Raw genomic sequence first — 57,671 nt, forward strand, 5'->3', positions numbered from 1 at the left:
CCGCCGAAACCGCCGTCGCCACCGACGCTGAAGCTTGTTCCCATCGAGGTGGTGACGTAGCCCCCCGCACCGCCACCGCCGCCGCCACCAAAGCCGCCATGCGCACCCGGAGTGAGGCTGCTGCCGCTCGGCGATGTGCCGCCGGCAGCCGCCTGTGAATAGCCCGCGTGCCCCGGGACGTTGATCCCGAGCGTGCCGCCCGGGTCTCCCTGGACGAAGACGAAGGCGCCGCCTCCGACGCTGTGGTTGCTACTGTAGTGGGCACCGTTGCCGTCGGTGCCCATGCCACCACCGCCACCACCCTGGCCTCCCCTCGAGCCTCCCCCCCAATCGCCTCCGGCGCCACCCTTGGCCGCGTCGCCCGTGAACGTCACGGCATCGATCGCGACGGCCGCACCCGCCGCCACGAACAGGCCGCCGCCGAGGCCCGCACCACCGCCACCGCCTTCGGTACCACCGGCGCCGCCCTGGGCCAGCGTGTGCGCGATGTTCAGATTGTTGATCGAGACGTTGCCACCGAACACGAACAGGCCGCGATAAGCATTTCCGCCGTCGAGCGAAAAGCCCGCGCCATTGATGACGAGGTGGCTGCCGCTGGCCAGATTGATCGCGGTCAAATTGGCGCCGAGCGAGGCAATGGAGATGTTGCCGGCGAACTCGATCGAATAGTTGGTGTTGGCGGCGGAAGACGCGCCACCCACGCTGATGGCGAGCAGCGTCGTGTTGAGCTCGGCTGCGTTGTGGACCGTGAAGACGTTGGACGGCTTGATCACGGTGCCGCCGGAGCCGTCGGCCGAGAATGCGAAGCCGTAGGTCGGGCCGCTGAAATGCAGATCGACGCTATGAGCGCCGTCGGTGACATGCAGAATGCCGGTCGTCGAATTGAACGACTGGGAGAACTGCCCGGAATTGAAATTGATCCCGACCAGGTCGATCGCGTCCGTGGCGCCGCTGAAGCCCGCGATGGTGCCGGCAAAGCTCGCCGGCGCATCGATCTTGAGCGTGGCGAGTGCGCCGTTGAAGGTGATGGTCTGGCCGGATCCGACGCTCGCGCCGAATTCGACCGTGCCATTATTGCCGACGGTGACCGCGCCGGAGCCGGTGACGCTGCCGGCAACCAGCAGCTTGCCGCCACTGTCCGCCTGCAGTGTGCCGGTGTTGGTGACGCTGCCGGCGAGATCGAGCGTACCCGCCTTGGCGTCGATGACGCCGCTATTGTTCACCGCGGTGCTGACGATCGTGGTGCCGCTGCCGGTCTTGTCGTAATTTCCGGCGACGTTGAGGGTCCCGCTTCCCGTGCTTGACGCGATGTTGAAGGCGGTGCCGGAGGTGGTGGCGTCGGTGAAGGTGACGCCGGCGTCGATCTTGAAGCTCGCGCCGTTGTTCAGCCGCAGCGTATCGCCCGAAAAGGCTCCGGTGTGGCCGGAACCGTGCAGTTCGAGCGTCCTGCCGTCGAGCGTGAAGGTCTCGTTATTGGCATCGAAGAAGGTCGCGAGCCCGTTGACGATGGTCGTGCCGCTGCCGTTTTCGGTGCCGCCCGTGAAGGTCGCCCCGTTCGCGTCAGTCAGCGTGCCGGTGCCGGACAGCGTCCCGCCCGATTGGGTCAGGCTGTTGATAGTTTCCGAGACGCTGCCGAGGTTGATGTTGCCCGGCAGCACAAAATCATTGGTGACGGCGACATTGACCAGCACCGGCACAGTGGTCAGGCTGCCGTCAGTCGCGGACACGGTGAAGCTCGCGGCCGGGTTCAGCGTGCCGTCGCTGACGAAGATCACCTGGCCCGCGGCGAGCTGCGCCTGGGTGAAGCTCGTGATCGCAACGCCGGGGGCGCTCGACAGCGCGACATAGCCGCGTTGGGTGCTGCTGACGTTGAAGGTGAGCTGGCTCGCGTTGTTGTCGACGTCGCTGACGTTGAGGTCGGCCGTGGTGATGGTCGTCGACAGGCCCTGCAGCAGCGCCGCCGAATCGTCGCCGGACAGCACCGGCGCATCGTTGGCGCCTGATATTGTGATGGTGATGACCTGCGCGCTGCCGTCGCTTCCCCTCACGGCGAACGTGTCGGTCATCGTCGCGCCGGCGGCGAGCGCCTGCACCGTGGCATTGTTGTTGTCGAGCGTGTAGGTCCACACGCCGGCCGAGGTCACGGTGTAGGTGCCGTAGCCGCCGGTGCTGGCGGTCGGCGCGGCGACCGCCACGATAGTAACGGAGTGCGTATCGATGTCGAACAGCGTCAGCGTGCCGGTCGCGGTCGGCGTCCCCGCCAGCGCGTTGTTGACGCCGCCCGCCTCGATCACCGAACCGGTCGTCGTTCCCGTCATGATGGCCGGGTCGTCAGTCCCGAGGATGTTGATGGTGACGGACGAGGTCGTGCCGTCCGCGCTCGCGACGGAGAAAATGTCGGTGTAGGTGTGCCCGCCCACGAACTCGTCATGCGCCGAGCTCGCGACATAGCTCCAGGTGCCATCGCTGGCGAGCGTGAAGGTGCCGTACTGTCCGGCGGTGCCGGCCTGTGCGACGAAGGATTGCGGACTGTCGGGGTCCTGGATCGTCAGCGTGCCGCCGGTCGACAGCGGTGCGTTGGTTTCCGTCAGATTTTTCGTCACCGCCGATATGACGGCAGCATCGTCGGCGCCATTGATCGTGATGGTGACGACCTGCGGCGTACCGTCGACGGTCGTTACCGTGAACGTATCCGTCAGCGTGCCGCCGGCATTGAGCGCCTGAACCGCGGCATTGTTGTTGTCGAGCGTGTAGGTCCAGACCCCGGCCGACGTGACGGCAAAGGTGCCGTAGTGGTGGTCGCTCACCGTGCCCGCGTTGACCGCGGTGAACGTGTTGGCGGGATCGTCGACGTCGGTGTCGGTGAGCGTGCCGGTCGCGCTCGGCGTACCCGCCACGGCGTTGTTGACGCCGCCCGCTTCGGTCACCGAACCGGTGGTCGTGCCCGAGATCGAAGCCGCGTCGTTGCTGCCGAGGATATTGATCGTCACGGACGAAGCCGTGCCATCCGAACTCACAACGGAGAACGTGTCGGTGTAGGTTTGCCCGGCGACGAACTCGTCATGCGCCGAACTCGTGACATAAGTCCACGCGCCGTTCGTACCAACCGTGAAGGTGCCGTAGTGCCCGGACGTGCCCGCCTGCGCCACGAAGGTTTCGGGACTGTCGACGTCGTGGATCGTCAGCGTGCCGCCGGTCGACAGCACTGAATCGGTCTCGGTCAGGTTGACGGTGTCCGCCGACAGCACCGCCGCATCGTTGGTGCCGTTGATGGTGATCGTGACCACCTGCGCGGTGCCGTCGATCGTCGTCACAGTGAAGGTGTCGATCAGCGTCGCGCCGGCATTGAGTGCCTGAACCGCGCTGTTGCTGTTGTCGAGATTGTAGGTCCAGACGCCGCCCGACGTCATGGTGAAGGTGCCGTAACCGTGGTCACTCGCCCTGGCCGTCGCGACCGCCGTGAATGTGTTGGCGGGATTGTCGACGTCGGTGTCCGTCAGCGTGCCGGTCGCGCTCGGCGTCCCCGCGACCCCGTTGGCGACACCGCCTGCTTCCGTCACCGAGCCGGTGATGGCGCCCGAGACCACGGCCGGGTCATTGACAGCCTGCACGACGATATTGACGGTCGCAACGTTGGAATCCGCGAGACCGTCATTGACCTTGTAGGTGAAGCTGTCGGTGCCGTTGTAGTCGGCGGTCGGCGCGTAGGTGAACGAGCCGTCGGCATTCAGCGTCAGCGTGCCGTGGGCCGGACCGTTGACGAGGACCGAGTGAAGCACATCGCCGTCGAGGTCGCTCGCCCCGGCAAGCACGCCGGTACCCGGCACCACCAGCGCATGGTCTTCGTCGGTCGTATAGCTGTGCGCGACGGCCATCGGCGCGTCATTGGTGCCGTTGATCGTGATCGTCACATATTGCGTGGCGCTGGTCGCGGTGCCGTCGTTGACCACGACCGCATAGGTCAGCGTGAGCGTCTGGCCCTGCTTCAGGAAATCGAGGTCGGCAGCGGCCGGCTGGTAGGTCCAGCCGAACGTCGTGGCGCTGCCTGTGGACAGGTGCCCCGCGGGGTCGATCGCGAAGGCGGCATTGTCGGTGAGCGCCAGCGCGCCGGCTGGCAGGGTGAAGGCGTGACCATCGAGGCTCACAACGGGCGCGCCGACCAGCGAAGCTGTCAGCGTGTCGCCGACGTCGCGGTCGCTGGCGGAGATCGAGCCCGCCAGCGAAATGACCTGCGCATGGGCATCGGCCTCCTCGTTGATCGCCGCGGTGTCGCCCGTCACCACGGGCACGTCGTTGGTGCCGGCGATAGTGATCGTCAGGGTCTGCTGGTTGCTGGTGATGAGCCCGTCGCTGACTTCGACCGTGTAGGTCAGGACCAGGCTCTGCCCTTCGCGCAGGAAGTCCAGGTTGGCCGCCGACGCATCATAGGTCCAGCCGATGCCGGCAGCGCCGCCGTTCGACGTCCCCGCATGGAATGACAGTGCGTTGTTGATCAGCGACGCCGCCCCTGCCGGCAGGGCGAAGGCGTGGCCATCGAGAGTCACGACCGGCGAACCTGCGATCGAGGCCGTCAGCGTGTCGCCGATGTCGGGATCGGTCACCGGCAGGATGCCGGTCAGCGTGATGTGCTGCGCGGCAGCGTCGGCAGCCTCCGTGGTGCTCGCCGACGCAGCGGCCAGCACGGGCGCATCCTCGGCGCCGGTGATCGTGATGGTGACGTTGCGGCTCGCCAGTCCGCCATGACCATCACTGACGGTCACGGCATAGGTTTCCGTAACGGTCTGCCCGGCCCGCAGGAACTGGACGTCCGCGTTGCCGACGAGATACCGCCACGTCGCCTCCCCACCGAAGCCGTGGACGGTGTCGGCCGCCAGATGCGCGCTCATCGTCCCGAGCGCCTGCCCGCCTGCGCGGGTCGAGCTGACGAAGGTGACCGAGACGACATGCGCGTCCGCCAGATCGACGTCCGTGAACGCGATCGCGCCGTCGGCATGCAGCAGTCCATGTGGATCGAGTGCCGTATCCTCCTGCACCGCGCCGGTCGTCTGCGCTACGCCGATGACCGGCGCATCGTTGACCGCACTGACCGTCAGCTCGCGGGTGGCGACGGCCGTGTCGTGCCCACCGTGATCGGTGCCGTCCGGGTCCTGCGCCGTCACGGTCAGCGTGCGGGTCAGCGGCGACGGATTGTCGCTGGTGTCGGTATAGAAGACCGCACGCAACGCGGCCGCAAAATCCGCAACAGTCGGCTGCTGGCCGGCTCTGGCCGTCAGCGTCAGCGTGCCGGTTGCCGCATCGAACCTGCCCTCGATCAACGCCGTATTGGTAAACGACAGGACGTCTTCACCCGGCTGATAGTGGCCGGTGATCTGGATCGTCGCGCGCAGCAAAGTGTGGCTGTCGGGATCGGACAGCGTCAGCCCCGGAGCAACCGCGACCGGCGTTTGCTCGAGCGCAACCAGCGCCGATCCGGCATTGAGAGCCAGCGACGGCGCATCATTGACCGGCGGCGCCGGGATCGATGCATTTCCGGGGCCGGCTCCACCGCTTCCGCCACCGGGCGGATGGGGGGCGACATCCGCACCGGTGCTCAACGGCGGGCTGTGGCCAGAAGCGCCATCCGGCTGAAACGACGGCGCGTCAGGCCCCGGACCGTACGAACCCGGCGGAGACGACGACCCGTGCGCACCGACGCTGCCGGGCGAGGTGCTGCTATAGCGGTTCCCGAGGTTCTTGATTTGCAGAATGCCATTCAACGCATCCAGCTCGCCTGCCCTGTCGGCGTCCGTCTTCGCCTGCTCGCTGGCGGCAATTTGAGCTGGACCGGTCGGCTTCAGCTCCAGCTTGCCACCTTCGCTGCTGATCGTCGCAATGGCGTTGCCGTTCCGATCGTAGGCGGTCGCCTGATGCTGCCCGTCATTCTGATGAAAAATGGAGAGCGTGACCGATCCATCGTCCGGGGAAATCTCGCCACCGCCGGCCGAGCCGGCAATTTTCGCTGAACCGACCGGCGTTCCGATCCGCATGTCACCCGACTGGGCAATCTTGCCGGAGGCGAAACTGAACGATCCCTGGACGAGATCGAAGACCTCCAGATTGGTGCTGCCATGCGGGTCGAATTTGAACTCACTCAGGACGAGGCGCGAACCATGCCCGATCTGGAACGCGCTGCCGTCGTTGAAAACCAGGCCAGCCGCACCTCCGCTGCCGGTCTGGACCACGTCTCCCTTGAGCAGCACATCGCCGTTGTTGAGCGCCACGACGACGCCGTTGCGCAGGACCGTCACCTGGCCTTCGACCCGTACCGCGTGTCCGATCACCTGCATCGCCGGCGACGGCGCGTCCTTGGCAGTGTAACGTCCGGGAGCAGCAGGCCCGGCCAACACAGCGACGATTTCGCCACTTAGCCTGGCACCATCCGCCGACAGCAGCGCGTGCAGATTTTCCGATTTGAAATAACCGGCAACGACATGGCTCTTTCCGTCAGAGCCCATCAGCAGCAGATCGTCGCCAGCGCGCCTGAATTCCGCGTTCAAGAGCAAATGCGTGTCCGGAATCGCGACGGCGGATGCATCCGGCGCGCCTTCGATCGAAAGCTCTTGCGAAATAGAGAGCGAAAAATGCCGATCACTGCCGACATCCAGCATTATTCATTCCATCTCAAAAAACAGGCAGCGCAAACACGGTTGAAGATCACCGCCGAACAAACATCCGACCGACGCTGTTGTCGCGCCCTCGGTCTATCGACCGACGAGAGCAATCCTCTTCATGCAATTCCTCAGAACCATCACCGAAGCATCCAACGCCATGGTCATCTTCAAACAGCTCGAAGGCGAGACTCTTCAACGGCCCATTGGTACGGTATTGAGCTGCCGATGGCTGCGAACGAGCGTTCACAGGCGCACTTTTTCATCGATTGTGCTTACCCGCCTTTGGCGCGCCAAAGCCGGAAAAGCCCTTCATCATGAATCGCAGCATGCTCTCATTCCGCGCACAAAATTCAGCCAAATCACTGCAGGGCGCGACGAGGCTCGCCGCGGAGTTGTTCCGTAGCGGGCTCAACATTTACGGTAAAGATCGAGACGGGCTCGGAAAGGCCGACCACCAAAAATGGTCAGGCGACAGCAGATCGATCAATGCTGCCGATCATCGGTCCGGCGATGTCGTGGACTTCATCGATGCGACATGAAACAAGCGTCGAAGGCTGCGTCGATGATCTCGAGTTTGACGGCCTGCGCCTTGTGATATTCGCGGCGGAAGCCTTTCGACACCCAAAGCCGAGACTTGCCGCGCGCTCCGACCCAGCCGAGGCTTCCCATGGACTCCGCCTCGGCGAGCTTGCGGCCCAGTTGCGTCCGCGACAATTTCAGCCGCTGCGCCAGAGCGGAGACCGACGTCATGTCGGTCGTGATACGATCGAGGTTGGCGTCCTCTTCCTCGCAGCCGGCGATCAGGCGATCCATCAACACGCCCCCCTCGTTGACCCAGGTGAACAGTTTGAACGTCGGTTCGGGCTCGCGAACCATGTGAGACCCAAGCAGACCGTCGGCAATCAGCGGCTGCATGCGCTGAACGACCTCCGGTCGGGCGGCCAACGTCGCCGAACGGCCTCCGCCATCGGGCCCATCCAACGTCGCCAGATGCAGCAGATGCCATTGATACAGCGCATCAAGCGCTGCAGGTCCCGGCTCGACTGGACGATGACGCTTGCCTTCGCTTCCCGCAACATGGCGCACGATGCCGTATTTCAACATCTCCTTGACGAAGGCAGCCGCAGTGTTCCGGCTTGCAATCTGGTGATGCTCGACAAGATCGAGCACACGTGCGGTCAACACGCCGGAGCCAGCGCCGCCCACGGCAACATCCCGGAAGAACTGGGCTACCGCAGCGTGGGCCATCAGCCAGCGTTGTTGCGTTGCAAACAACGACCCCATCCGCGGATCGGCAGCGTTGAGAAGCAAGAGCGCCGAGGCTTGTCCGCGCACGCCAGATTCCAGCGCAGGATTCAGAAAAATGTCATCCGCATTCAATGCCATCGAGGTCTCTCTGATCCAAAATGCGCCGCTCAACGCTGTCGACCGCTCGCTTCATCGGTGCCTTGAAGTCGCATCAGCCACCACCGCGCTCCGAATGCAAGGCAACAAGGCCCAGCGCATTTACTCTCGCACCGAGATCAAGAATTCGTCGGCGCCGGCCCCTCATCGCCCGGACGACACAGCTCCGCGCGCCGTAGACATGAACTATCGCTGCCGGTATGGCATGAAGTATGTTGTCATTCCCCGTGAGATTTCCCTGAGGCGCCTGCAATGAATTTCGTGGCATCGACCACTGATGGAACGCGACGCGGGCTTCCGAAACACCTCAAGAGCCTGGAAGCTCAGTCAATTGAGATCATGCGCGAAGTCATCGCCGAGTTCAAACGACCGGTGATGCTCTATTCGATTGGCAAGGACTCCAGCGTCATGCTTCATCTGGCGTTCAAGGCGTTCTACCCCGCCAAGCTCCCGTTTCCGCTTTTGCACGTTGATACGACATGGAAGTTTCATGAGATGATCGCGTTTCGGGACGACACCGCGCGTCGCCTCGGCATCGAGCTGCTTGTCTACATCAACCAGGATGGTCTTGGCCGTGGCATCTCGCCGATAACATCAGGCTCGTCGATCCACACTCAGGTGATGAAGACCCACGCGCTCAAACAAGCCCTCGACCTCCATGGCTTCGATGCGTGTTTCGGCGGCGCACGCAGGGACGAAGAAAAGAGCCGGGCCAAGGAACGGATATTCTCCTTTCGCTCGCGCGGACACCTCTGGGACCCCCGCAACCAGCGCCCCGAATTGTGGAATCTGTACAACACCCGTGTTGGATCGGGCGAAACCGTTCGCGTCTTCCCGCTTTCGAACTGGACCGAACTGGATGTCTGGCACTACATCCATCTGGAAAATATTTCAGTGGTGCCGCTCTATTTCGCCAAACACCGCCCGGTCGTGGCGCGCGGCGGCTCCTGGATCATGGTCGATGACGAGAGACTGCCCCTCAATGCGGACGAGCAGCCGGAATCGCGGCAAGTTCGATTTCGAACGCTGGGTTGCTATCCCCTCACCGGAGCGATCGATTCCAGTGCCACAACGCTGGAAGATATCATCTCGGAGATGGGATCGACGCGACTCTCGGAGCGGCAGGGTCGCCTGATAGACAGCGACGAACCCGCAGCAATGGAGCGAAAGAAGCGCGAAGGCTACTTTTGATGGACAGCCGCGAGTTTCCCGTCGACGCGCAGCGCAAGGACCTGCTTCGTTTCCTCACCTGCGGATCGGTGGATGACGGAAAGTCTACGCTGATCGGCCGGCTCCTGCACGACTCCAAATTGATCTTTGAAGATCAGCTGTCGTCGTTGGCTGCGGATTCGAAGCGCCATGGCACCACCGGAGACGACATCGACCTTGCACTTCTCGTGGACGGACTGGAAGCCGAGCGGGAGCAAGGCATCACGATCGACGCTGCACATCGCTTCTTCAGCACGCCGCGACGTTCTTTCATTGTCGCCGACACGCCCGGCCACGAGCAGTACACGCGGAATATGGCGACCGGCGCGTCGACGGCAGACCTCGCCGTTCTCCTGATCGACGCGCGCAAAGGCCTCTTGGCGCAGACCAGACGACATTCCCTGATTTGCTCCCTGCTCGGCATACGCCATGTTGTCCTGGCCGTGAACAAGGTGGATCTGATCTCCTATCAAAGCGAGATTTTCGTTCGCATCGACGATGAATACAGGGCCTTCGCCGAGCAACTCGGCTTTTCGTCGATCGCCTCGATTCCGGTCTCGGCTCGATATGGCGACAATGTCACGAAGGTGTCGGGCAACACGCCCTGGTATCGCGGGCCGAGCCTGCTCGACTATCTCGAAACCACCGACGTGACTGGTGACGCGATCCAAAGTCCGTTCCGCTTTCCGGTGCAATGGGTCAACAGACCCCATCTTGATTTCCGAGGTTACGCCGGGACACTGGCATCCGGGACGATCAATGCCGGCGATCCCATCGTCGTCGCCAATTCCGGCAAAGTCTCAAAGGTGAAGGAGCTCCTGACCGCCGAAGGCGCGCAGACCTCCGCCCAGGCCGGTGACGCGATCACGATCACGCTCGCAGACGAGCTGGACATCGCCCGCGGCGATCTGCTGATCAGTCCGGATTCTCCTCCCGAAGTATCGGACCAGTTTGCCGCGCATGTCATCTGGATGAGCGACCAGCAACTCGTGCCGGGCCGCTCCTATTTGGCCCGCATCGGTACCCGGACGACCCCCGTTACGATCACCGGGATCAAGTACAAGATTGACGTCAACACGCGCGAGCATCTTGCCGCCCGCACGCTCGGCCTCAACGATATCGCGTTCTGCAACCTGTCGACGGACATACCCGTCGCGTTCGACCCGTACGGGCAGAACCGCAAGACTGGATCATTTATCGTCATCGACCGCCTGACCAATCATACTCTCGGCGCGGGGATGATCGCGTTTGGCCTGCGGCGTGCCGCCAATGTCCCTTGGCAGGCCACACTGATAGGAAAGTCGGAGCGCGCTGCGCAGAAGCACCAGAAGCCAGCCATCATATGGTTCACCGGCCTGTCGGGTGCCGGCAAGTCGACGATTGCCAACATCGTCGAGCGCCGGCTTCACGCCGGCGGCCACCACACCATGATGCTGGACGGCGACAATCTGCGCCATGGCCTCAGCCGGGACCTCGGTTTCACGGAGGCGGACCGCGTCGAGAATATCCGTCGCGCCGGAGAGACGGCAAAACTCCTGGTGGATGCAGGCCTGATCGTTCTCTGCTCGTTCATTTCTCCGTACCGCGCTGAGCGGGACATGGTGCGTCGTCTTGTGTCCGATGGAGAGTTCATCGAGATATTCGTCGACACACCTATCGACGAATGTGCGCGCCGTGATCCAAAGGGCCTCTACGCCAAGGCGAAAGCCGGCAAGATCAAGAATTTTACCGGCTTCGATGCCCCGTACGAACCACCGACCACCCCCGAGGTGCACCTGCAAACGATTGGCCAGCAGCCCGACCAACTGGCGGACCAGATCGTGAAGAAGTTGGCCGCACTGGGAATCGTGTGAGCGAAGCGTCGGCATGCCCGTATCCGGGCATGCCGACACCAGTCGAGTCAGAGTCGTCCAAGACCCCGAACGGCTAGCGCCGCATCAGAAGTGGATCTCGGTTCGCGCGCCAAGGACCCAGGCATTGTCGGTCTTCACGCCGGCGGCATTAAACCCGCGCCCGCCAGGATTGATGACGTACTGCGCATCGAACTTGAGGTTCATCCAGCCGGTCGCCTGCCAGCCGTACCAGACTTCGATTGGGACTTCGTTGCCGCCTGCATTCGGGCCAAAGGCAGCCGAATTCACGTGGGTCGTGCCCACCGCGAAGCCGACTTCATCCTGGGGACGCCAGGAGAACGTTCCGGTGTGCTTGACGCCCCAGGCGATCTGGTAGTCCTGGAACGACGTCCGGTGATCGGCGACCGTCGTATTGAGGAAGGTATACCAACCCAGTGCCCCGGGCCCCTCAACGGTCAAGCGCTGCAGGATCGACTCATAAACACCCCAGCGGCCTCGTTGATCTCCCAGAAACTGGGTCGGGACACCACCGACGCCAGGGATGACCTGAATGACACCCGGAAGGCCACCATCGATCGTCGACGCGCTGTCATACCAGCCGCCCAATCTCCAGGTCCCGTTCAGCGGACCGCTCGGCGCCCAGACCAACTCCACCGGCACCAAGACGCCCGACGCGGGGGTCGAACCAGGGATGCCCGGCAAGAAGTAGACGCTGGGGGTCTCCGTCGTCAGATAGTTCGGATTGGCGTCGTAGACGCCGACCGACAATTGGAAGTCCTTGGCGAAGTTGTAGTGGACGACGCCGGCCCATTGGCTCACCGGCCAGTTAAAGATGTAGCCGCCCTGGATATTGCCGGGCTGGCCGCCGCAGAAGGTCAGGTTGATGAACTCGCACAGACCGAAGAAGAAGTCGGAGCCGACTGGAAGACGGCCGCCCTTGAGTTCAAGCTGATCATTGAAAAGCTTCTGCGAGTAATAGAGTTGGGTCAGGCGAAAGATATTGCCGCGGCCAAAAACTTCGTTGGTCAACTGCAAGGCCGGAATGCCTGCTTCGGCATTCAGATTGCTGCCGTAGCGTTGGACCAGCGTGAGGCCGACCGTGCCGCCCGGAATGCCGGCGAGCTTCCCCATATCGAGCTTGGCCCCGAACCACAGCTGTCCGGCGTTGGCCGCGGTGTTCCTGTCTCCGCCCGACAGGTTGCCGACGGATTCATTACCCAGCGTCAGGCCCAGATCGATGCCCTGCTCCTTCAGCCTGGTCCTGCCGAGATCGCCGAACAGGTATGGTCTTGTCCAGAAATCATCGGTCTCGGCATAAGGAACAGGCGGCGCTTTCGTTAAAACATCGGCCGCATGCGCTCCACCGCCTAACAGAGCAGATAACGCAATTCCCAGGCCGCACGCGTGTGCGGTGTTCACAAACCTGCGCAACATATCTCTCGTCCTCCCACCGTCTGAGGCTTTGTCTATCTTTGCCTCACGTCCTTGCCCAAAGCCCTCGAGCCTGGAACGTGCTCCTCCCTCAGCCGACGAAGCGCCCTTGCGTCGACTGGAGCCTGGATCTGTCATGCCTGATCGCCCGTTCTCGCTGGCAACGCGTCCGCACCGCGCGGTGATGCGCCGTGCTGTCCCTGCACAAGCATCGAGCTCGGCGCCGTGCGGGCGAGACCGGCCAGCGCCAGCTTGCGCCGCCGACGGGCCTGCAATTGATGATCCGCCAGCACGCCGAGCAGAATCACCGTCCCCATCACCGCGAAGTTCAGGGAATTGGGGATGCCCAGGATGTTCACGAGGTTCTGCAGCACCTGCAGCAGCGCTGTCCCCAGCACGATGCCGAGAATAGAGCCCTCGCCGCCGCGCAGACTGCACCCGCCGAGGACGGCCGCCGCAATCGCGTAGAGCTCATAGAAGTTGCCAAAGGAGCTCGGTGAGACGGAATTCGTGTAGAACACGAACAAGACTGTTGAGACGCCGGCGAGCCCGCCGCTGATGATATAGGCGGTTGCGATCACGACATTCGTGTTGATGCCGGAGAAGCGAGCCGCTTCCTCGTTTTTGCCGACGGCATAAAGCCAGCGCCCGTACACCGAGCGGTGCAGCAATACGCCGAGAATCAGCGCAAGGATGATGAGGAGGATGAACGTGTTCGGGATGCCCGCCACATTGCCGGAGGCGATGTTGCTCAGTGCCCCCGCCTCGTCGCCGTAGCCGAAGCCGCGTGTGGAATCGCTCGTATAGTAGCGGGCGGCGCCGCGATAGATCAGCAGCCCACACAACGTCACGATGAAGGGCTGCATCTTCAGCCGAGTGATCAGGAAACCCTGGATGCCCCCCAGCGTCAGCCCGCCCAGCAGAACGGCCAGCAGCGCGAAGGGCCAAGGAATCTCATAAGTCGTCAGAAGGTCGATGAACACGACGCCGAGCAGCGCGAACATCGCGCCGAGCGAAAGGTCGATGCCGCCGGTGATGATCACGAGCCCCTCGCCAAGCGCAAACACGCCGAAGAGGCCGATCAGATTGGCCATGTTCAACAAGTTCACCAGCGACAGGAAGGCCGGATTGATCGCGCCCGTGATGGCGGAGATCACCACCAGCAGCACCCCCAGGCCGAGTTCTTTCTTGATCATGGCGCAGCGGCTTCCACGGTTTCCAGCGCTTGGCCCATTGCTAGCCGCAACACGTTGTATTCGCTGAACTGCGGGCGCTCCAGCACACCGCTGACGCTCCCTTCATGCATCACTGCCACCCGGTCGGAGACGCCGATGACCTCCTCCATGTCCGAGGAGATCATCACGATCGCGACGCCCTGGTCGGCGAGTTCGCGCATCAGCGCGTAGATCTCGCTCTTGGCACCGACGTCGATGCCACGGGTCGGCTCGTCGAAGAACATCACGCGCGGCTGCATGGAAAGCCATTTGCCCAGCACGACTTTCTGCTGGTTGCCGCCGGAGAGCGTCACGACCTCCATATCGATGCTCGGCGCCTTTATGGAGAGGCGCCTCACCTGCTCTTTCGCGACCTTGCGCTCGTCCGCGCCGCTTACCAGCCACATCCGCGCATAATTCAGCAGGCTGGCCAGCGTCACGTTCTCCCGGACCGGCAACTCCAGCACCAGCCCGGATTTCTTGCGGTCCTCCGGCACCAGATAGATGCCTTGCCTGATCGCGTCGCTCGGCGATGCAACACGAATCGGTGCGTCGTCGATCCTGATCTCGCCACCCAGCAGCGGGTCAATGCCGAAGGCGGCGCGGGCAAGAGAGGTGCGGCCAGCGCCCACGAGCCCTGCCAGGCCGAGGATCTCGCCGTGCCGCACGGAAAGATCAATCTGCCGGTCGGGAAAGGCTGATGTCACGAGGCCGACGATATTGCAGCCGCCCGGCTGCGGCGACCGTTGCGGCGGCGTGTACAGCGATTTCAGGTCGCGGCCGATCATCAGCCGGATCATTGCGGCATGGCTCAGCTCGTCCCGCGCCAGCTCCCCAACCGTCCGCCCATCGCGCAGCACCACGACGCGGTCTGCGCAGGTCATGATCTCGCCGAGCCGGTGAGAGATGTAGATCACTGCGATGCCGTGCGCCTTCAGATCGGCAATCACCTCCAGCAGCCGCTCGGTTTCCGAAATCGTCAGGCTGGAGGTCGGCTCGTCCATGATGATCACGCGGGCATCGATCGAGAGCGCCTTGGCGATCTCCACCATCTGACGCTCGGCGATGGACAGGTTGTCGACCAGCGTCTCCGGGGCGAAATCGGCGCCCAGCCGCTCCAGCAGCGGCGTCACGCGGGCGCGCATCTTCGCGTTGTCCACCAGCTTCAGCGGGCCGCCGCCAAGCATCTCGCGTCCGATGAAGACGTTCGCGGCGACCTCGAGATTCTCGAACAGGTTCAGTTCCTGATGCACAAAGGCGATGCCGGCCTGCGTCGCCTCGCTCACCGTCATACGGGCATGGTCGTTGCCGCCGATGCGGATCACGCCTTCGCTCGGCGCGATCACGCCACCCAGCACGCGCATCAGCGTCGATTTGCCGGCCCCGTTCTCGCCGATCAGGCCCAACACCTCGCCGCGGCGCACGCGCAGGCTGACATCGTCGAGGGCCCTGACACCGGGATAGGACTTGCTGATCCCGGCGAGCTCGAACAGGATTTCCGCCATTCGTTTCCTCCCTCACGACGCCCGGCGGCGGTGGCAGCCGAGCGTCGAAAGGCGCTAAAAGTCACTTCTTCAGCAGTTCCTTCAGATTTGCGGTGAAGTCTGCGACATTTGACTTGCTGATCACCTTGGTCGGCACGATCAGCTTGCCGCCCGCCGGGATCCAGGACTTGTCGCCGTTCAGCGTCTTGATGATGTTGGTGGCGGAGAGATAGCCGAACTCGTACGGCTGCTGCACGACCGTCGACTCGATCGTGCCGTCTGAAACGCCCCGCAATGTGCGCTGGTCCTCGTCGAAGCCGACGATCTTCACCTTGCCGGCCTTGCCCGCCGCCTTGACCGCGTCATAGATCAGCGGTGTCTCGTAGCTCCACAGGCCGGACAACAACGCAATGTCGGGATATTTGACGAGCACGTTCTCCATATTCGCCTTGGCCTTGGCGAAGTCCACCTGGTCGGTGAACACGTCGACCAGTTCGACCTTGGTGCCCGCGATCGCTTCCTTGATGCCCTGCACCCGCTCGCGAGCGTTGTCGGCGTCCATCGTTCCAACGAACAACGCGATCTTGCCGCCGTTCGGCAACGCCTTTTTGATCTCCTCGCCCGCCTGCCGCCCGGCCGCGACGTTATCGGTGCCAATATAGGCGAGACGCTTGCTCTGCGGCGCGTCGCTGTCCGTCGTGATCAACACGGTCTTGGCCGCAACCTTGTTGAGTTCTTCGGTTGCGTGCGGTGCATCGTCTACAGAGATGGAGATGCCGGCGACGCCGCGCACCAGCAGGTCGTCCAACTCGCGCCGCTGGCCCGCCGCGGTCCCTTCGTTGGTGACGATCAACTCGATATTGTAATCCGGATGCTCCTTCTGTGCTTTCTCGAGCCCGCGGCCGGCGATGGTCCAGAAGTCGGCCGCGACATTGGTCACCAGCGCAATAGTCTTTTTCTGCTGCGCCTGCGTCACACCGGTGGTTATCGCGAGCACGGCCGCGCTCGCGAACAACGGCAGAATCCATCTCTTCATTGAACTGTTCATGTGCACCTCCCTTTCGTCACTCCGGTAGCCGGGGTTGACGCGCGGCGCTTGTTGCGCCTTATTTTATTTTCGATGCGAATAAATTATGAAGGCGAAAATCTCTAGTCAAGCGCGACTTTTATTACACCTTCACGTGGGAATAGTAATTTCGGCAGAGTGTGACAGATTTGTCGCTCCTGACGACATCGTGCCGCATGTACGCAAAGTCGAACAAACTGAATAATTTCATCAAACGAACTAAATGAGGTCGCATGGATGAGGAGCTAAAGTCGACGCGCGCTTCGGGCTCGGCTCGTGAATCGAACCGCGGCCGCCTCATCGAAGTCTTGCGACGTCAGGGGCCGATGCCACGTGTGGAGCTCGCACGCAGTACGGGGCTGAGCTTCCCGGCCGTTTCGGCGATCACGTCGAGAATGATGGCAGAAGAGCTGCTGTCCGAGACGGACGCGGCGATGTCATGGCCGGACGATACGAGCGAGGCGGACGCGGACGGGCTGAATGGCCGTCGTCGGGGACGGCCGGCGATACAGCTGACCCTGAACCCGGAGCTTGGCCGAGTCGTCGCCGTCTCGCTGCGCATGAACCTGATTGAGACACTGATCGCGGATTTCAGTGGCTCCGGCTTGGCGCAATCGCGGCTCGCACTCGAGACGCGCGCGCTCGATCCAGGCGCATTGTGCGATATCGTGATCGCGCAAATTGATGCCATGCTCGGCGCGACGGGCACCCCGCGCCACCGGCTGCTGGGAATTGGAATTGCGCTGCAGGGCATCGTCAACGCCGATACCGGCCGCCAGCTGTGGAGTCCGGCGCTGTCGGTCACCGACGTCGATCTGGCGACGCCGATCCGCCAAGCATTCAAGGTCGACGTCGTGATGGCGAACGACGCCGTCCCAGTTGCCCTGGCCCTCGCAGCGGCTGAACCGGCGCTCGCGGAGGGCCTGGCGGCCACGATCATGGTCGGCCACGGCGTCGGGATGGGCGTCGTCGTCGACGGTGAGGCACGCTGGGGTGTCGGCGCCAGCAGCGAGATCGGCCATCTCAAGCTAGCGCCGAACGGGCCGCAATGCCGCTGCGGTCAGCGCGGCTGCGTCGAGGCCTATCTCGCTGATTATGCGCTCTACCGCGACGCTCGCACCTTCGTCGACCTGCCGCCTGCGGTGTCGCAACAGCCGTCCGAGGCGCAGATGGCTCTGCTGCGAGACAGAGCACGGAACGGCGATCCCCGCCTCGAGCAATTATTCCGGCAGGCAGGTCACGCGCTTGCCGAGGCGGTCGCCGCGACGATATCGGTGCTGCGCCCGCATCATGTCGTCCTCGCGGGGCCCGGCTTGCAGGCCTTTGACATGATGCGCAACGCCTATGAGGACCGGCTCGAGCAGGCGGTATTGCCGTGGCTGCTCCAGTCCACGGCGATATATGTGCGCCCAAGCAAGTCGGCGGCAATTGTCGACGGCATGGTGCGGCGGACGCTGCGGGTGGTCGACCGAAACTACATGGAGACGACCGAGCGAACACCGGGAGCTACGACTCTCGCTTAAGTCGTCGCAAGGGCAACCGAGCTTTTCAGGCGCCAAATCGAGAGAACTGGCCCTCACGCGCGCATCGGCCGCTGATGGTCACCTCGTCAGCGGCGACCTACCACGCGCCCGGCACCTCTTCTGTCACATGCACGGGGGACCAGCGGCGACCGCAATCACCGCGGCTGGACTTGCAGCGGCTCCGCAAGGCCCGTGACACGCCAGAACACGGCAAAGGTTCGCTGAATATGCGCACGCATCGCGCGTTCGGCGGCCGCCCCATCGCGCTTCAGGATGGCGGCAACGATCAGCGCATGATCGGCATTGCCGAGCGCCAGCTCCTCGCCCGTGGTCGCGCGGGCGATCGGCGTATTGAAGTAGAATTGGCCCGAATGGTAGATCGCATCGGTGAGCCGTCCGTTGCCTGAGGCACGCATGATGGCATCGTGGAAATCGCGGTTGGTCTTGACCCGCATCTCCTCGTCCGACCTGCGCAATTTCAACCGCCGCTCGTGGATGGCCACAATCGCCGCGATGTCCGATGGCGAGCCGCGCGTCGCAGCGAGGCTTGCAGCATAGCCCTCGAGCGCCATGCGCAGCTCGGCGTTCTGCCTGATTTCGTCCGGCGTGAATTCACGCACCGCCCAGCCGCGCTTGCGCGGCACGACGAGGCCAGCATGGGCAAGACGCTGCAGGCTCTCCCTCACTGGCGTGCGACTGACCTGCAGCCGCTCGGCCAGATCCAGCTCGATCAGAGGTTGGTTCGGGCGCAACTCGCCGGTCACGATCTGACGGCGCAGCACATTGTAGACGTCGCTCGACAGGCGGGATGGCAGCGGATCGTCGTGGAGCATGAAAAGCACCAGTTTTGCACACAAGTTTGCATACAAACTCGGTTTCGTCTATGGAAAAGGTCAAGAGAGACGCCAGGGGAAAGCGAGGAGCGTGCATGCGGACCCATTGCCTCAATGGACAGCCAACGACGCCTGCGGACATGCCGGGGCTTGCCGACCTGATCGAGCATCTCGGCACGCCGGCTTTTCCTGCCACGCTGTTCCGTACGATGTTCGATTGGGCGCGGGCCAACCACCTCACCGCATTCGCTTTCGAACCTCATCGCTGATGCGCCTCGTGCTGAATTGACGAGGCTGGCGGCGCTTCCATAGCGACCCGAGATGCCGGCGCTGTCCCTCGATCAGGTGACAGACTTCCCTGCCCGGCCGGCTCATGGTTGCGATCAACATGGGGATTCTTCAATGAGCAATATCGACAATCTGACCGGTCGCCTCGCCGTCGTGACCGGCGGCAGCAACGGCATCGGCGCTGCCGCGGTCAAACGTCTTGCGGCGGCCGGAGCGGATGTGATCATCGGCTACCACAGCAGCGAGGCGCGCGCGCAGGAGCTGTTGCGCGGCTTGCCTGCCGGTCGGCACGACATCGCGCGCCTTGCGCTGGAAGATCCCGCCAGCTTCACGGCGCTCGCCGCCCATATCGATGGGCGCGGCGGCAAGCTCGACATCCTCGTAAACTCCGCCGGATTCACCCGCGCGATTCCACATCACGATCTCGACACCCTGACCGATGACCTGTTCGAACAAATCCTGATCGCGAATGTACGAGGCCCCTATTCCGCCATCCGTGCCTTGCGTCCGCAATTGCGGGCATCGGGCGACGCCGTGGTGATCAACGTATCGTCGATCTCCGGCTTTACCGCCTCCGGCAGCAACGTGGCCTACTGCGCCTCCAAGGCCGCACTCGACAATATCAGCATGTCGCTGGGCCGCGCCCTTGGGCCCGAAATTCGCGTGATCAGCGTATCGCCCGGGGCTGTCGCCACCGACTTCGTCCCGGGGCGCGACCGGGCGGCCCTGGAAGCCGGTGCGAAGTCGACGCCGCTCAGGCGTGTTGTCGAAGCGGACGACGTCGCCGCCGCAATCCTCGCCTGCGCCACGCATCTGAAAGTCAGCACCGGCACCACCATCGTCGTCGATGGCGGACGTCATCTCTAGATCGAGCGCCGATCGCGAATATTGGAGGAGCAAGTTCCATGCTTGGCAAGTTTACGGCAGCCATCATCGTATCGCTGTTGACCGTCCTTGTCGCTTCGCCGGTCAGTGCCGCCGACCAGTGGCCGCAGAAGCCGATCACGCTGATGCACGGGTTCGGCGCGGGCGGCAATGCAGACACGATCTCACGTCTCGTTGCGGCCGGGCTCGCCGAAAAGCTCGGAGCTACGGTGACCGTCGATGCCAAGCCCGGCGCTGGCGGGAATCTTGCGTCCGAACTGGTGTCGAGGGCGGCACCGGACGGACACACCCTCATCCTTCTGACAGGAGGCCATGCCGTCTCGGGCGCGCTTTACAAGAGTCTGCGGTTCGACCCGGTTCAGGCTTTCAGCTTCGTGTCGCTCATCGGCACCTTCCCCTTCGTCGTTGCGACACGCGCGGACAGCCCCATCACCGATCTGTCCAGCCTGATCGCGGCGGCCAAGGCTGCGCCCGGAAAGCTGACCTTCAGCTCGGTCGGCTTTGGATCGACCCAGCATCTCGTCGGCGAGCTTCTGTCCCTGTCCGCCGACATCAAGCTGACCCATGTGCCCTATCGCGGCGGCATGCAACCGCTGACCGATCTGCTCGGCGGCAATATCGACCTGATCGTGGACACCATCACCGTGACACGTCAGGGGATCAACGGCGGCACGCTTCGCGGGCTCGGCGTCACGAGCACAGAGCCCTGGCCCGCCCTACCCAACGTTCCCCCGATCGGCAGCCGCATTCCCGGCTTCGAGGTGATCTCCTGGATCGGCATAGCGGCGCCGGCCGGCACGCCGGCCCCCGTGATCGAGCGGCTGAACGGGACGTTGCGTGCGCTGGTAGATGATGCCGCATTCCAGCAGAAGCTCGACGACCTCGGCGTTCGCGCCAAGGCGAGTTCTCCGGCCGAAATGCGCGACTTCGTCGCCGGCGAGATCGTGCGCTGGAATGGCGTCATCGACCGCGCCAGCCTGCAGAGAATCGAGTGATGCTCGTGCCGGGGCTCCAAGCGAGATCCAGCGAATGGGGTTGCGAGACCGGCCAAGCTTGATGGCGCCCTTTGCGCAAGAGCGGATGATCGGCACAGGTCCATAAGCGGCGCTCCATGCCCCGCTCCGATCATCTTCGTTCCACAAACGAACGACGCTTTCTGTATTTGAACGACAAGAATGCGCAGGTCGCGAGTATGCGATCTCGGGCAACTTGTTCGGCGCGCTATGTCGATCCACATCCTGCCGTACCGGTAGCTCGACGCACCGGTGAACGATGGAGATCGACCATGACTGGACTTAAGATTCTTGCTGCCGTGGCCTTGTTGTCGAGCCTGACCGCAAGCACCGCCTACGCGCAGTCTGGCTTTGCAAACAGCCATCCGGATACTTACGAGGCCGAGAATCCCAACCGCAACTTGAATGGCACGCTAACGCCGGCGGGTCGGGAGGGTCTCGAGTTGCCGGATGGCGCGGCTCCGGCGCAAGGAGCGGACAACGCTATCGCACGCGCGGTTTCGCGTTCCTGCGCGGAGCGTTATCGATCCTTCGATCCTGCAACGAGCACCTACATCGGCCAGGACGGTCAGCGCCATCCGTGCGAGTAGCGGCGCAAAACCGCAAATCAGCGGATCAAGCGGACATTGTCGAGCTGAGCGCTCGTTAGCTCGGTCGGATTCGAGGCGCCGTCTAAATGGTGTCCCCGTTTTTCCCGAACATGATGCTCGTCACGCTTACCTGATCACTCTCCCCGGTCTTGATGTGCTTCGTCTTTGCTGGGGAGATACGCCATTCGGAGATGCCGCAGCGGTCGCAGAGTAGTACCGCCGCGCGGGAGTGTCATAGCTGCGTATGGCGGTCGGGGCCGTGTCCGTTCAGTCATACTCAGGCGTGTGCGAGCTTCCTCGCCTCACCGCACTTTCCGCAACCGCCGCCCCGATGACGGGCGCGCCCTCGCCTGGTTTCGGGAAATTCAACGTCTCGATTAGCTCACCGCGCGCCATTGTCGCCTCGCGGCCGCGCACCGAACGAAGCCTCCAGCCTTGATAATCTTCACCTACTTTCAGGCGCAGTGTGGCCTTGCTCGTTTGGTCTACAAAAATCGCAAGACTCTGGTCGGCACCGCTCACGGTTCCGACCAACGAGAGACGCAGTTCGACTTTTGGCGGGCTCGGCGGCATTGGCGGCGCCTTCGGCGCAGATAGCGAAGGGACGGCTGCTGGCGGCTGCCGGCGCGAGGCCGAAAAGATTGGTCGCTCGCGCGTGGCCGACAGGGTCGCGAGCGGGACTGCCCAGAGTGGATTACCTTGCTCCCGCCCGACGGGAGACCGCAGCATCGCGCCTGAGTTGACTGGCGGTGTCGGAGCTGCGGGAGCATCCCGAAGCGAAGGGTTGGATGACGATCCGGTACGGTTTGGAGCGCCGATATCAAACCCATCCGCAAGCGGCGCCGAAGTTGAGGCGGAAACACCGAGCGAAGGCGCCAGGATCAGCAAAAGCCGCATCGATATTCGCAGTATGACCTTACACCGTCTCATGTCCTCGTCACTGGTCGAGATCCGGGCAAAACGCGCAGCTTGTTTTCACCTGAGCACAGCTGGCGGCCCGCAAACGCGACAGCGGCGGCGAGGCAGGCATTCGGTCGCCGGGGAATTAGGCTTATCGGTCGCCAATGTGACAGCCGTACGAAATGGCGATGATCTCGCCGATGTGCTGGCAGCATGTTCACGTTGCGACAATTCGCGGACGAAGCGACATCAGCCGCTCGGGCTGCGCGGTGCGTGGCAGCGGTCGGTATGACATTGTTGTTGAATCGTCATACCCAGCTGCTAACGTGAGACCGGGTTGGGTTTGTTGCTTCCCGTGTGGGCTGTAACAGTTATCGTGCGGGGGCATGGCGGTGCGTAGGGTCTTGTTGCGGACGTTTTCCGCCGCCTGGCCGTTTGTCCTCTGCACACTCCCAGCCGCCGCCCATGAGCCTGGTGCGGTCGCGCCCACGGAGCTTCCGCCGGTGACCGTTGCGTCGCCGGATAGCCCGCGCCCCTATAAGCTCGCGCGCAGCAAACCACCGAAGAGCCGTGGTACGCGACCTCGGACTCCCGCTCCCTCGGACAACCCGACCGAGGGCGGCGGCGCGGCCGGTGCAGCGCCCGTCGGCTCGTCCGCCTTGCAGCCCACCGCCGCGAGTTCGGTACGCATCGGCGGCGCGGAGGTCAACGCGGTCCCGTTCTCGCGGCCCGGCGAGGCGCTGGAAGTCGTGCCGGGGCTGATCGTCACCCAGCACTCCGGCGAGGGCAAAGCCAACCAGTATTTCCTGCGCGGCTTCAATCTCGATCACGGCACCGATCTGGCGATCACCGTCGATGGCATGCCTGTCAACATGCCGACCCATGGGCATGGGCAAGGCTACGCCGACATCAATTTCCTGATCCCCGAGTTGATCCAGTCGGTCAACGTCCGCAAGGGACCGTATTTCGCCGACCAGGGCGACTTCGCGTCCGCCGGTGCCGTGGCAATCGACTACGTGAACAAGCTGCCGAAGAACATCGCGGAGATGACCTTCGGTAGCTTTGGCTATCGCCGGGCATTGGCGGCGGGATCGACCGCCGTGGGCGCCGGCACGCTGCTGATGGCGACCGAGGCTGGCAAATATGACGGGCCGTGGGAGGTGCCGGACAACGTCCGCAAGCTGAATGGCGTCATGCGCTACAGCCAGGGCACCGCGACCGACGGCCTGACGCTAACGGCGATGGCCTATTCCAACGGCTGGAATTCGACTGACCAGATTGCACAGCGCGCGATCGACCAGGGCCTGATCAGCCGCTTCGGCACGCTCGATCCGACCGATGGCGGCACCTCCAGCCGCTTCAGCTTCTCCAGCAACTGGGCACAATCAGGCGACTACGGACAGACCAATGTCAGCGCCTATGTCGTGCGCTCCGATCTGCAGCTCTTCAACGATTTCACCTACTTCCTCGACAACCCTGTCAATGGCGACCAGTTCAGCCAGCTCGACCGCCGTACTCTCGGCGGCTTTGATGCGCGGCATGCGTTCGATTGGCGCTTTGCCGGCGTCGAAACACAGACCCGCGTCGGCGTGCAGAGCCGCTACGATGATATCCATGTCGGCCTGTTCAAGACAGAGCAGCGCGCATGGCTCTCGACCGTGCGCGATGACCGCGTGCAGGAGGGCAATGTTGGCCTCTGGACCGATACGACCACACGCTGGACCGACTGGCTGCGCACCACGGTCGGCATCCGCGAAGATTTCTTCGCCGGACATGTCTTCAGCGATACACCGGAGAACTCGGGCAACGCGCAGGCGTCGATGGCGAGCCCGAAGGCCGGCATCGTGCTCGGCCCCTGGTACAAGACCGAGTTCTACGGCAATGCCGGATACGGCTTGCACAGCAACGATATCCGCGGCGCGACGATCACGGTCGATCCCAACGACAAGGTAACCCCACTTGACCGCGTGCCGCTGCTCGTGCGCTCTCGCGGCGCTGAAGTCGGCATTCGCACCAAGGCGATCGAGAACCTCACCAGCTCGCTCGCCGTATTCGTGCTCGACTTCGACTCGGAGCTATTGTTCGTTGGGGATGCCGGCACCACGGAGCCGAGCCGGCCCAGCCGCCGCCTCGGCGTGGAGTGGACGAACCAGTACAAGCCATTGCCGTGGGTGACGGTCGATCTTGACGTGGCCTATACCCGCGCGCGCTTTACTGATTTCGACCCCGCCGGGGACAGCATCCCCGGCGCACCGGCGTGGGTCGCAAGCGGCGCGGTCACCCTTGGTGGCGACACCGGCTGGTTCGGCGCGCTGAAGGCGCGCTATTTTGGCCCGCGCCCCCTGATCGAAGACGACAGCGTCCGCTCGCAGCCGTCGCTGATTTTCAATGCACGCGCCGGCTACAAATTCGACAACGGCCTGCGGCTGCAGCTCGACGTGCTCAACCTCTTCAACGCTCGGACCAACCAGATCGAATATTACTATCTGTCGCGATTGCCGGGAGAGCCCATCGACGGCGTCGGTGATCGTCACGTCCATCCGGCCGAGCCGCTCGCGGTGCGACTAACGGTGGCGGCAAGATTTTGATCGCACCTGACCTACGGCATCAATGAGCGACACCGACCGGCGTGAAAGCAACCGGCGCTGTTTGATCGTCACAAATGCTGAACAAATCTGACATAGAGCGGATGCTTTGATCGGCCAAGAGCACGAGTTTGGCCGATCGAATTTTGGATCATGCGATCGTCAAGACCCCGGCTTGTATCGCGCAGCCGGTCGAGTTCGGGAAAGGAGTGAAAGGAATGCAATCCGATCCGGACAGTGCCGCGATCGCTTCGGCAGAACAGTTCGCAGGCGCGGTCCAGGTCGAGGCCGCATCGGCGCGCTCTCGTCAAGCTGCAAGCTGCGATTGGGCGTTGATCCCGATCGTGATGGCGTCCGGCTTTGCGGGCCTCGGCTACGAGATCGTGTGGACACGTCAGCTGAGCCTTGCGCTGGGGACCGAGATGATGGCGGTGCTTGGCGCCATTGCCGGCTTTTTCGGCGGTCTGGCACTCGGTGCGTTTGCGCTCGACGCGGTGATCCGGCGTTCGCGGTCGCCGTGGCGCGTCTATGCGATCCTTGAGTCCATTATCGCAGCCTGGGGCCTGGTCAACGTCTGGCTTTTGCCCTGGGCTGGCCGAGCCCTGTTGCCGCTGCTGGGTACTGAGCCGTCCCCGGCCCTGCTTTGGGCCGGCAGCTTTGCGCTTCCAACGCTCGTTCTGCTTCCCGCAACGACGGCGATGGGCGGAACCTTGGCCGCACTGGAGCGGATGACGCGCGAGGCTCGGGGCGAGGCTCGCGTCGCGGCAGGAGTATATGGCGCGAATACAGCCGGGGCCTTGGCTGGAACGCTGGCTTCCACATTCCTTCTGATTCCCGCGCTCGGATTCTCCGGCACCCTGGTCTGCCTCGCGGGCGTCAACATGTTCTGCGCCCTGAGCGCGCTCGCGGTCGGAGCGGCGTCGGGCAAAGCGCGAGCCGCCGAAGTGGCGCGGCCGAAACCAGTTCGAGAGCTGCGGCTCACAATCACCCTGTTCGTCACGGGTCTGCTCGGAATCGCATTCGAGGTTCTCGTGGTTCGGCTTGCGGCGCAGGTGATGCAGGACACCGTTTATACCTTCGCGGGACTACTGGCTGCATATTTGCTCGGCACCGCGGCAGGCGGGCTGCTCTGGCAGCGCGCCGGCCTCCATGCGCAAGAGGGTAGCCTCCGCGGCCTGCTCGCCGGAACGGCGTTCGCTTGCGTGATGACTGCATCGTTCGCGCCTTATGTCGGCCGCCTCGTCGAGACCGCGTCCGCTGCAGGCGTGCTCGGTGAGCTGGCAGTGGCGATAGCGCTGTTCCTGGCGCCGTCGACCGCGATGGGAGCGTTGTTCGGCCTGCTGGCGCAACAGGTGCGAGACCAGCGTGGATCCGTTGGATGGGCTGTCGGGGTCAACAGCCTCGGCGCCTCCATCGCGCCGCTGGTGGCAGCGCAATTTCTCATCCCGACCTTTGGTACGTGGAAGCCACTCCTTCTCGTTGCGCTGGGCTACCTGCTCCTCCTCCCACCCGGCTGGCCGGCCTGGGCATGGACCGCGGCACCGGCGATTTTCGCGCTTCTCCTGTGGGCCCATCCCGCTCCCCCGCTGACGAAGGTGCCGTCTGGTGGCGCACTGCTTGCGGTTCATGAAGGGCCGATGGTGACTGCCAGCGTTGTCGACGACGCAGCAGGTGTGCGCTATCTCGAGGTCAACGGTCATTTCCGCATGGGCGGCACAAGTTCGGTTCGATCCGACTACCGTCAGGCGATGTTGCCTCTGCTGCTTCATCAAGCTCCGCACCAGGCCTTATTCCTCGGCATCGGGACCGGCGCCACCGTGGCCGGCGGATCGCAGATGCCCGGTGTAAGGGTACTCGGCGTAGAACTGTCGCAAGAAGTGGTGGACCTGCTTCCGTGGTTCGCTGGTCCGGCGGCTGCTCCAGCATCCCGGGTGACCGTCGCGGATGCCCGCCGGTTCATCGCTGCGGATACGGGTCGGTATGACGTGATCGTCGCCGACCTGTTTCATCCGGCGCTGGATGGCAGCGGCGCGCTCTACACCGTGGAGCATTTCGAGGCCGTGAAGCGCAGGCTCGCACCCGGCGGCGTCTTCTGCCAATGGCTTCCCCTATATCAGCTCGATCTGCCCTCCTTGCGCGCCATCATCCGCGGCTTTCTCGACATCTATCCCGACGGCTCGGCCTGGCTCAACCACTACAGCGTACGCACACCCATGCTTGCGCTCGTTGGCGCAAGGGACGGCGGCTATTTCGATGCCGACGCGCTCGCTGCCCGGCTGCGCGATCCCGCGGTCGCGCAAGTCGCACGGCCGTTGGGGTTCGAGGCACCGATCGATTTGCTCGGCCAATACCTCGGAGGCCCGCGCGCTCTCTCGGCATTCGCCGGCGAAGGCCCGCGCAATACGGATGACTATCCCTTCGTGACCTTCGATGCGCGCCGGAACGTCCATGCACTGACAGCGCCGCCCTGGTCACTCCTGCTTGCCGTCACGCGCAGCATGCAAGCCGATGCGGCGGAACTCCTGGCTGTTGGACCAGAGCGCGAAAGTCTGAGCAGACGGCTGAGCTCCTACTGGCGCGCGCGCGACCGATTTCTCGAGGCCGGCGCGTCGCTGCCAGGCGATCCGCGCGGGACAGCCTTGATTGAAGCGGCTGCGCCGGGCCTCATCGAGGCGCTTCGCCTGAGCTCCGAATTCGATCCAGCCTACGGACCGCTGATGGGCATGGCGAGATCCCTGATGAGTTCAGACCGGGCGGCGGCTGCGCGCTTGCTGCGCCAGATTGACCGGGCAGCACCATCGCGCAGCGAGGCCAGGGAGCTGCTGCTACGCGAATTTGGACTACGAATGGAGTGACCAGCGCGCTCGCTCAAGGCGCAAAGTTGATGCGATAGCCCCAGCAGTCAAGTTGGTCGGGAATCGCGTTGAAAGCGATCGTAATCCTCTGCTCACCCTGATTTCTCGGCACCTCGTGGTAGAGGTAGCTTGGAAAAAGAACGAGATCTCCCGGCTCGGCCTCCGGCAGCACGTACTTGCCCGCATTGAACGGGCCGATCGCGGCGGTTCGCGTATGGTGGCGGAAGGAGAAATCGAAACCGCCGGGCGGCCGCACGAAAACCGTCTTGCAGGCTGGGTGCGAGGGCGTGAGATAAAAGATGCCCGAGACGAAACTGTTGGCGTGGGAATGCAGCGTCTGGTTTCCGCCCGTCTCGAGCATGTTGGTCCACATCTCCTTGACCGTCCAACGCAGCTTTTCGCCGAACAGCAAGACGCCGAAATCGACAAGCTTTGGGACGGCAAGTTCAGCGATCTGTCGAAACAGCTCGTTGTCGCGTGGATCGGCAACCTCGGTGTGGAAGAGCTGACCCGAGCGCAGATTGCCTTCCGTCCGAGTATTCCGGATCGCCGCGACTGCGGCTTCGTTCAGCGATGGAGGGAGCAGCTGAGGCGAGCGCAGGAGGGGAATCGGGAAAAGCGGCTCGATCTGATCCATGTCGCAAAATCTACCTGTTCTTCGTGGCGGGCAACCATGCGCGAGCAAAGGTGACACTGCGATGACAGCGAGCAGGATCCACAAAATCTTCCGAGCTACTCGTCGGGCTTGAGCACTTTCAGCTTTTCGCCGGGTAGCAGCTCATGGCGCCGTTCGCGCACCTCTGCGGAGGCGCGAGCGGCCATCTCAAGACACTCGTCGAATTCCGCGTTGCCGGCCTCGACCTTGGCCTGGTGCAGGTGACGCTCGGCAAAATAGCGCGAGAGGTGATCGGGTGGCAGTTCTTCTGCCAATGCGCGCGCCTCCCCGATTGCAGCTTTGCAATCTTCCCACGTAGGCTCGTCCGGAGCCGGCAGAACGGCGCCTGGCGCGGCCGCGACGCAGCCTGGGTCAAGGAGAAGGCACAGCGCGCAGAGACCAATTCGAAACAAGAACACCACCGAACGCAAGCAGCTAGCACACTTCAAAGCTATTCCGGCGGGAAGCATCGATCTTTGCCTCCCGCCGGACAGTCTCAGGTACGTCAGTGCTGGTCGTTCTCGGCCCTATGCCCCAGGCGCCGCGCCAGATCCGCGTTGGTCTCCACCAGCAACTTCGGCGAACCCTCCGGCCTGATGAAGATGGGATTGGCGTAGAACCAGACGTTCGACCAGGCCTGAATGTCGTGGGTCACCTTCTTGACGCCGTTGACCGTCTCCAGATGCGCCGGGCACGCCGGGTCCGCGCAGCTCACCTTCGCATTGTTGGCGTCAAGCAGCGGATTGCCTGCGGTGTCCGTGACATTCGGAGTACCGACCGGGATGTTCGTTCCGCGAGCGCGGACGTAGAATGGAGTGTTACCGGCCGTGATCGTCGTCGTGAAGCGCAGCCGGACGGAGTCGCGGTCCCGGTGCTCGCGGTGCATCTTCGTCGCCGGGATCTGCCGGACGACGCTGGCAGTGGAATTGTAGACGATGTCCGCGCCGGCAGTGCCCCCGGCGTTCGCCACCGCATAGCCGGGCGCGCCCGGTGCGACGACGCCGGTGATCTTGCCGCTGATCAAGTCGACGTGGTCGAGCGACGGCTTGTTCAGCGGTTGCTTGATCCCCACCTGCTCCAGCAGCGGATTGTTGAAGCTGTAGGGGCTGTTGTTCTTCGCCGGGACGGTCATCTCCATCTCGACCGTCACCTGATCGCCGGGCCTCACGACCAGCGTTTCACCCATCGTCTTCCAGTCGTCGCCCCGCGCTCTGGCGCGGAACACCATGTCCGAACCGATGAGGTCCGCGTTGACCGAGTAGGAGTTGCCCGATCGCATCCCGTCGATGACCGACTGGGACGAGAACCTTCCTTCATTCGGAACATACAGCCGGGTGTACTCGCCGGGAATGAAATCGGCGGTCGTGAACGCGTCGCGCGCGACGCCCGCGCCGCGGCTGTGCCAGTCGGAGCTGACATAGATGAAGAAGTTCCGACCTTCGCCGAGCAAACCATCCCACAGGCCGCCCACTTTCGCGGTGTAGATTCCGCTCATGCCGTAGGTGCCGCCGCCAACCGCAGTAGCCGTGTAGGAACCGGAGCCGCCAGTGAGACCGCCTTCTGCGAAATGGCCGGGCGACTCGATGCCGAACGCGACCGTCGGTCCGGCATTGTTGAAATCGCGGAAGTGCTCGATGTTGTAGCCCTTGCTAGCCGAGGGGTCGAATGGCCCCTGGCGCTCGGTGTGTGTGGGAATGACATAGGATTGCAGCGGATGGTGCGCCTGCAACCATTTGATGCCTTCGAGCGCCTTTTGGTGACCCGCCGTACCCGTGTTGTTGACGTTGTCCTTGCCCTGCCAGAGCTGGTCCTCGCCGCCTTCTCTGATGGGGCCGATCGCGTCGGTGTCGGAACGGTCGAAGCGGTACTCGAACTCCGCCATCTTGTCGGCATTGCCGCCCCGACGCGGGTTCTGCCCGGTGATCACCGCAACGTCGACATGCTCGTGACCGGGAGCGATCCATTCCAGTCCCTCGATCAGCACCTTGTTGTACATCGGCGCCCGGTTGACGATGATCGGATACTCGATCTCCTTGATCGACTGCCAGCGCCACATTTTGGCGTTGCTGCCCGTACCGTTCGGGGTGCCCTTCAGGCTCGTAATCGTAATGCCGTCAATGGTCTGGCCGAGCGTCTGATTCCAGGTCGTGGTCGTGTCGCCGGGGAGATTGGCGCTCGTGTCGCTGAAGCGGCAGTCCCGGTTGCCCGAACCGCCATGATTGCCGAGCGTGAACCAGTCGAGATCGAAATTGTTGCCTCCGCCGGCAGCGACGCCCTTCGCGACAGAGCGGTCGATCGAGTAGCCCGCGGAAACCGAACCGTCGGTGCAGGTGTTGTGATTGTGCATGTCGCCGGCAACATAAGGATTGCCCCTGTGGCGATCCCTGCCGAACTCCTCGGCCACGGCGCTCTGAGTCAGCGCCAGAGATGCTGACGCTGCGGTCAACAGGATGGTCTTGCTAGTCGGAAACATCGATCGCCCCTCGCTCGGATTTGAGTCATCGCGAAATTCAACAAGAGTGACAGGAATCGAAAACCGCCTGATCCCCGGACTCCGTACGGCGGCGAAATGACCAGAGCTCGAATACAGCTTCGTGAAGGATTTGTGTTGCCGAGCGCAGCTTCCGAACAATTCGTGCGACATCTTGTCTCTTGCAACTTTTCTGCGCCGCATCGGCGATTGCAGATGACAGATGAAACGCGCTGTCGCATAAGGCGCGCGGCCAAGCCATACCGCGAAGAGTTTGTGACACCAACATGTCAATGCCAGCGACGTCAAATGAAGTGCAATCCCTTCCGCGCACAGAACGCTCGAACCAGAGCACCGATGCCGCGCCCGGTGCAACGCAGCCTTCGCGGTCGATCATCGCTGCGGCCACGCGCTTGTTGCGTGAACCGTTGCTGCACTTCGCGCTGCTTGGCGCGGTGATCTTCGGCGTCGACGCTCTTCTGCATCCCCCCGCCAAGGACGAAAAGCTGATCACCGTAACCAAGGCGATGCGCCAATCCTTCATCGAAAACTTCGACGAGGACAAAGTCCGTACCCCTTCCAACGACCAGCTCCAGAAGATGATCGACAGCTGGGTCGCGAGCGAAATCCTTTACCGCGAGGGCAAGGCGCTCGGTGTGGACCGCGGCGACGAAATGATCCGCGACCGGATTGCCTTCAAGATGCAATTGCTGATCTTCGACCAGATCCGGGTCCAGCAACCCACGGACGAACAGCTTCAGGCGTGGTTTGCGGAAAATCATGCCCGCTTTGACGAGCCGGAGCGCGTCTCATTCTACATCACCGCGCCGACGGACCAGACAACGGCGCAGCGCCAGCTCGAGGACATTCTCCAGCAACACGAAACAGAGGACTTGCAGCAGCAGACCCGCGCCATCCTCGCCCGGCCAGTTGCGAGCCTTGCTGCGTCCTTCGGTGAGGAATTCCGTGATGCACTGCTGACGATACCGCAGGGGGAATGGAAGGTCCTGCGCTCCAAGGATGGTTGGCACGTTGCTCGTCTCGATTCCCGGCGTCAAGGAACGCTTGCCAGTCTCGAGACGGTTCGGGATGAGGCCGCCCGGATTTGGCATACGGAAGAAACGCGCAAGCTGGCATGGGAAGCGGTCAAGCGGCTCAAGACTTCCTATCAAGTGCGGTACGAGCAATGACGGCGATGCGCTACTTGCGTCTGGCGCTGGTCGTCCTCGCCACGCTGATGCAGCCGTCCATGCTCGGCGCGCATGAGGCGAGCCTGGGCGTGCTCGAATTCCGCGAGGTCCGCCCCGGCGCGTTTATCGGCCGCTGGACCATGGAGCCCTCCATCGGCGCTGGGCGGATCGATCTGCGCGTCCCACCCCACTGCTTCCTCCGACTGCCCGAAATGAACTGCGGCCAGAAGGGCCTTGTCGGCTCGATCACCATCACCAACCTCGGCGCCAACATGTCGGCTGTCCTGATCAAGGTCATTCCGATCGCAGGTGAGCCGCGCAGCTACACGATCTCGACCGCCAATCCCGTCGTCTCCGTCCTTGGCACCGGCGCCCCGACGCTTGAGGCCTGGATCGAGCTGGCCAAGACCTATGTGAACTACGGGATCGATCACATCCTTTTGGGCGCCGACCATCTGCTGTTCGTGTTGGGCCTGATCTGGATCGTCGGCGGTGGCTGGCGATTGGTGAAAACGATCACCGCCTTCACCATCGGACACAGCGCTTCGCTTGCCGCGGCGGCGTTCGGCCTCATCGGAGTGCCGGAGCGCCCGCTCAATGCCTGCATTGCATTGAGCATCGCGTTCGTCGGAGTCGAAATCGTCAAGCAACAGCGCGGCACGATGGGCATCACCGCCCGTTATCCCTGGGCTGTCGCATTCACCTTCGGTCTTGTTCACGGTATCGGTTTCGCAAGCGCCCTGGCTGGACTTGGACTAGAACGCAGCCTCCTGCCCGCGGCGCTGCTCTTCTTCAACATCGGCGTGGAGATCGGTCAGCTTGCCTTTGTGCTCCTCGTGCTCGCGCTGATCTGGGCGCATCGGCGACTTGATGCCGTCGTGCCGCGCTGGGGCGAGGCTCTCCCGGCCTACGCCATCGGCTCCGTATCGATGTTCTGGTTCTTCGGCCGCCTCGTGCGAGTGTTTGCCGCGATCTGAGAGAGACGTACACACCATGTCGTTGCGCATGTTCAGAGTTATATCGACCGCGATCGTTGCCCTTGCGCTGACGCAACCGGCGGCGTTCGCGCACGACCAGATCGGTGTCGCCGGCGGGCTCTTCAGTGGCCTGCTGCATCCGGTCACGGGAATCGACCATCTGATTGCCATGGTTGCGGTCGGGATCTGGGGGGCGCAGCTCGGTGCACCTGCGATCTGGGTGCTCCCCATCACGTTTCCGCTCGTCATGGCGATCGGCGGGGTCTTGGGGGTGCTGCGAATTCCGCTGCCGATGCCGGAGGTGGTGATCGCAGTTTCAGCGCTGGTCCTCGGGGTGGCCGTCGCCACCCGCCTGCGCTTGTCGTTTCCAGTTGCCGCCGTCATTGTGGCCGTCTTTGCGGTCTTTCACGGTCATGCGCACGGCGCCGAGCTTCCAGGCTCGGCGAACCCGATGGCTTACGGGGTCGGCTTTGTCACCGCCACCGGCCTGCTGCATCTCGGCGGAATCGCGATCGGCACTCTGACGCGCTGGCCCGCCGGAGAGCGCGTCATTCAGGGACTCGGGGCCGGTATCGCAGGACTTGGCTGCTACTTCCTCGCCCAAGGCCTCGGAGCTATCGCATGAAACTGAAATTCAGACGCGGATGGATTGCCGCCGCGCTGTTGCTCGCCCAAGGGGGAGCAGCCGAGGCTCATATCGTCGCAGCTCGCCTCGGCGATTTCTATATGGGTGCATTGCATCCTTTCACCGATCTTCAGGATGTCATTCTCTGGACCGCGACAGGCGTTCTGGCCGGCTCGCTTGGAGCTTCAAGGGGACGCTGGCTTATCCTGGTGTTTCCGCTTGGACTATTGGTCGGTTTGCCTCTGGGGCGCATTTTCGGCGCGGCTTCGGCAGGACTTGCGGACGCCGCGATGATGCTGGCGATAGGTTTGATGCTCGCGGCAGCAACGCGAATTCCCACATCCGCGTTGTGTGCGATTTCATTCGGATTGGCCGTGATGCGCGGCGCTGCCAACGGCGCAGACCTCGGGCCCGACACCGACCGAGTGCTGTTCGCTGCAGGATTGGCCTGCGTCGGCTACACCATCATTACCCTCACGATGGCTCTGACCGTCGTGTTCAGAGGGACCGAGTCCGACGGCTCGGCGCCTTGGCGAACGATCGCCGTTCGCGCGCTCGGAGGCTGGATCGCGGCCATCGGTCTCATGATGGCGAGCATTGTTCTGGCTTCTTGAAAGAACGTTGCCAATCCGCGCATGACGATCGGCTCTTCTGCGGCGCGCTTCCTAGGCCGGTTCGACAGAGGATTGCTCCACGAGGCGAGCAATGGCGGAAATTGAGTCCAATCTGGTCAAGTCGAAGCCAAGATCGGAAAAATTGATCCCATAGTCGGTCTCAACGCTCATGATGAGCTCCACCGCATCGAGGGAATCAAGGCGGCCGCTGGAAAACAACAGATCGTCGTCGTGAAGCGGCGCACCGTCTCCCTTCATGAGAAGCCGCTGCATAATGTAGCTCCGCATACGTGATTTCACCTCGGAGGCAGGCACTACTGTCATGTTGTTACTCCCAGAAGATAGAAAAGGAATTCGGCGCGTTGCCAGAGCGTGTGCTCGCGATCGAGTGGCGCGTCAAAGACGTGCAGAATGCAGAAGAAACCACAAACCCAGAGACAAGGAAGCAGCCGGCCGCGCAGCCAGCCTCGTGTCGCCCGTTGCGGTACACGGCGCAGCTGCGATACGGCCACGCTCATGGCAAGGACAAATGTGTAGAACGCGTGCGATTGCTCGCCGACCACAGCGTTCCAAAGACCCATGTCGACGACGAAGCGAATGTCGCGGATGAAGTGAAACAGCAGATTTCCGAGGCAAGCAGCAACGAACGTCGCGAAAAACAACCGAAGCCTGCGATGGCTTCGGAAGCAGCGAACGAAGGTCGGATAGAAGAAATGATCGACCAGCAGCTCCTTGAAGTAGAAGTAGTACCGGTTCCAGAAGTCGGCGAGGCTCGCGGACTCCAGCGGCCGGTACGTGTTGCGCAGCAGGCGAAAGCCGGCGAGGCGCGCGGTCGCCACGATGATCCCACCGAACACGGTCATGCCGAGGAGATCTTCGACGAAGTAGGCGATCAGGCTGGTCCAGCCGATCCAGCGCGGATAGGGATCGTGGACGATATGGCGGAGCAAAGTGTCGTCGAAGGTCGGCAGCCACAAGATGCCGTGGACAAGCTCATTGAAGCAGCCCCGCCCGACGGCCAGCAGCAGCGTCCATGCCGCCAGCTTCACGCCCTTGAGCTGGGTGACGGCGAGTTCCTCCGGCGTCTTCGCTTCGAAGCGCCGAAGATAGGACAGGCCCTTTCCGAATGGCGTCAACGTCGCTCCCCAGAAGGGATGAAAGACGCTCAATTTTTGCCAGACCGGGGACCGCTCCTTGCCGGCATCAGCCAGCGCATAGGCAAGAAACCAGAGATAGGGCTGGCACGTCACCAGGAATGACCACAGCAGGACACGCGGCATGCCGATAGTCAGCGTCGACTGTGTGGCTAGTACCAGTCCGAGGAAGCCCAAGAGCAGGCACATCGTGGGGCGACGCAACGCCGTGGCCGCGTTACCCTGCAGCACGAGCAGGCCGGAGAACAAGGCGAATACCAGCGTCAGCATCGCCGACTGCAGCAACGGCTGACTGATCCGATCCGTCACACCTTCCTGCGCTGCCAGACGCTCCAGCAGCGGCGCATCAACCAGGAAGCCGCTCCGGTAAAGCAGCAACGACGTCGCGAGCAGGATGAAGATGCGGCGATACGTCCCGGCATAGGCGCACCCCATCGCGAGCAGCGCCGCGGAGAAATCGATGCCCACCAAACTGAGCAGTGCCACGAGCACGGCCACCGCCCCACACAGAGCGATACGGCCGGTCACGCCCTGGACTCCGGTCACGAGCGTAGGATCCCGGTCGATCTCCGGAATCAGACGCCAAGCGGGCCGAGCGCGCGAACGCGCCGCCATATACGCGCTCGGCTGGCTTTCGATGCTCATCGGGAAAGGCGCGCTGGCGGACCGGCTTCTCGCATTCACGAGGCCTTTGCGTGGGCTTCATCAAGCAGCGAGGCAACTGAACGCCGATCTGCCTTGCCGTTGGCGTTGACGGGAATCTCTTCCAGCCAAATGAAACGGCTCGGGATCATGTAAGCCGGAAGACGCGCCGCGCAGTGCTGGCGCAGATCGGTCTCTGCCTGCTTCGTCCCCGAATAGGCGGCCAACAGGCGGCTTGCACCGTTGGCGTCGTGAAGCACGGCCGCAAGCGCGCGCGTGATCCCTGTCCGGGCAGCGATCGCATGGTCAATCTCCTCGAGCTCGACCCGATAGCCCCGAAGCTTGACCTGGTTGTCGGCGCGGCCGCGAAAGCGCAGCACATTTGCCCGGTCCACTTCTACGAGATCACCGCTGCGGTAGAGGATCGAACGATAACCGTCGATCAACGGATCCTGGCGGAACCGCCGTGCCGTCTCTTGCGGATTGTTGATATAGCCGAGCCCTACGCCGGGACCACCCAGCCACAGCTCGCCCACTCCTCCTGTGGCGATCGGCTTCATGTCCTCATCGAGGATGCGGTAGCTGAAATTCGGATTGAGCCGTCCGAGCGGCGCCAATCCCTCGCTTGTATCGAACACCTGCGCAGTAATGTCGAACCCGCTACAGATGCAACTCGTCTCGGTTGGTCCATAGCAATTGATCAGCTTCGCGCGACCTGCGAACGCGTCGTAGAATCGACGCAACCGCGCCAGCGGATATCCCTCGCCTCCGAACATGAAGCGGGTCACATTCGGTAGCCAGTCGGGCGATAGAAGGTGCATGGAGTCGAGAAACATGAACAGTGTCGGCACCGCGAAAAAGAACGTGCACCGATGCCGCGTGATCTCCGCAACCAGTTCCGCCGGCGGCCGGCCTCTCAATGCGTCGATAGCAACGATGGCGGCCCCATTGAGGAGTCCGGCGTAGATGTCGAACACCGAGTTATCAAAGTAGATCGGGTTGACGTTCGTCAGCCGGTCCGCTGGACCGATGCCAAGATCATTCCCCGCCCACTCGACCAGATGAAGCACCCCCTGATGGGGAATGACCACGCCCTTCGGCTCTCCCGTCGAGCCGGACGTGAACATGACATAGGCCGGATCTGCGCCGGTGATTTCGGTCGTCTGCGGCAGGTCGCTGCCGTCGAATTCGGCGATAGCTTTGCGGAGCTCGGCGCGTGCGGCTGCATCACCGACCACGATACGCGCACCGGGCCCTTCCCTGACACTGAGAATCAAGCTGGCCCGGCACCGGTCGAGCATCAACCGCGAACGCTCCGCTGGAGCGGCGGGATCGAGAAATGCGTACGGTGCACCAATCTTGATGCAGGCCAATGCCAGCGCATAGGCCTCCATGATCTTCGGCATCTCAAGGCAGACGACGGCGCCGCGGTCCACCCCCACCGACACGAGCCACCGCGAGAACCGGTTCGCCGTTTCATTCAGTTCTCTAAACGAGTAGCTATTACCTTCGCAAAAAAGAGCGGGTGCCCCCGGCGTGGCGGCCACGATCTCCTGAAAGCGCAGCCCCAGATTATGGCCGACCATCTTCGATCACCCCTCAATCCGCTCGCGGCTGAAGCAATCGTCCGATGCCAAGGAAGGCACTAGCGAAGGAGGCTGCACCAGTTCCAAAAACGCGCGCGGGCTCAATGCAACAACGGCAGAAGGCAAATGCGCATCGGGAAATTGCGCCTGCAGCGCATTTGCAAGCTCGATCCCGAGCTGCTGCCGGTATGCGGCAGCCAACGGATCGGTCGCCATGTCATCGGTTTCCCTTGGATCGGCCGAGGTCAACGGAAGATGGTCTGTCCTGCCAAAAGCAGGAACGTCATCGTGATCGACGTGCAGCACCACGTCGTATCGATAGCGCGTCAGCTCGTTATCGGAACCGCGCTTGCGCAAGCCTTCTGCGGCGGCGATCCGCGGGATGGATCTGCAGGTGGCATGGAAGAAGCGGGGATCAATGACCAGCTCCCGCTCCTGCGCTATCGATAAGGAAACCTTTCGCTCAAGCCACCGCTCAGCGACCCCTGGCGGCGCCTTGACGGATTGAACCGCGGCGTGGAACGTTCGCAACAGGCCGAAATGGCGCACGTCGCCCACGAAAATATGGCCTCCCGGCGCCACGACACGAACCGCCCGCTCGAGAACATCCTGTAGATATTCGATGCTGGGGAAGTACTGGACAACCGAGTTGAGAACGACGACGTCGAAGGACTGCGACGGCAAGCCGTCGAAATCCGTTGCTTCGCGCTCCAGCAGTTCGACATGGCAAAGGTCCGCCTTCGACGCGGTGAAAGTACGTAAGCGGTGAACGGCGACGGGCGAAAGATCCGTTCCGAAATAGGTCGTGCAGCCGGGCGCAAGCCGCTCGACAAGGAGCCCGACCCCGCAACCGACCTCCAGCAGCCGTTTCGCACCCAACCCGCGGATGCGCTCGACCGTGCAATCCAGCCACTCGGCCATAGCAAGTTCGGGAATGGGCTTGTTCGTGAAGTTGCTGGTCCACCCGACGAAGGACGGCGCAAAGCCTTCGTCGCCACGGCTATACACCTGGTCGAACGCGCGGCGCCACTGCAGAACTCGCCGCTCCCGCTCCGCCAGGTAGAGGCGCGATTTGGCAGCCTCTAAGCGATCGGGATCTACCGCGACATAGGCGAGCTGATGGCTGTTCCCGCCAACCCCCTCTTCGACAACGAGCGCGGCGTGCATGACATCTGGGTGTGTCAGCAGCGCCCGTTCAATCTCGTTTGCAGGGAGTGAGCGCAACACACGTACCAGACTTCGACCAAGACCACGTCGCTATCCTAGAAGAATGACTCTTAAGCAACTCTAAATTGGCGCAACCAAAGATGGTGGCGGGGGAGCTACGACCGCGAGCGGTGCCACCTGCAGGGCAGGCGCATTGCGGCACGCGCCCAATCTCGGTCTCTACGGCGCCGACGACTTCAACAGCACCGATCCCGTGACACCGCTCGGGACTTCTTGCCTTGCCGTCCCGTTCTGCCCCCTCAGTACCAACTTGAAGGGGCAAGTTAGACCGCTTTCGCAAGAGTAGTATAACCATCAAGGATTTCAGAATCTTATGGCACGTTCCTAAGAGCGCTTCTCGCCTGCCATAGAGCTCATCGAGCGCCGCACCAAACGCCCGATCATTAATCTCCGGCTCCTTTCACGGCAGCTGTTGTCACACCGATCTCAGTCAACCTTGGGCCCGCTCTTCCCGTCCGGCGTCACATCGACCGAAATCGCCTTGCCCGTGACCTTGGGAAGCTCTCGGCAATTCCTCATGCAGGGATCCTTGTTCCAGAACTTCTTCTCCGACGTTTCGCGATCGTCGTCGAAAAACGCTTCGGCGTTCGGCAGCTTGATCGACGCAAAGTTCTTGTCGTTGAGCTCGAAGTTCTCGTCCTTGACGATGTCGTTGAGATTGAGCAGGAACGCCACGAGTGCGTAGGCTTCGTCATCCGTCAGCGAACGCGCATTGCCGTAGGGCATTGCGCGCCTGATGTAGTCGTAGACCGTCGACAGATCCGGCCAGAAGGAGCCAATGGTCTTGTCAGGCCTGTCCGCCCTCAAGGTGCCCTGCCCGCCCGCGAGCACGGGCCAGCGGCCGGCGCCCTGCCCGAACTCGCCGTGGCATGACGCGCAACGCTCCTGAAAGAGCTCATCACCTTGCTTCACAGTGCCTCGACCAACCGGCAAGCCGCGGCCGTCGGGACGCACGTCGGTGTCCCAGGCCGCGATTTCTTCCGGAAGGGCTTCCCGACCAAGCCCCATCTTGGCGGCCGGCTCGGCAGGCGCCGCGCCAACTCGCGGGCGCTCCGCCGACCATGCACCGGAGAGGCCAGTCATGAGGCCGACGGCAATGCCGGCCGCGAGCAGTCTAGCCCAGCTCGACATTCTCAGAGTCTCCGTTGCGATGCACCAGCCAGGTCTGGATGCCATTGTTGTGATAGATCGAGTTGACGCCGCGAACCTTTCTCAACTCGTCCTTGGTCGGCTGCACATAGCCGGTGGAGTCGATCGCGCGCGACTGAACCATCAGCTCTTCGCCGTTCCAGTCGAAGTCGACGTAGAACCGCGTCAACGACTTATCCAGCACGGGACCGTCAATCCGCGCCGTCTGCCAGTTTCGGCCGCCGTCGAGGGACACGTCCACGCGCTGGATCGTGCCGCGCCCCGACCAGGCGAAGCCGCTCAATACGTTGCGGCCCTTGTATTTCAGCGGTGCCTGCGGCGACGGGCTCGTCACCACCGATTTCGCATCCATGATGAAGGTATGCTTGCGCGAGCGACCATCAGCCAGGAGGTCGGTGTACTTGGAGGTCTCCTCGCGGGTCTGCCACGGCTGGTCGCCGACTTCGATGCGGCGCAGCCATTTGACCCAGAGATTGCCTTCCCAGCCGGGGATCACGGCGCGCAACGGATAGCCCTGCTCGGGACGAAGCGCCTCCCCGTTCATCGCAAAGGCGAGCAGCACATCGCTCAAGCCTTTCTCGACCGGAAGTGAGCGGTTCATGCCCGAGGCATCGCCCCCCTCGAGCATCAGCCATTTGGCGTTCGGACGCAGGCCGGCCTCGTCGAGCACGACCTTCAACGGAACGCCGGTGTACATCACGTTGTGCACCATGCCGTGCGTGAACTGGCAACCGTTCAACTGCGCGCCGCGCCATTCCATGCCTGAGTTGGCGGCGCATTCGAGGAAGTAGATGCGGTTGGTGCGCGGCATCCGCTTGATGTCATCCATGGTGAACACCAGCGGCTTTTCGACGAGGCCGTTGATCATCAGACGGTGCTTGGCCGGATCGATCTCGGCGACGCCGCCATGATGACGCTCGAAGCACAGCCCCGACGGGGTGATGATTCCGTCGAGCTCGTGAAGCGGCGTGAAGTTCACCGACGACTCGGCAGAGGCCGTCAACCAGGACACATCGCGCCTGATGACGTTCTTTTCGAACTTCGACGGCGATCCGTAGGGGCGCTTGTCGACGCCGTCGCCGAGATAGCGTTGCCAGTCCTGCACCTCGGTGATGAGCGGGTCCGGCTTGGTCGTATCCGTGGCCGAAGCACCGCGCGTCATCGCAATGCCGGCGCCCGCAAGGCTCGCGGCCGACAGAAAGCGTCGTCGGTTGACAAGATCAGCTCGCGACTTGTCCCGCATGGAGCTTACCTCTCTTCATGCATCAAGATATGTGAATGTGTTGGACACACAGCATTGCGCGCATGTCCTTCGTTCAGGCGCCGGTGACGCGCACAGCGGAATTGGGAGAGATGGTGACGGCGCCGGTCTTCGAGATGTGCGAAGCAACGACATCCCAGATTGGCGGACCTTGCGTATTCTCGTTGATGCTTGCCCAGCCTGCCACCATATAGGTCCTGGCTGGATCGATCGGTTGTCCTGACTTCAGATGTGTCATCTCCGATATCCGAGATCCCATTGGCCTGGATACGTCGATCGCGTAGCCCATTCCCCCGATGCGAACCATGTCACCGCCACCCTGGTAGTACGGGTCGGGATGGAAGATGTTGTCTGCGATATCTTCGAGCGTTTCCTTCAACTGAAGTCCGGTCATCTGCGCCCGATAGCAGTTGGGGTACGTGATCGCGGTGGCATTGGTGACGTGCTCCCAGGTGATCGTCTCGCCCGGAAGGAGCGTACCGCCCCAACGGAAGCCCGGAGACAGCGCAATTTCCACGTCACGTTCGGAGAGCATGGCGTCGCAGATCAGATCGTCGAAGGTGCCGTTGAAGTTGCCGCGACGATAGAGCAGCGAGTCGGTCTTGCCGAGTGGCTTTGCGAGCTCGGTTGCGAAGGGCGCGCGGATCTTCTCGACGAGCGAGGCCATGGCGGGATCGGGCGGAATCGCGTCGGCGAACACCGGCATCAGCTTGAATCGAACTCCGGCAACTTTGCTATCACGCACGTCGATATCGAGCCGCGACACGAACTTGCCGTGCGAGCCGGCCGCGATCAGCACGGTGTCGCCAACGCGGACGAGGCCCGGCATCGCGTCATGGGTATGGGCAGTGAGGATGACGTCCAATCCCTTCACGCGTCCGGCGAGTTTGCGATCGACGTCGAAGCCGTTGTGAGACAGCAGAACCACGACGGAGGCCCCGTCCGCGCGCGCCTCGTCGACCTGCTTCTGCAGGTCTTCCTCGCGGATACCGAACTCCCATTTCGGAAACATCCAGCGCGGATTTGCTATCGCCGTGCGCGGCAGCGCCTGTCCGATCACTGCGACCTTGGCGCCGCCGCGTTCGTACATTTTGCGCGGCTCGAAGACCGGCTCCTGCCATTCATTGTCGCGGACGTTCTGTGCGAGGAATGCGAAAGGCGCCTTGTCGGTGAGTTCTTTCACGCGTTCGGCACCGTAGGTGAACTCCCAGTGCCCAACCATCGCGTCGACCTTGAGCAGCGAAAGCACGTCAACCATGTCCTGCGCTCGCGTCTTGAGCGAGGTCCAGCTTCCCTGCCAGCTATCGCCGCCGTCGAGCAGCAACACGTTGCTCTCACCGCGCTCGGCCCGTACCGCCGCGATCAAGGCGGCAACGCGGTCCATGCCGCCCATGCGCCCGTAATTGCGCGCGAGCGAGATGAAATCATCTGATGTCAGCGCAAATGCATCCGCCGAGCCCGCGGCGATCTTGAAGTACTTCCGGAACTCCGCGTCGGTGATGTGCGGCGGCAGCCCCCTCGCCTCGCCGACCCCGAGATTGACGGCGGGTTCACGGAATTGCAGCGGCACCAGTTGCGCGTGGGTATCGGCCACATAGAGGATCGTCAGCCGCCCGAGCGGATCGAAGCGCAGGATGTCGGATTGTGTCAGACGTTGCTGGGCTGCGACCCGGCCGAGAGGACCGAGGCCGCTGCCCGCGAGCAGCGCAGCCGTTGCAGCGGTCGCCTGGAGAAATTCGCGCTTCGATATCATGGTCGCGTCGCACCCTTCTGGTAGGATGATCCGTTTCTCGGGCAGGCACCCGGGCCGTCAGGCTACGGTCAGCTTGTTCACGGTGACATATTCGGAGCCGTCATCGTCCTTCCAGGTGAAGGTGAATTCGCCGCTCTCGACCGCCTTGAAGAAAAACGACTGGTACGGATTGGCCGAGATCGCCGGATGCCATTCGGCTTCGAACACCGGCTTGCCGTTGAAGGCGGCAATGAATCGATTGATGATCTTGCGCGGAATGATCTGGCCTGAGACATCCTTGCGTTGGCCCGATTCCATCTCGTGGGCGATCAGCGTCTTGATCTCGATGATTTCCCCGGCTTTGGCCTGGGCTTGCAGACGGACTTTCGGTATCGGCTTCGCGGTCATCTGAAAAACTCCCCGTGTGATGTAATGCGGAAAAGCGCGCGACCGCTCAGCCGCCGCAGCCGCCAATCGTGACCTTGACGGACGCAGATGCCTTGTAGAGGCTGCCGTTCGACATCTCGGCGAGACAGATGATGTTCTGGGTCTGCGCCAGGCGCATGCGCGCCGATGCGGCGGCCTTGCCGCAAGCCGGCGTGAACTTGTAGCTGACGACGTTGGGCAGCGGATTGCCCTCGGCGAAGATGTGGACTGCCTTGACGTAGTCGGCGTCCGTCATCGGGCTCTCAACCTCGACATTGACCGGAACGACGAGGCCGTTCTCGGCGATTTCGGGGACATCCAGTTTGATCTTGCCGCTCTCGGGCTTCTTCTCCCCGTAAAGCTTGGCAATCGCCGCGGACACTTCGTCCGGCGTGGCCTGCGCACCGCTTGAAGTCACGATCAACGCCAGGCCCGCGAGCCCCGCAAGCCTGAGCGTCTCGCGACGCGAATGTTCGATCGACATGAAGTCCATGGCCAACTCCGTTGCATTTCCTCAACGGGCGCTTGGTGCGTGCGCCCAACGATAGTTTCGCTTGACGGCAACAGCCGCGCTCTATCATTATTTGTACATATCATTATATTCTTTTTTTTGAATGTAAAGCGGCTGTTGGGGCCGCGTTGCCGGAAAAGTCGCGCAAGACGACCAAAATGAGGAGGAAAAAGTCGATGAATCGTCCCAAGCTTGGGGTTGCAGCCGTTCTGGCGCTGCTTTCGGTCTGGCTGCCCCAGGCCAGCCGGGCGCAGGACGCGGCCGAGAAGGAGATCGAGCGCTACCGCGCCATGATCTCCGACCCGATGTCGAACCCGGGCTATCTGGCGGTCGATCGCGGTGAAGCGCTCTGGCAGGAAAAGCGCGGCACCAAGGGCGTGTCGCTGGAGCAATGCGATCTCGGACTGGGCGCGGGCAAGCTCGAAGGCGCGTTCGCGCAATTGCCGCGCTACTTCGCCGATACGGACCGCGTCATGGATCTCGAGCAGCGCCTGCTCTGGTGCATGCAAAATCTGCAAGGGCTCGACACCAAGGACGTCGTGGCGCGACGCTTCTCTGCTCCCGGAAAACCGTCCGACATGGAAGATCTCGTCGCATTCATCGCCAACAAGTCCAACGGGATGAAGATCAACATTCCATTGAACCATCCGAAGGAGAAGGAAGCGGCAGCGGTCGGCGAAGAAATGTTCTACCGGCGCGGCGGCGTCAACGATTTCTCCTGCGCGACCTGTCACGCCGACGACGGCAAGCGCATTCGCTTGCAGAGCTTGCCCAACCTCTCCAAGGCCGGTCAGACTGCGCAGGAAACCATGGCGAGCTGGCCGACTTACCGGGTTTCGCAAAGCGCGCTGCGGACGATGCAACATCGTCTGTGGGACTGCTTCCGGCAGCAGCGATGGCCGGCTCCCGAATACGCCTCCGACGGCATCACCGCGCTGACCGTGTTCCTGCAAAAGCAGGCCGCTGGTGGCGAAATCAACGTTCCCTCGATCAAGCGCTGAAAGACATGACGATGATCTCGTTCGGCAAGACCCTCCTGGTGGGCGCGGCTCTTTCAATCTCATTCGCTGCATCCGCCGCTGCGCAGACGGCAACGAAGTCTATCGACCTCACGGTCGTCGACAGGTATGTCGCGTCGACCTTTGGCAAGGCCGCTCCGGAATGGCTGGCGCGGATCAAGCCCGACGCGACACTTGAGACCTGCAACGCGTCCCGAAACGACGTTCCCTCCGCCGAAGCCGACAAGATCACGGCGCGCGAACTGGCGCGCGTGGTCTATCCGGCCGACGGCAAGCTCTTGGGTAACTGGAAGGAAGGCGCCAAGGTCGCCAATGACGGGCGAGGAAACCAATTCTCGGATCCGCCGGGACTCGTCGCCGGCGGCAATTGCTATGCCTGTCACCAGATCGAGCGGAGCGAGCTGAGCTACGGCACGCTTGGTCCGAGCCTGACCAACTATGGCAAGGACCGGAAATATGACCCCGAAGAGGTCAAGCGCGCTTACGCCAAGATCTACGACTCCCAGGCCTTTGCCGCCTGCTCGATCATGCCGCGGTTCGGCGCGAACAAGGTTCTGACCGAAACGCAGATCAAGAACATCCTGGCCTTTCTGTTCGACCCGGAATCGCCTCTCAACAAATAGGGCAGCACATTCGCCCGCCGACCAGCGGGTGATGTCGGGAACGACAATGAATCGACGCGGGCTGATCGAATATCTTCGCGCCCGCGCGTCAATCCGAATGCCGTCGAGGTCGAGGCCGGTGTGGCCGAACTGCTTTCCCTTACCACACGCGGCTACACCATCATTCGTCCATAGGAGACTCAAGATGATATCGACGCGAAAAGCGATGCTTGCGGTAATGGTTGCGAGCCTCGCGCTGCTGATCGGCGCCTGCACTGGAAGTTTCGCGGGGGAGCCGAAGGAACATCGCGTCGCCATTCAGGTCGACCAGGACGATCCCGCAATCATGAATCTGACGCTGAACAACGTGTCGAACATCATCGAGCACTACAGAGCAAAGGGCGAACCGGTCGAGGGTGGATGTGGTCGCCTTCGGCCCCGGTCTTCACATGCTTCGCGCCGATACATCGCCGGTTAAGGACCGCATCAAGCAGATCACTGATGCGGCCTTCCCGTCGACCATTCAATATTCGGCCTGCAACAACACCAAGCAGGGAATGGAGCGACGCGAAGGCAAATCGATCAGCTTGGTGCCGGAGGCCACGCTGGTGCCCTCCGGCGCCGTTCATCTCATCGAACGGCAGGAGCAGGGCTGGCCCTATCTCAGGCCGTGACGATTTTCAGCTCCGACCGAACAGCCGGCTGAAATTGCGCTGGAGCAGCGTGCGGGGCGAGTCATCCACCAGGATTGCGATTCCGAGACGTGCACCCGCGACCATGCCGGCAACGGCGAATGGCCACGACAGCGCGAGCATCGACCCAGCCGTAATGCCCTGACCGATGGTGCAGCCGCCGGCGAGGATACCGCCCGCCCCCATCAAGGCAGCGCCGCAAAGGTGACGGCGCATTTCGCGATCGTCGTCGAAGGCTTCCCATTGGAATTGACCTGCCTGAAGGGCAGCAACGTGTGCTCCAAGGATGGTGCCGATTACGCTGCCGACGCCGAAGTCACCGAAGGCCGACACGTTCATCAGTCCCGCGTAGACCGTTTTGCCGACTGTCGAAACGAAGCTCAGACTCTGCGGACGGTTCGGACCTGCGAAATCGTCATTGAGGATCGAGGTCAGAATCCAGCCCGCCGTGATCAGGAGCCCGAGCGCTATGCCCGCCGTGACAAGCCGGGGCGTCCGCCGCAGCCGGACATCGCGCAACGCCAGCACGCAAAGTGCGATACCCGCGAGCGCGGCGATCAATGGCCTCGTCTCAAAGCCGACCGCACGCGAGATCAGGGCGGCGATATCGGTCCCTCCTTCGGGGAGCGGGACAGCGAAGCGTTCGAGAAAGCCGATCCGAAGGTCGGCTAGCATGCCCCGCAGCATGGCGTAAGCCGCAGCTCCAAGGACGAAGACGACGAAGAGACTGCGAAGATCGCCGGTCCCCAATCGCACAAGCGAACCCATGCCGCAGGTCCCGACCAAGGCCATGCCCACGCCAAAGGCGACGCTGCCGATTACGATGGACAGCAAGGGAAAGGCCACGGGCGCATATGACGTTTCGGCAGGATTGAGGATGCCGGCCAGAACGAGGGCCTGTGTGCCGAGAAGCGCGATGCCGAGCGCCAGTGCGAACACCCGAAGGCGGCGGCTGTCGCCGCCGATGAGGAAGTCCTCGATCGCACCAAACGTGCACAATTTCGAACGCTGGATGGCGAATCCAAGCGCGCCCCCAATTGCAAGTCCGCTCAAAGCCTGCATCCAGGCAGACATATTCTGCACGGATTCCTCCCATCCCGCCTGCGGTTACGCCGCCAGCGGTTTCCCGCGGATACGATGGCCGCGGCGCTTACTTGTTCTGCGGATCAGGACCGGTCGCGCAGAAGATATCGTAGATGACTGAAATCACTCGACGCACGTCATCATTGGCGAGACTGTAGTAGATTGTCTTTCCGTCGCGACGGGTATCGACCATACCGTCGTAGCGAAGACGGGCAAGCTGCTGCGACACGGCCGACTGCCTGAGCGACAAGATGTTCTCGAGTTCGGTCACCGATCGTTCCCGCTCGGCGAGCAGACACAGCAGCAGCAATCGGCTTTCATGCGACAGCGCCTTGAGGAAGTTGCTCGCCTTCCGCGCCTTCCGCATCAACAGATCGAGCTCCGGCGAATATTCTGCTCCGTCCCGGAGTTCCGTCTCGATTTCGTTGGAGAGAATGGAGTTCATCGCGTCTCGTCGCCTGTTTGAGAAAACCGGCAGCTACGGCAGGCCATGGCTTCCGTCCAAATGCGGAACTCGCCAGCGCCTCCGCCGCATACATACATGAATTCGCATATATATCAATGAGCTATGATTGCAAGGCAATCTCCGCTCCGGACACGCGGCGCGATACTTTCGTCCCCGGCCCCGGTCTCACGCGGCGCGGATCGACACCAGGAACTGGCGAACCTCGCGGCGCAGCACTTCCGCCTGGGTCGCAACCTGATCGGCCGAGCTCACGACCTGCTCGGCGGCGGCGCCGGCATCGGAGACGGCCGCCGTGACGACAGAGATGTCGTTGGTCACCTGGTCGGTTCCTGCGGCGGCGCGCTGCACGCTTTGCGCGATCTCCTGCGTTGCGGCGCCCTGCTCGGAAACCGCGTTGGCGATCGAGGCGGAGATCTCGCTGACCTCCGAGATTGTCGCGCAAATCACCTGGATGGCCTCGACGGCCTGCTTCGTCTCCTGCTGGATGACGGAAACCTGCTGGCCGATCTCGTCGGTCGCCTTTGCCGTTTGCGTCGCCAGCGCCTTCACCTCGCTTGCCACCACGGCAAAGCCTCTGCCGGATTCACCTGCTCTCGCCGCCTCAATGGTTGCGTTCAGCGCCAGGAGGTTGGTCTGGCTCGCGATGTTGTTGATGAGTTCGACGATCTCGCCGATCTTCTGGGCGGCGGAGGCTAGTCCCTGCACGCGCGTATTGGTGCGCTCCCGCTCCTGCGAGGCTCTGCCGACGATCTGCGAGGCTTGGGCGACCTGACGCGTGATTTCAGTGATCGACGAGGAGAGTTCCTCGGCCGCGGCCGCGACGGTCTGCACGCTCGCGGATGTTTCCTGCGATGCGTGCGTGACTGCAAGAGATTGCTGCTTCGCGCTGGTCGCGGTGCCCGACATCGATTGCGCAGTCGATTTCATCGAACCCGCCGAGTTCGAGACTGTCTCGGCTACGCCCTGGACACTCGCCTCGAAGCGATCGGCGAGGCTAGCCATGGCGACTCGCTTCTCGGTCTCCGCTTCGCGCTTCATCCGCTCCTGCTCGCTGCGGATTCCGGCAACCTTGATCGCATTCTCCTTGAAGACGTTCACGGCCTGAGCCATGCGACCGACTTCGTTTCGGCCCTCACAATCGGGGAGTTCGATGTCGTGCGTACCGGCCGCGAGCTTCCGCATTGCCTCTGTGAGGGTCAGAATCGGACGAGAGATGCTGCCCGAGATCAAGAGGCCAGCGATGCAAGCGATCAGGATCGCGACCGTTGCGGCGGCCGTGGCCATGAGCTGCGCATCGGTGATGGCGGAAACGTAGCTGCTGTTGTCCATGACGATCTCGACAGCACCGATCGGCTTTCCGGAGAAATCAACGATCGGACCGAGCAGCGCGGCCACCGGCGTGGCGCCAAGCTCGCCCTTGCGAAGCAGGAACTGGCCTTTCGCTGCGTCTCGATATTCGCCTTGCGAGTAGAAGGTCTTTTGTCCGAGTGTACCGCCGAAGGTCGCAAAGCTATCCTTGTCGGCCAGGTGAAACACGCTGTCGACACCGCGGCTTTTCTTGAAGTTCTCAAAGAACTGCTGCCCGAACGATAGACCAAACTCGACCGATCCGACCTGCTTTTCCGCGTGCAGCACGGGCACTACCCCGCGAATCCCAAGCCCGGCTACGCCGCCCTCGAGACCAAGCACGGTCTTGCCCTGAGTATTGGTCTCGACCACCGTCTTGCGGAATGACGAGAGATCATCGCCGAACTTCTGCGGTTGGTGCACGCGCAGGAAGGACGTCGCCGGCGCCTTGTGGAACTGGAATTGCTCGACCTCGTAGACCTTCTTGAGGTCATCGAAGCCGGCCCCAAAGTATCCGAGCAAGGTCGTGCGATCGTCACGGGACATCGCCTCCCGGATCTGCGGTATCGAAGCCACCACCGCACTCATCGCGGCGGCGCGACGCGATTCCTGCGTCAGGCGGGACTGCAGAGCATCGTAGTGGCTGCGCAATTCGCGCTCGTCGGCGCGGTTGACGATGCCGTGGATGATCCAAAGCACCCCCATCAGCACAACGACCGCCGTCCCGGCAGATGCCGTGGCAAGCGCCAGCGTGATCTGCATCCTCAGACCAACATTGCGAAACGGCGATTTCATCGGCCCCCCAGCCAAAAGGCGCTGCGCACCTCTCCGACGATGAAATCTCTCAGGACGAAATTAAATTTGCGTTAATCATTCACGTTTGTGAATTTGTCGCGGGACGCTTGAATCACTCGGTCGAACACCCAAGCGATGACCAGAGTAAGAGCAGCGATTACATGTCCACGGTCATCGACAGGAGATACGTGCGCGGTGCTCCCAGGAAGAACGTTCCGAATGAAGCCACGCTGGACCAGTAAGTCGTACCGGTCACGTTCTGAACGTTCGCGCGGAACGTCGTCTTCCTGCCGTTGATCGCCGTCGTGTAGCGGGCACCGAGATCGAGTCGCGTCCAATCCGGGATCGGCTGCTTGTTCGCGGTATCGACGAACTGCTTACCCGTGTAGATGACGGCCCCATTCAAAGTGAGCCCTCTCATCCACGGGAGATCCCACTCGGCTCCAATATTGGCCTGGATGTTCGGAACGCCGATTGGCGTGTTGCCCAAATTCGCCGCGACGGCAGTCTTCGTCAGGGTGCCATCCAGCAGCGAAAAGCCTCCGAGGACACGAACATCGGGCATGAGTTCGCCGTACACGTTGAACTCGAGCCCACGGACTTGCTGTTCGGCGGTCGCGGCGAAGCGCCCGGCGGATAGCTCGCCGCTTGCCTTCGATATCTGGAAGGCGCTGACGGTGGTTGCGAACCGACCGAAGTCCACCTTGATGCCGGCCTCGTACTGCTTGGCAATGTAGGGCGGGAGCACTTCGCCGAAATTGGAAGCGGCCTGCGGCGCGACGTCGCCCCGGCTTAGACCTTCGATGTAGTTCGCATACAGAGAGACGTTGTCCCGGGGCCGGATGACAAGGCCGACCACGGGAGTGGTCGCGCTCTTGTCGTAGGACGACGTCAGCGTTCCGACATTGGAGAGATAGTTGTTCGCCTCGATGCCCTGGCGCCGGACACCCAAAGTCAACAGGACCCGCTCATCGAGCACGGACAAGGTGTCAGCAATCGAGAGCCCCGTGAGTTCACTGTCCGAGAGCCGAGGGCGCCCGCTGATCTCGTTCGCAAACTGAGTTGGCGCCACTATCGGACTATAGATGTTCGACGTGACCAGACTGCCATTGGTGAGCCGCCGGTACAGCGCGTCTTGATAAAACGAGGCCTGGAAGGCGACGGCATGATGGACGAAGCCAGTGTCGAACCGGCCGCGGACGCCGCCATCATATGTGGTTCGATCGACGCTAAGCCCGAAGAATTGGGGCGTCGAGGTCGTGTCGCCGCTCGTGTTGATGATCGTCGGAAGACCGAAGAATCTCTCGACATTGGTCCGAGAGCCGCCGACGTCGGCGAACAGCGTAACCTGATCGCTTAGATCGTATTCGGTGCGCAGCAAGGCAGATTGATCGTTGATGTGCGACCATTCCCAGGGCTGGGTCACGTTCAACCGACCGTCCGGCGCCTTTGGCACTTGTAGGCCCGGTGCCATGAGGAAGGGACGTGACGGAGCGTCGAACCGATCGGTCTGGGCGATGAGGTAGAGCCACGACCTGAACCGTTCGCCCTGATAGTCGAGGGCGAGCGATCCGACACCCGTCGCTTCGGACTGGCGGTCAATGGGCGTATCGCCGTCGCGCACACTGCCGCTGGCTCGCACGCCCCATTCCTTGCTGTCGCCGTAACGCCTCGCGACATCCCAGTGACCGCCGAACCGTGCGGCCGAGCCGTAATCCACCGTGAAGCGGGTCAAATCATCTCCCGCGCGCTTAGGCACGACATTGATGACGCCGCCGACGCCGCCATTGGGTGCGATGCCCGAGAGCGCCGCCGAGGGGCCCTTGAGCACTTCGATGCGCTCGACGTAATCCGTGAAGATGCGGTATGTCGGCGCGATCCCGTAAAGGCCCTCGAAGGCAAACTCACCGTTGTTGCCTTCGTTGATCGGGAAGCCGCGAATGTTGAAGGAATCGAGCACACCGCCCGTTGGGTGGGAACTGCGCACGGAAGGATCCAGGATCAAGGCCTCCGCGGCCGTCGCCGCCTGCTGATCCCGGATGAACTTGTCCGTGTAACTCGTTACGTTGAACGGTGACTTCATTGTGTCCGTATTTCCGAGCAGTCCCAGCCGCGCGCCTTGAGCGACCTGACCGCCTGCAAAGGCAGGCACGACGCCCGACTGCGATGGCTTCGATTGCACCGCGACCGTTTCGGCTTGCGGAGCACCAGGCGCCGTGGGGCGCCGAGAAGTTGATCGGACCGGGCCAGCATTTCGGCTGGTCGGTGCACGGCGAAGCGACCGTTGCGTTGGAGCATCGACGGTAACGGGTGGAAGCGAGTTCACGCCTTGCGGTGTTTGGGATTGAGCGGGCGATTCGAACCACGCCAGCAACGCTACTCCACCCAGCAGCTTCGCACCAAAGCGAGCTACCGTCCCAACCTCACCTGCACGTCGCATTCCCAGAAAGTCCCTCATCAACAGCACGTCGCCCAACGTGAAATGGCTCCACGCTCGGCCTGCAACGACCATGAATCGAAGATCCGCTCTCACGTCAGAGTTCGGCTTATCGCTCGTGAATCAGTTGCTTCGCAGGCTCGCACTCAGGCTTGGTTGCCTACGTTATTGTCGGCAACATCCGATTGCTCGCGATCCGCACCGCTTCTTTAGAGAGACGCCATCGTGGCCGCAACGCAAATGCGCGCGCTGCGAATTAGAATGTCTCGATCATCGACGACTCGTGTCGGTCGACATCGCGTTTGGAAACACTCCAAAGATGCCTCGAAGATTCCAAATCATTGCTGTTGAGGGAAAGGCCATGCTTTTCCTGGACGCGGCAACGCTCTGGACCTCGTCATGGACCGGCTGTTGCTGGTCACGACCTCGTCATGGACCGGCTGTTGCTGGTCACTATCTCGTTGCCATCGCTCTCATTGCGACGACATGCCGCGGTACAAGATGTGCAGATGAAAGGGCTCGTGATGAGCTCTCGCGGTGGTTCAATGGGCCGACGTTGAGCGACCGCACCAGCGGAAACTAGCCAACAACTGCCCAAGGGCTCGCTCTTGATGGCGCTTCACTGAGAGTCTCGATTTGCGGCGCTGAGCCGTTGCTCATCTCCTGACCGGGTACGACGATAGACGTGACCTGGCTCTGCCCACAAGAACCCATTCGAAAAGGGTACACCGGGATAGACTGCGGCAAGGCGACGGTTGCCGCCGTGGATGTCGTCACGACCGTCCAACACGTCGCGAAAGGTCTTGGCGACGACGACCATGTCGCAATCCTGCGGCGACAGGCGCAGCGAGCCAACGTGGCTCTCGCGCAATGAACCAGCGTCGCCCAGCAAATTGGCGCAGGTGTGAGACAGGGTTTGCACGCCGTTGATGGTCAGGAAGTCCTGCTGCTCCAACGTGTTCAGGAGGAGACCATCCGGGTCCTTCTCGCAGACGAAGCGGCAATTATCCTTGGTGAGCTTGTGAAGGCGCGCATGATAGCAACGGGCGGAGATCGCCAGTGGCACCCTGCCGAACGCAAACACCTCGATGGTGACATCGGGAATCGCCCTCGCGATCGTCGCTATCGAGGACAGCGGCAACTCTGGCGGCAGGCAGATGCGCCTCGCCCCGCGCGCGGCGTGAAAAGCCGCGCTTGCCTCGTTGTAGATGTTGACGAACGGCCCGATGGCGTGCGGCCGGCCGGCGAGCGCTCTAAGGCAGGTCAGGTCGTTCACCTCGATCGACACGTCCTCGGCCGCGGCAAGCTCCATGGTCTGACGGCGCTCGCGCCGCAACGAGACCAGGATCAGCGACCCCAGCAGGACCTGCTTGCCTGCTTTTTGCAGCCGTTCGACCACAGCCGGCATGTGGGCTGCAAGGAACGGCGAGCGTTTCGAGCAGACGATCTCACCGACGGACACGACATCGACCGGCGCTTCGTCGGCGATACGGAAATAGAAGTCGCGCCAGCGTTCCGGCGCCCAATTGTACAGAACTGGACCGAGGCTGAGTTGCATCGATGGACCTCAAATATTCGAAAGATTACCGCCACGTCTTGCGATAGGCGCCGAGGGTGGAGGCCTGCCCTTCGGTGAACGGTTTCAGGCTCGCAATGTCCGCCTCACTCCCGCTCTCGAGCGCGGCGAGCGCATGACGGAAATGGCGCACCACGCTTTCGACATAGGCGCGGCCGCGCTGGCGGCCCTCGATCTTGAGCGCGGTCACGCCGGCATCGCGCAAGCCCTTGAGAAGCGTCGTGGCATCCAGGCTAACGGGATCCTCAAAAATGTAGCCGGCGCCCTGTGCAGTCGAGAAGCGCCCCTTGCACAGCGTCGGATAGCCCGCGGGCTCGCTCCATCCGAACCGGTTGATGGTGAATCCGCCCAGCCTGGAGTTCGTCCCCTGCCCGGTCGGTAAGCCACATGGCTTGGAGGTGAGCAGACGCCCTGCATGTTCGGCGACTTGCCGGTGGCATAGGACGACAGCGAGCAGCGCCCTTCGGCCATCACGCACAGGCCGCCGAACACGAAGACCTCGGTCTCGCAGGCCGACTCCCGGGTGATCTCGACAATCTCCGGCACGCTCAAAACGCGGGGCAGCACGACGCGCCGCGCTCCGAAAGTCTCGGCGTAGAAGGCGATGGCATCCGGATTTGCGGCCGCGGCCTGCACCGAGACATGCAAACGCTGGTTCGGATGGCGCCTGGCGGCGTAGTCCATCAATCCGACATCGGCGAGGATCAGCGCATCGGCGCCGGCGCTCACCGCATCGTCCACCGCGCGCTGCCAGATGTCGACGGCCGAGGCGCGCGGAAACGTATTGATCGCCACCAGTATCCTCGCGCCGCGGCTATGCGCTAGCGCAATCCCCTTGCGCAGCTCGTCGCGGCTGAAATTCAGCCCTGGAAAATTTCGCGCGTTGGTTTCATCGTTGAAACCGCAATAGATCGCATCGGCGCCAGCATCGATGGCGCTCTTCAGCGCAGCCGGCGTGCCGGCAGGACAGATCAATTCCATCATCTGAATTCCCCGCCTGGACGCGACGAGCCGATCACGCGGTAACGCGCGGCCTCAAAGGCGCGCCTTGCCGACCCGGCCAGCGGACCGAACAGCGAGGATAGCTCGGCGGCAAGATCGAGCTGGGCGTCGTCGATCGCATTGCGCAGCGCGAGCACCGCTTCGACATCGCCCTCGACGACGAGCTCGCGCGAGAACATCAAGGCATCGCCATCGACCTTGCCTTCGAGCAGGGCCAGGAGATTGGCGAGCGAAGCCGCGATCCGCGCATCCAGACCTCGCGGCAAATCGCGCACGACGGATAGACGCGGCGGCATGGCTTCGACCACGAAGGCGAACGGCAGATCGATCGGCTTGATGCCGAACCGCGCCCGAGCGTGATCGCCGAGCCGGTCGAAGATTGCCGGGTTGCGCCGATGGATGCGCTGCAGGACACCGGCGAGAACGAGCTGCAGCGGCAGCAGAGGCAGGGGACGCATGGCAAATGCGACGAGCGGCGGGATCGTCGGCAACGGGCCGGGCGATGCGGCGGACGGATCATTCATGGGAACAAATCTGGACGGATTGCGCGCAGATGTATTTGAGCCGGAACAATGAGAACCTAAATCAACCCGGCTAGCTCTGGCTCTTCTTAAGGAGCTGGTTCATTGCAGCGTGATGTCCCGCGCTTTCGCGCATTGTCCGACTTCCTCCGCTTCATCGAAAGCCGGGGACAGTTGCGACGCATTCGCGAAAAAATCTCCGTCGTCCACGAGATCACGGAAATCCACCGGCGTGTACTCGGCGACTGCGGACCGGCATTATTGTTCGAGCAGGCCGTCAAGGCTGACGGTCATCTATCGGACATGCCGCTCCTCACCAATCTGTTCGGAACGGTCGAGCGGATCGCCTGGGGATTGGGCATCGCCCCCGATCGTCTCGAAGAGCTTGGCGCGCTGATGGCCGAACTGCGCGCGCCGCGACCACCGCACAGCATCAGAGATGCCTGGAACAAGGTCCCGCTCGCGCGCGCCGCGCTGGCGACGCGCCCGCGCACGCGCACGGCGGCGCCGGTCCAGGACTGCGTCACGATGGGGCCCGACATCGATCTCGCAAAATTGCCCGCACAGGTCTGCTGGCCTGGAGAGCCTGCGCCGCTGATCACCTGGCCACTCGTGATCACCTTGCCGCCTGAATCCGCGATGGCCGACCAGGAGGAGAATGTCGGTGTCTACCGCATGCAGGTACTCGGCCGCGACCGCGCCATCATCCGCTGGCTCGCGCATCGCGGCGGCGCCCGCCATCACCAGCAGTGGAAGGCGATCGGGCGCGATATGCCAGTTGCGATCGTCATCGGGGCCGATCCTGCCACGATCCTCGCCGCAGTCTTGCCGCTGCCCGAGACGCTGTCCGAGCTGCGCTTCGCCGGTATCCTGCGCGCCGAACGGCCCGACCTCACGCCATGCCTTACCGTTCCGCTCGCCGTCCCTGCCGAAGCAGAAATTGTCATCGAGGGCTTCGTCTCCGCGACCGAAACCGCATCCGAGGGACCCTATGGCGATCACACCGGGTATTATAATTCCGTCGAGGTGTTTCCCGTGATGCGCGTGACGGCGATAACCAGCCGACGCCAGCCGATCTATCTCTCGACCTTCACGGGACGGCCGCCGGACGAGCCCTCGCGCATCGGCGAGGCGCTCAACCGCCTGTTCGTGCCGCTCATCCGGCAACAATTCCCCGAGGTGACGGACTGCTGGCTGCCGCCGGAGGCCTGCTCCTACCGCATCGCGATCGCGGCGATCAGGAAGCGCTATCCCGGCCAGGCGCGGCGGCTGATGCTCGGTCTGTGGTCGATGCTGCCGCAGTTCAGCTACACGAAACTCCTGATCGTGGTCGACGACGACATCGACATCCGCGATTGGCGCGCCGTGATGTGGGCCGTCTCTACCCGCAGCGACTCTTCGCGCGATCTCGTGACGCTCACCGACACGCCGATCGACTATCTCGACTTTGCCTCGCCGAAATCCGGTCTCGGCGGCAAGCTCGGCATCGACGCCACCACAAAGATTCCGCCGGAGACGGATCGGGCCTGGGGCGCCCCTCTGACCATGGACCCTGCCGTGATCGCGCGCATCGACGCGATGTGGTCGAGCCTCGGGCTGACCGAAGCGCCGGCACCCTCTCCGGTTTCCGTATGAGCGAACGGCAAGGCATCATCGTCGGCATCAGCGGCGCCTCGGGCGCTGCGATCGGCGCGCGCATCGTCGAGCTGCTGGCTGACAATCCGCACTACGCGGTGCACCTCGTCGTCTCGCCGGCGGCCGAACGTACGCTGCAGGAGGAGGTTGGCGTCGACGCGCTTGCGCGGCTGCGCGCCCTGGCCTTCCGTCACCATCTTCACTCGGACATTGGCGCCTCCATCGCCAGCGGCTCCTATCCCGTCGCAGGCATGATCGTCGCTCCGTGCTCGATCCGCACGCTCTCGGCCATCGCCTGGGGACAGCTCGACGACCTCCTGGTGCGTACTGCCGACGTCCAGCTCAAGGAACGGCGCCGGCTGGTGTTGCTGGTCCGCGAGAGTCCGTTGCATCTCGGCCATTTGCGGGCGATGCTACAGGCGACTGAGATCGGCGCAATCATCGCCCCGCCGATGCCGGCCTTCTATCTGAGGCCACAGTCGCTGGCCGAAATG

Annotated in this window: 46 protein-coding genes and 2 pseudogenes (1 of these 48 cut by a window edge); 21 read left to right on the forward strand and 27 right to left on the reverse strand. The window is 62.8% G+C overall.

All coding sequences use genetic code 11. The features are described 5' to 3' along the window. A partial coding sequence (locus tag AXW67_RS04045; RefSeq protein ID WP_283806453.1) for a VCBS domain-containing protein occupies positions 1 to 6,647 on the reverse strand: 6,647 nt, incomplete at its 3' end. On the opposite strand from AXW67_RS04045, the gene AXW67_RS41565 reads away from it, so the two are divergent. Together AXW67_RS41565 and AXW67_RS04050 are read left to right on the forward strand one after the other, a co-directional pair. After that, a complete protein-coding gene (locus AXW67_RS41565) occupies positions 6,621 to 6,968 on the forward strand; it encodes a hypothetical protein (RefSeq protein ID WP_145927405.1) in 348 nt (115 codons plus the stop codon). The genes AXW67_RS04045 and AXW67_RS41565 overlap by 27 nt on opposite strands. Next, positions 6,965 to 7,189: a hypothetical protein gene (locus AXW67_RS04050; protein WP_145927406.1), complete on the forward strand. Its 225-nt coding sequence runs from the start codon at positions 6,965 to 6,967 to the stop codon at positions 7,187 to 7,189. Before AXW67_RS41565 ends, AXW67_RS04050 begins: the two co-directional genes overlap by 4 nt. Here the strand turns inward: AXW67_RS04050 and AXW67_RS04055 are convergent. Continuing rightward, on the reverse strand, positions 7,173 to 8,036 hold the full coding sequence (locus AXW67_RS04055; RefSeq protein WP_063676797.1) for a hypothetical protein: 864 nt from the start codon (positions 8,034 to 8,036) through the stop codon (positions 7,173 to 7,175). The two genes, AXW67_RS04050 and AXW67_RS04055, sit on opposite strands and share 17 nt — an antisense overlap. On the opposite strand from AXW67_RS04055, the gene AXW67_RS41570 reads away from it, so the two are divergent. Genes AXW67_RS41570 through cysN form a run of 3 tightly spaced genes read left to right on the forward strand, consistent with a single transcriptional unit; the run spans position 8,014 to position 11,116 of the window. Then, a complete protein-coding gene (locus AXW67_RS41570) occupies positions 8,014 to 8,310 on the forward strand; it encodes a hypothetical protein (protein WP_145927407.1) in 297 nt (98 codons plus the stop codon). The genes AXW67_RS04055 and AXW67_RS41570 overlap by 23 nt on opposite strands. Continuing rightward, positions 8,307 to 9,245 carry a sulfate adenylyltransferase subunit CysD gene (gene cysD, locus AXW67_RS04060; protein WP_063676798.1) on the forward strand — a complete coding sequence of 313 codons (939 nt, stop codon included), beginning with the start codon at positions 8,307 to 8,309 and terminating at the stop codon, positions 9,243 to 9,245. Before AXW67_RS41570 ends, cysD begins: the two co-directional genes overlap by 4 nt. Continuing rightward, positions 9,245 to 11,116, forward strand: coding sequence for a sulfate adenylyltransferase subunit CysN (gene cysN / locus AXW67_RS04065; RefSeq protein WP_063676799.1), 1,872 nt, complete (start codon positions 9,245 to 9,247; stop codon positions 11,114 to 11,116). Before cysD ends, cysN begins: the two co-directional genes overlap by 1 nt. Positions 11,117 to 11,200: 84 nt before the next feature. Here the strand turns inward: cysN and AXW67_RS04070 are convergent, their stop codons facing one another. The 4 genes from AXW67_RS04070 to AXW67_RS04085 form a co-directional block, all read right to left on the reverse strand. Beyond that, positions 11,201 to 12,550, reverse strand: coding sequence for a carbohydrate porin (locus AXW67_RS04070; protein ID WP_063676800.1), 1,350 nt, complete (start codon positions 12,548 to 12,550; stop codon positions 11,201 to 11,203). Positions 12,551 to 12,681: 131 nt separating this feature from the next. Beyond that, positions 12,682 to 13,743 carry an ABC transporter permease gene (locus tag AXW67_RS04075; protein WP_063676801.1) on the reverse strand — a complete coding sequence of 354 codons (1,062 nt, stop codon included), beginning with the start codon at positions 13,741 to 13,743 and terminating at the stop codon, positions 12,682 to 12,684. Continuing rightward, positions 13,740 to 15,266, reverse strand: a complete 1,527-nt coding sequence (locus AXW67_RS04080) for a sugar ABC transporter ATP-binding protein (RefSeq protein WP_063676802.1) — start codon at positions 15,264 to 15,266, stop codon at positions 13,740 to 13,742. The genes AXW67_RS04075 and AXW67_RS04080 overlap by 4 nt, the downstream gene beginning before the upstream one ends. Positions 15,267 to 15,327: 61 nt before the next feature. Next, positions 15,328 to 16,293, reverse strand: coding sequence for a sugar-binding protein (locus tag AXW67_RS04085; RefSeq protein WP_082907750.1), 966 nt, complete (start codon positions 16,291 to 16,293; stop codon positions 15,328 to 15,330). Positions 16,294 to 16,544: 251 nt separating this feature from the next. Between AXW67_RS04085 and AXW67_RS04090 the strand changes: the two genes are divergently transcribed. Continuing rightward, entirely contained in the window at positions 16,545 to 17,834 is a 1,290-nt protein-coding gene (locus AXW67_RS04090; RefSeq protein WP_063676804.1) for an ROK family protein, read from the forward strand. A gap of 155 nt (positions 17,835 to 17,989) precedes the next feature. Here the strand turns inward: AXW67_RS04090 and AXW67_RS04095 are convergent, their stop codons facing one another. Beyond that, positions 17,990 to 18,667: a GntR family transcriptional regulator gene (locus AXW67_RS04095; RefSeq protein WP_051311396.1), complete on the reverse strand. Its 678-nt coding sequence runs from the start codon at positions 18,665 to 18,667 to the stop codon at positions 17,990 to 17,992. A gap of 95 nt (positions 18,668 to 18,762) precedes the next feature. On the opposite strand from AXW67_RS04095, the gene AXW67_RS42620 reads away from it, so the two are divergent. The 4 genes from AXW67_RS42620 to AXW67_RS04110 all read left to right on the forward strand — a co-directional run bounded on the left by AXW67_RS42620 (position 18,763) and on the right by AXW67_RS04110 (position 21,443). Further along, positions 18,763 to 18,936: a hypothetical protein gene (locus tag AXW67_RS42620; protein WP_161491220.1), complete on the forward strand. Its 174-nt coding sequence runs from the start codon at positions 18,763 to 18,765 to the stop codon at positions 18,934 to 18,936. Between the two features lie 52 nt (positions 18,937 to 18,988). Continuing rightward, complete coding sequence (locus AXW67_RS04100; RefSeq protein ID WP_245315410.1) at positions 18,989 to 19,822, forward strand: SDR family NAD(P)-dependent oxidoreductase; 834 nt, start codon at positions 18,989 to 18,991, stop codon at positions 19,820 to 19,822. Positions 19,823 to 19,860: 38 nt separating this feature from the next. Beyond that, positions 19,861 to 20,835: a tripartite tricarboxylate transporter substrate binding protein gene (locus AXW67_RS04105; protein ID WP_063676806.1), complete on the forward strand. Its 975-nt coding sequence runs from the start codon at positions 19,861 to 19,863 to the stop codon at positions 20,833 to 20,835. A gap of 290 nt (positions 20,836 to 21,125) precedes the next feature. Further along, positions 21,126 to 21,443: a BA14K family protein gene (locus AXW67_RS04110; RefSeq protein ID WP_063676807.1), complete on the forward strand. Its 318-nt coding sequence runs from the start codon at positions 21,126 to 21,128 to the stop codon at positions 21,441 to 21,443. Positions 21,444 to 21,710: 267 nt separating this feature from the next. Here the strand turns inward: AXW67_RS04110 and AXW67_RS04115 are convergent, their stop codons facing one another. Continuing rightward, positions 21,711 to 22,016: a hypothetical protein gene (locus AXW67_RS04115; RefSeq protein WP_145927408.1), complete on the reverse strand. Its 306-nt coding sequence runs from the start codon at positions 22,014 to 22,016 to the stop codon at positions 21,711 to 21,713. Positions 22,017 to 22,729: 713 nt separating this feature from the next. On the opposite strand from AXW67_RS04115, the gene AXW67_RS04120 reads away from it, so the two are divergent. After that, positions 22,730 to 24,931 (forward strand): TonB-dependent receptor, encoded by a 2,202-nt coding sequence (locus AXW67_RS04120; RefSeq protein ID WP_082907751.1) that lies wholly within the window; start codon positions 22,730 to 22,732, stop codon positions 24,929 to 24,931. Positions 24,932 to 25,146: 215 nt separating this feature from the next. Further along, positions 25,147 to 27,783: a spermine/spermidine synthase domain-containing protein gene (locus AXW67_RS04125; RefSeq protein WP_082907774.1), complete on the forward strand. Its 2,637-nt coding sequence runs from the start codon at positions 25,147 to 25,149 to the stop codon at positions 27,781 to 27,783. 13 nt (positions 27,784 to 27,796) lie between these two features. Here the strand turns inward: AXW67_RS04125 and AXW67_RS04130 are convergent, their stop codons facing one another. The 3 genes from AXW67_RS04130 to AXW67_RS04140 form a co-directional block, all read right to left on the reverse strand. Further along, entirely contained in the window at positions 27,797 to 28,420 is a 624-nt protein-coding gene (locus AXW67_RS04130; protein WP_027556958.1) for a 2OG-Fe(II) oxygenase family protein, read from the reverse strand. A gap of 95 nt (positions 28,421 to 28,515) precedes the next feature. Beyond that, entirely contained in the window at positions 28,516 to 28,713 is a 198-nt protein-coding gene (locus AXW67_RS44855) for a hypothetical protein (RefSeq protein ID WP_347336740.1), read from the reverse strand. Positions 28,714 to 28,943: 230 nt separating this feature from the next. Then, positions 28,944 to 30,911 (reverse strand): CehA/McbA family metallohydrolase domain-containing protein, encoded by a 1,968-nt coding sequence (locus AXW67_RS04140; protein ID WP_063676809.1) that lies wholly within the window; start codon positions 30,909 to 30,911, stop codon positions 28,944 to 28,946. Positions 30,912 to 31,195: 284 nt separating this feature from the next. Here AXW67_RS04140 and AXW67_RS04145 point away from each other — a divergent pair, with 284 nt between their 5' ends. From AXW67_RS04145 to AXW67_RS04160, 4 genes are read left to right on the forward strand one after another with little or no spacing between them, the layout of a single operon-like run. Beyond that, a complete protein-coding gene (locus AXW67_RS04145; protein ID WP_063676810.1) occupies positions 31,196 to 32,098 on the forward strand; it encodes a peptidyl-prolyl cis-trans isomerase in 903 nt (300 codons plus the stop codon). Next, a complete protein-coding gene (locus tag AXW67_RS04150; RefSeq protein ID WP_063676811.1) occupies positions 32,095 to 33,075 on the forward strand; it encodes a HupE/UreJ family protein in 981 nt (326 codons plus the stop codon). The genes AXW67_RS04145 and AXW67_RS04150 overlap by 4 nt, the downstream gene beginning before the upstream one ends. 16 nt (positions 33,076 to 33,091) lie before the next feature. Then, entirely contained in the window at positions 33,092 to 33,700 is a 609-nt protein-coding gene (locus tag AXW67_RS04155) for a HupE/UreJ family protein (protein WP_063676812.1), read from the forward strand. Next, entirely contained in the window at positions 33,697 to 34,314 is a 618-nt protein-coding gene (locus AXW67_RS04160) for a HupE/UreJ family protein (RefSeq protein WP_063676813.1), read from the forward strand. The genes AXW67_RS04155 and AXW67_RS04160 overlap by 4 nt, the downstream gene beginning before the upstream one ends. A 51-nt stretch (positions 34,315 to 34,365) precedes the next feature. Here the strand turns inward: AXW67_RS04160 and AXW67_RS04165 are convergent, their stop codons facing one another. From AXW67_RS04165 to soxY, 9 genes are all read right to left on the reverse strand, one after another. Further along, positions 34,366 to 34,638, reverse strand: a complete 273-nt coding sequence (locus AXW67_RS04165) for an acyl carrier protein (RefSeq protein ID WP_063676814.1) — start codon at positions 34,636 to 34,638, stop codon at positions 34,366 to 34,368. Further along, positions 34,635 to 36,113, reverse strand: coding sequence for a hypothetical protein (locus tag AXW67_RS04170; RefSeq protein WP_063676815.1), 1,479 nt, complete (start codon positions 36,111 to 36,113; stop codon positions 34,635 to 34,637). Before AXW67_RS04170 ends, AXW67_RS04165 begins: the two co-directional genes overlap by 4 nt. A 35-nt stretch (positions 36,114 to 36,148) precedes the next feature. After that, entirely contained in the window at positions 36,149 to 37,696 is a 1,548-nt protein-coding gene (locus AXW67_RS04175; RefSeq protein ID WP_063676816.1) for an amino acid adenylation domain-containing protein, read from the reverse strand. Positions 37,697 to 37,702: 6 nt separating this feature from the next. Further along, a complete protein-coding gene (locus AXW67_RS04180; protein WP_063676817.1) occupies positions 37,703 to 38,863 on the reverse strand; it encodes a class I SAM-dependent methyltransferase in 1,161 nt (386 codons plus the stop codon). A 486-nt stretch (positions 38,864 to 39,349) separates the two neighbouring features. Beyond that, positions 39,350 to 40,054, reverse strand: a complete 705-nt coding sequence (locus AXW67_RS04185; protein ID WP_145927409.1) for a c-type cytochrome — start codon at positions 40,052 to 40,054, stop codon at positions 39,350 to 39,352. Beyond that, positions 40,038 to 41,315 carry a sulfite dehydrogenase gene (gene soxC, locus AXW67_RS04190; protein WP_063676818.1) on the reverse strand — a complete coding sequence of 426 codons (1,278 nt, stop codon included), beginning with the start codon at positions 41,313 to 41,315 and terminating at the stop codon, positions 40,038 to 40,040. Before soxC ends, AXW67_RS04185 begins: the two co-directional genes overlap by 17 nt. 73 nt (positions 41,316 to 41,388) lie before the next feature. Next, positions 41,389 to 43,086 carry a thiosulfohydrolase SoxB gene (soxB, locus tag AXW67_RS04195; RefSeq protein WP_063676819.1) on the reverse strand — a complete coding sequence of 566 codons (1,698 nt, stop codon included), beginning with the start codon at positions 43,084 to 43,086 and terminating at the stop codon, positions 41,389 to 41,391. A gap of 57 nt (positions 43,087 to 43,143) precedes the next feature. Beyond that, a complete protein-coding gene (soxZ, locus tag AXW67_RS04200) occupies positions 43,144 to 43,473 on the reverse strand; it encodes a thiosulfate oxidation carrier complex protein SoxZ (RefSeq protein WP_063676820.1) in 330 nt (109 codons plus the stop codon). 46 nt (positions 43,474 to 43,519) lie between these two features. Then, the gene (gene soxY / locus AXW67_RS04205) at positions 43,520 to 43,984 is read right to left on the reverse strand and encodes a thiosulfate oxidation carrier protein SoxY (RefSeq protein ID WP_063676821.1); all 465 of its coding nucleotides are present in this window, start codon (positions 43,982 to 43,984) and stop codon (positions 43,520 to 43,522) included. A 194-nt stretch (positions 43,985 to 44,178) separates the two neighbouring features. Here soxY and soxA point away from each other — a divergent pair, with 194 nt between their 5' ends. The 3 genes and pseudogenes from soxA to AXW67_RS04220 all read left to right on the forward strand — a co-directional run bounded on the left by soxA (position 44,179) and on the right by AXW67_RS04220 (position 46,297). Beyond that, the gene (gene soxA, locus AXW67_RS04210; protein WP_063676822.1) at positions 44,179 to 45,003 is read left to right on the forward strand and encodes a sulfur oxidation c-type cytochrome SoxA; all 825 of its coding nucleotides are present in this window, start codon (positions 44,179 to 44,181) and stop codon (positions 45,001 to 45,003) included. Positions 45,004 to 45,014: 11 nt separating this feature from the next. Beyond that, a complete protein-coding gene (gene soxX, locus AXW67_RS04215; RefSeq protein WP_430648699.1) occupies positions 45,015 to 45,644 on the forward strand; it encodes a sulfur oxidation c-type cytochrome SoxX in 630 nt (209 codons plus the stop codon). A 217-nt stretch (positions 45,645 to 45,861) separates the two neighbouring features. Then, a pseudogene (locus AXW67_RS04220) lies at positions 45,862 to 46,297 on the forward strand (DsrE family protein). 6 nt (positions 46,298 to 46,303) lie between these two features. Here the strand turns inward: AXW67_RS04220 and AXW67_RS04225 are convergent. The 7 genes and pseudogenes from AXW67_RS04225 to ubiT form a co-directional block, all read right to left on the reverse strand. After that, positions 46,304 to 47,398 carry a YeeE/YedE family protein gene (locus AXW67_RS04225; protein WP_063676824.1) on the reverse strand — a complete coding sequence of 365 codons (1,095 nt, stop codon included), beginning with the start codon at positions 47,396 to 47,398 and terminating at the stop codon, positions 46,304 to 46,306. 67 nt (positions 47,399 to 47,465) lie between these two features. Next, positions 47,466 to 47,843 carry an ArsR/SmtB family transcription factor gene (locus AXW67_RS04230; protein ID WP_027556976.1) on the reverse strand — a complete coding sequence of 126 codons (378 nt, stop codon included), beginning with the start codon at positions 47,841 to 47,843 and terminating at the stop codon, positions 47,466 to 47,468. Between the two features lie 186 nt (positions 47,844 to 48,029). Next, entirely contained in the window at positions 48,030 to 50,006 is a 1,977-nt protein-coding gene (locus tag AXW67_RS04235; RefSeq protein ID WP_063676825.1) for a methyl-accepting chemotaxis protein, read from the reverse strand. Positions 50,007 to 50,163: 157 nt separating this feature from the next. Continuing rightward, positions 50,164 to 52,518, reverse strand: coding sequence for a TonB-dependent receptor (locus tag AXW67_RS04240; RefSeq protein ID WP_063676826.1), 2,355 nt, complete (start codon positions 52,516 to 52,518; stop codon positions 50,164 to 50,166). Between the two features lie 544 nt (positions 52,519 to 53,062). Next, positions 53,063 to 54,001, reverse strand: coding sequence for a ubiquinone anaerobic biosynthesis protein UbiV (gene ubiV / locus AXW67_RS04245; RefSeq protein ID WP_063676827.1), 939 nt, complete (start codon positions 53,999 to 54,001; stop codon positions 53,063 to 53,065). A gap of 25 nt (positions 54,002 to 54,026) precedes the next feature. After that, positions 54,027 to 55,000: pseudogene (ubiU, locus tag AXW67_RS04250) on the reverse strand (ubiquinone anaerobic biosynthesis protein UbiU). Further along, positions 55,000 to 55,545 carry a ubiquinone anaerobic biosynthesis accessory factor UbiT gene (gene ubiT, locus AXW67_RS04255; RefSeq protein WP_063676828.1) on the reverse strand — a complete coding sequence of 182 codons (546 nt, stop codon included), beginning with the start codon at positions 55,543 to 55,545 and terminating at the stop codon, positions 55,000 to 55,002. Before ubiT ends, ubiU begins: the two are co-directional and overlap by 1 nt. 102 nt (positions 55,546 to 55,647) lie before the next feature. Between ubiT and AXW67_RS04260 the strand changes: the two genes are divergently transcribed. Further along, positions 55,648 to 57,177 carry a UbiD family decarboxylase gene (locus AXW67_RS04260; RefSeq protein ID WP_063676829.1) on the forward strand — a complete coding sequence of 510 codons (1,530 nt, stop codon included), beginning with the start codon at positions 55,648 to 55,650 and terminating at the stop codon, positions 57,175 to 57,177. After that, positions 57,174 to 57,671: the 5' portion of a UbiX family flavin prenyltransferase gene (locus AXW67_RS04265; RefSeq protein WP_063676830.1), read on the forward strand. It continues 99 nt past the right edge of the window; the window shows 498 of its 597 coding nt (coding positions 1-498); it begins with the start codon at positions 57,174 to 57,176; its stop codon lies off the right edge, out of view. The genes AXW67_RS04260 and AXW67_RS04265 overlap by 4 nt, the downstream gene beginning before the upstream one ends.

Origin of the sequence: Bradyrhizobium neotropicale (assembly GCF_001641695.1) — a bacterium.
Lineage (GTDB): Bacteria > Pseudomonadota > Alphaproteobacteria > Rhizobiales > Xanthobacteraceae > Bradyrhizobium > Bradyrhizobium neotropicale.

Coding starts and splice junctions, on each gene's coding strand:
- AXW67_RS42620 (WP_161491220.1), top strand. CDS start 18,763: ATGCGGACCCATTGCCTCAATGGACAGCCAACGACGCCTGCGGACATG.
- AXW67_RS04090 (WP_063676804.1), top strand. CDS start 16,545: ATGGATGAGGAGCTAAAGTCGACGCGCGCTTCGGGCTCGGCTCGTGAA.
- AXW67_RS04230 (WP_027556976.1), bottom strand. CDS start 47,843: ATGAACTCCATTCTCTCCAACGAAATCGAGACGGAACTCCGGGACGGA.
- AXW67_RS04165 (WP_063676814.1), bottom strand. CDS start 34,638: ATGACAGTAGTGCCTGCCTCCGAGGTGAAATCACGTATGCGGAGCTAC.
- cysD (WP_063676798.1), top strand. CDS start 8,307: ATGAATTTCGTGGCATCGACCACTGATGGAACGCGACGCGGGCTTCCG.
- AXW67_RS04100 (WP_245315410.1), top strand. CDS start 18,989: ATGCCGGCGCTGTCCCTCGATCAGGTGACAGACTTCCCTGCCCGGCCG.
- AXW67_RS41565 (WP_145927405.1), top strand. CDS start 6,621: ATGCCGATCACTGCCGACATCCAGCATTATTCATTCCATCTCAAAAAA.
- AXW67_RS04175 (WP_063676816.1), bottom strand. CDS start 37,696: ATGGTCGGCCATAATCTGGGGCTGCGCTTTCAGGAGATCGTGGCCGCC.
- soxX (WP_430648699.1), top strand. CDS start 45,015: ATGATCTCGTTCGGCAAGACCCTCCTGGTGGGCGCGGCTCTTTCAATC.
- AXW67_RS04120 (WP_082907751.1), top strand. CDS start 22,730: ATGGCGGTGCGTAGGGTCTTGTTGCGGACGTTTTCCGCCGCCTGGCCG.
- ubiT (WP_063676828.1), bottom strand. CDS start 55,545: ATGAATGATCCGTCCGCCGCATCGCCCGGCCCGTTGCCGACGATCCCG.
- AXW67_RS04155 (WP_063676812.1), top strand. CDS start 33,092: ATGTCGTTGCGCATGTTCAGAGTTATATCGACCGCGATCGTTGCCCTT.
- AXW67_RS04160 (WP_063676813.1), top strand. CDS start 33,697: ATGAAACTGAAATTCAGACGCGGATGGATTGCCGCCGCGCTGTTGCTC.
- AXW67_RS04055 (WP_063676797.1), bottom strand. CDS start 8,036: ATGGCATTGAATGCGGATGACATTTTTCTGAATCCTGCGCTGGAATCT.
- soxZ (WP_063676820.1), bottom strand. CDS start 43,473: ATGACCGCGAAGCCGATACCGAAAGTCCGTCTGCAAGCCCAGGCCAAA.
- AXW67_RS04180 (WP_063676817.1), bottom strand. CDS start 38,863: ATGCACGCCGCGCTCGTTGTCGAAGAGGGGGTTGGCGGGAACAGCCAT.
- AXW67_RS04085 (WP_082907750.1), bottom strand. CDS start 16,293: ATGAACAGTTCAATGAAGAGATGGATTCTGCCGTTGTTCGCGAGCGCG.
- soxY (WP_063676821.1), bottom strand. CDS start 43,984: ATGGACTTCATGTCGATCGAACATTCGCGTCGCGAGACGCTCAGGCTT.
- AXW67_RS04185 (WP_145927409.1), bottom strand. CDS start 40,054: ATGTCGAGCTGGGCTAGACTGCTCGCGGCCGGCATTGCCGTCGGCCTC.
- AXW67_RS04235 (WP_063676825.1), bottom strand. CDS start 50,006: ATGAAATCGCCGTTTCGCAATGTTGGTCTGAGGATGCAGATCACGCTG.
- soxB (WP_063676819.1), bottom strand. CDS start 43,086: ATGATATCGAAGCGCGAATTTCTCCAGGCGACCGCTGCAACGGCTGCG.
- AXW67_RS04115 (WP_145927408.1), bottom strand. CDS start 22,016: ATGCCGCCGAGCCCGCCAAAAGTCGAACTGCGTCTCTCGTTGGTCGGA.
- AXW67_RS04075 (WP_063676801.1), bottom strand. CDS start 13,743: ATGATCAAGAAAGAACTCGGCCTGGGGGTGCTGCTGGTGGTGATCTCC.
- AXW67_RS04070 (WP_063676800.1), bottom strand. CDS start 12,550: ATGTTGCGCAGGTTTGTGAACACCGCACACGCGTGCGGCCTGGGAATT.
- AXW67_RS04145 (WP_063676810.1), top strand. CDS start 31,196: ATGTCAATGCCAGCGACGTCAAATGAAGTGCAATCCCTTCCGCGCACA.
- AXW67_RS04110 (WP_063676807.1), top strand. CDS start 21,126: ATGACTGGACTTAAGATTCTTGCTGCCGTGGCCTTGTTGTCGAGCCTG.
- ubiV (WP_063676827.1), bottom strand. CDS start 54,001: ATGCAACTCAGCCTCGGTCCAGTTCTGTACAATTGGGCGCCGGAACGC.
- AXW67_RS04240 (WP_063676826.1), bottom strand. CDS start 52,518: ATGGTCGTTGCAGGCCGAGCGTGGAGCCATTTCACGTTGGGCGACGTG.
- AXW67_RS04140 (WP_063676809.1), bottom strand. CDS start 30,911: ATGTTTCCGACTAGCAAGACCATCCTGTTGACCGCAGCGTCAGCATCT.
- AXW67_RS04150 (WP_063676811.1), top strand. CDS start 32,095: ATGACGGCGATGCGCTACTTGCGTCTGGCGCTGGTCGTCCTCGCCACG.
- cysN (WP_063676799.1), top strand. CDS start 9,245: ATGGACAGCCGCGAGTTTCCCGTCGACGCGCAGCGCAAGGACCTGCTT.
- AXW67_RS04050 (WP_145927406.1), top strand. CDS start 6,965: ATGAATCGCAGCATGCTCTCATTCCGCGCACAAAATTCAGCCAAATCA.
- AXW67_RS04170 (WP_063676815.1), bottom strand. CDS start 36,113: ATGAGCATCGAAAGCCAGCCGAGCGCGTATATGGCGGCGCGTTCGCGC.
- AXW67_RS04080 (WP_063676802.1), bottom strand. CDS start 15,266: ATGGCGGAAATCCTGTTCGAGCTCGCCGGGATCAGCAAGTCCTATCCC.
- AXW67_RS04130 (WP_027556958.1), bottom strand. CDS start 28,420: ATGGATCAGATCGAGCCGCTTTTCCCGATTCCCCTCCTGCGCTCGCCT.
- soxC (WP_063676818.1), bottom strand. CDS start 41,315: ATGCGGGACAAGTCGCGAGCTGATCTTGTCAACCGACGACGCTTTCTG.
- AXW67_RS04105 (WP_063676806.1), top strand. CDS start 19,861: ATGCTTGGCAAGTTTACGGCAGCCATCATCGTATCGCTGTTGACCGTC.
- AXW67_RS04125 (WP_082907774.1), top strand. CDS start 25,147: ATGCAATCCGATCCGGACAGTGCCGCGATCGCTTCGGCAGAACAGTTC.
- AXW67_RS41570 (WP_145927407.1), top strand. CDS start 8,014: ATGTCATCCGCATTCAATGCCATCGAGGTCTCTCTGATCCAAAATGCG.
- AXW67_RS04095 (WP_051311396.1), bottom strand. CDS start 18,667: ATGCTCCACGACGATCCGCTGCCATCCCGCCTGTCGAGCGACGTCTAC.
- soxA (WP_063676822.1), top strand. CDS start 44,179: ATGAATCGTCCCAAGCTTGGGGTTGCAGCCGTTCTGGCGCTGCTTTCG.